Here is a 56830-nt window from a genome sequence, read left to right as displayed (position 1 = left end):
CCGCTCCCACATTGGTTTAGTGGTGTTGCATAGATTCGAGCAAGACCTCAATTTCTTCAAAGCCCGGCCGCGCCAGCACATCCGGCTGGCAGCAGCGTTGTTGCAGTGCCTGCAAGCCTTCGTCACTGGCCTCAACCCGCTCCAACAATTCCCCCAGCAACACTCCGAACGCGCGCACTTCAATACGCTGCAGCGCACGGGTTTCCAACGTGTCCGCCGTGGCATGGAAGGAGGCCGCGCCAAAGTCTCCCAGCAAGCAATCACCTTCTGCGTTCCACAAAATATTGTGACCATACAGGTCACCATGGGTAATGCCGTGCCGATGCAGGTGCGCCGCCACCGAAGCAATGCCCCGCGCCATGCGCAGTGCCACGTCCAGGCTGAAACGGGTGGTGGGTGCGTAGACATCCCGCGTGCACGACGCCAGGCTCGGCAGGGCTGCGAGGTTGCGGTAACTCGGGTCGATCAGCTCCATCACCAGGGCGGCCTGGTTATCGGGATGGCCGACGACGCGTCCTTCAACCTTGATCAGGCTGGGATGCAGGCCGGCAGCGATGCAGGCTTGCATTTCATGCAGCGGTGAACCGTCGCTGGTGATGGTGCCCTTGTACAGCTTGACCGCGACCGGCAACGCCCGGGGTTTCCACAGCGCCTTGCGAATAATCCCCGAAGCGCCTTCGCCCAGGACGTCGCCCATTTCCAGCTCCTGCCAGGCGATGTTCGGCGTCGCCTCGTCAGCGCTTACCTGCACGGCCATTTCCACCGGATTGCCGGCATAGGCCAGCCAGGTCAGGCTCGGCAGGGTCAGCAGCCACTGCGGCAGGTGGGTGATGCGGTTGGAGGCGATGCGGATCAACTCCAGGTTTTGGCACTGGGCCAGGCTTGGCGGCAGGTCGGTCAACTGGTTACCGGCCAGCATCAGCTTTTGCAGCAAGGGGCGTTCGCCCAGTTCATCGGGCAATTGGCTGATGCAGTTGTCGGTGAGGATTAGCCAGCGCAACAGCGGCGGCAGGGCGGCAGCGGCTACCTGGCTGATCTGGTTGGCCTTGAAGCCGATCATGCTCAGCTTGGCGCACTGGCCCAGGCATTGCGGCAGTTCGGTAAAGGCGTTGTCCGAACAGAACAGCACACGCAGGTTCGTCAGGCGGTGCAGGTCGTCGGGCAGGCTGCTCAGGGCGTTGCCGGTGAGGTTGAGGATTTCCAGCGAGTCGGCCAGTTCGAAGATTTCCCGGGGGAACTCGGTCAGCCCGCAGGCCAGGTCCAGGCGCGTAACGCCAGCCAATTGGCCAGCCTTGAGTTGGGCGAGGGTATTCATGCAGGGCGCAGTGCTCGGAAGGAGGCGTAAAAGGCGCTCATGATAGCGGCTCGGGCGCGGGTTGCGGGCAGCGCGTGTGCAATTGGCGCAGGCGGCTGGCGGTGCGGGCGAGGTCGATGGCCTGGCCTTCCAGGCATTTATCCAGGGGCTGGTGACCGATAAGTGTCAGTTGCTTGTCCTGGTCGTAGAGCACGTCTACCAGGTTGATAAAGCGCTGTTGCACGGCGATGGGGCATTCGGCCAGATGCGGCAGGCCGTCGATGATCCAGTGGTCGAAGTCCCGGCACAACAACAGGTAATCCATGACCGCCGTGAGCTGTTCGCACAGGTCGTTGAAGGTAAATGCGATGGTTCGTGCCTGAAGGCCTCGGCACTGTAACTGACGAGTGCCGACCTTCAGGGTTTGCGCCGGGCAATCTGTGGCAGGCAGGCCCAGGCTTTCACGCTGGCCTGTTGTACCTGGCCATACATACTGGCCGCCCGTGAAGCGTTGTTGGGCGTGGGCCTGAGCCAGGCTGCGAAAGTCCTGAGGCGCACTGACTTCCAGCACCTCCATGCGCGCGGCGATCAGCTCGATCACCGGCTTGAAACGCTCGTGGTACAGCGGGTTGGGCAGCAATCCTTCGGGTGGGTAGTTGGAGGTCACCAGCACCAGCACGCTGCGCTGGAACAGGGCCTTGAACAGGCGGCTGATGAGCATCGCATCGCCGATATCGTGCACATGGAATTCGTCGAAACACAGCACTCGGCAGCCGGTCAGCAGCTCGTCCAGAGTGACGCGCAAGGCATCGTCATGCTCGCGGTGCAGGAACATGCCCTGGTGCAGCCGGGCGAAGAAGGTGTGGAAATGCACGCGCTGCTTCTCGGCGACGGGCAGTGCCTGGAAAAATCCGTCCAGCAGCCAGCTTTTGCCGCGCCCCACCGGGCCGTGCAGGTACAGGCTGCGCGTGACCTGGCCGTTGAGCAGGTGCTGGGCCTCGCGATTCAGGGCGGTAATCGCCCGGATTTGCCCATCACTGAGGGTATAGCCCTGTTGTACGGCTTTTTTTTGAAAATACGCCGGGATAGGCGAGGCGTCCGAGGCGTCGGTTTTTTTACCCAGCAGGCGCTGGAGCAGGGCAAGCACGGCCAAGAATAATCACTCTGTATTGCGGTGGTCGTTCACTGTAGGACGCTCGATGCCGTTTGACCAATAGGAAAGGGCCCCAAGCCATGCAAACTGGCACTTTCGTGTTAACTGGCTAACCTCATACACAGTTGTCACCCCTGTATAAGGAATTGGGGCTGTGAAGGGACCGGCGGTATTGGCTGTCATGGGCACGATGCTCTGCAACACGGTGTTTGCTGCGCAACTCCAGGTGGAGGTGCGCATCGACGTGCAGCGGGGTTGCCAGTTGGTGGGCACCACCCGCAATGCGGGCATTGAGCAACTTGGCGTATTGGATTTCGGCAGCGGCCCGCGTCTGGATGACCCGGCCGGCCCCCTGAGTGCGGCCCTGATCAGCCAACGCCAGCCGCGCCTGGAATGTAACCCCGACACGCCTTACCAAGTGCGCGTTGACGGCGGCCTGCATGGCGGCGTCGGCGAAGTACGTTATCTCGCCAATCCGGCGCCCTCCAGTCGGCCCATCCCCTATCGAATCTATGCCGACGCCGCGCGGCTGATCCCCTTGCCGGTGGACGTGCCGATCAGCGGCCGCGTGCCGGACACCGGCTCTGTCGACCTGCCGCTGTATGGCCGCATCGAACCGCTCAAAGGCATTCCCGCTGTCGGCCGTTATTCCGACCTGCTCAAGGTCACGGTCACATGGTAAGCCGCTACCTGGCTGTGACGGCCCTGGGTGGCCTGCTGTTGCTGGCGGATGACGCGCAGGCGGCGGTGGTCAACGGCCAGGTCCACGCGCGTTTGGTGATCACCGCCAGTTGCGAAGTGAGCAAAGACGTGGAAACCGCGCCGGTCACGCCTGAGGGCGGCACGGCGCTAATGGATTTCGGCAGCCAGGGGCCGACCTGGAGCAACACGCTGGGCGCGTCGATTTCCGATGCCGACAAGGCGCCGCTGTCGGTGTCCTGCAACCCCTCGGTGGTCAGCAGTTTCACGGTGACCATCGACGGCGGCGCTAATGGCGACGGCACCACGCGGCGCCTGAGCAATGGCCGCCAGACCATTCCTTATCGACTGTCGGCGGATCCCCAGGGGCGCAGTGCCTACAGGATCGGCCAGCAACGCAATTTCGTCGTGACCCAGGGCACCCAGGTACCGATCCCGGTATTCGGTTCCGTGGTGGCGAATACCAGGGCCCTACCGGCCGGCATCTACACAGACACCCTGACGGTGACTCTGGATTGGTAAACCACGAGGATGGATATCATGCATGTACTTGTATCGCGAATCGGCCTCTGTGCCCTGGGCCTGGGGCTGGCGTCCAGCCTGAACGCGGCGACCACGGTGACCGGGCAGATCAGTTCCAGCCTGACCTTGATCGCCAGTTGCCAGGTCAACGGCTCCGGGGCGGCCACCGGGCTGAATTTCGGTAGCTTGAACTTCGGTACCACCAACAGCCTGTTTACCAATGCCGACGCCCAGTTACTCGGCGGCACCGGTACCGGCGGCGCGTTGTCGATCCTGTGTTCGGCTGGCACCGCGCCAACAATCAAGGTGCGTGCCGGCGCCCACGATGGTGCTTCCCCCGGTGGCACTCGTGCGCTGGCCGATGGCGTGGGTAACTTCGTGCCCTACGATTTCTACACTGACAGCGGGCGTTCAGCGCTGTTGGCGATTGACGGCGTGGTGACCCTCGCCACCAGTACCGGCGTGGCGCAGACCGTCAACCTTTACGGCCGGGCGGTGGGCAAGGCGGGACTGCCGGCGGGCACCTACACCGACACCGTGGCCGTGGAACTGACGTTCTAACGATGTGGCCCAGGGTGTTGCTCGCCATCGGCCTGGCGATACCGTTGCCGCTGTCCGCGGTGGTCAACCAGAGCTTCCAGGTGAGTGCGACCATCACGCCGGGCTGTCTGATCGTGGGCGGCGGCGCCAACTACGGCACCTTGGCCTACGGCAGCTATTCGGCCCTGGCCACCAGCACGGTCACAGCGGCTCTCACTGGCGGGGTAACCCTGCAATGCACGCCGGGCGTGGCCCTGAGCATGAGCGTGGATGGCGGCCTGTACAGCAGCACCGGACGCAATTTGCAGCTCAACAGTGGCAGCGCGCGGGTGGCTTACCAATTGTTTCGCGATGCGGCATTCAGCCAGAGCCTGGGCATCAACCAGAGCGTCAGCGTGACCTACAGCGATGCGAGCAATATCAGCCTGCCGATTTACGGGCGGGTGGTTTTACCGGGCAATCAGCCTGGGGGGACGTACAGCGACACGCTGCAGGTGCAGCTGACGTGGTAGGGCTAACGGTTTAAGGAGGGGTGTCATGGGTTGTGCTTTGCGACGGTTATGGACCGCGGGTTTCGCCTTGGGGGCGTTGTGCTCGGCGGGGTTTGTACAGGCGGCCAGTTCGGTGCTGATCTGGCCCATCGACCCGGTATTGGAGGCTGACCAACAGGCCAGCGCGCTGTGGCTGGAGAACCGTGGCACCGAGACCGCCAACCTGCAGATCCGCGTGTTTGCCTGGAGCCAGAACGGTTTCGACGAGCAGTACCAGAACCAGCGCGATGTGATCGGCAGCCCGCCGGTGGCCAGGATCGAGCCGGGCCAGAAGCAACTGGTGCGCCTGACCCGCACCCGGGAGGTACCGCCGGGGCAGGAGTTGGCCTATCGCATCATCATTGACGAAATCCCCTCGGCGCTGCAGGTGCCAGCACCGCCGGAGGGCAAGAACACGGCAGCGGCGATTCGCTTCCAGATGCGTTATTCGGTGCCGCTGTTTGCCTATGGCGCCGGCCTGTGGAGCAAGGACGACGCTACCCGCCAGCGCGACCCCAAGGGCGCGGGCAAGCCGCAGTTGAGTTGGCAGAAGGTCAACGTGGCAGGGCGCAACTACATCGAGGTGCGCAACCAGGGCGCCGTGCATGCGCGGCTTACCGATGCGTCATTCAAACAGGGCGGGCAGCCCCGGCCGTTGGTGGACGGTTTGCTCGGCTATGTGCTGCCGGGCGCGAGCATGCGCTGGCCGGTGCCGGATGCCGTATCGGCCGACCAGCCGTTGCAGGTACGCGTCAACGGCGCGCCGCAACTGGAGAGCCTGGCGCCCACGCGATAGCCGTGATGTAGCGCAACGGGCACACGCCCGGGTTTTAACAGGATGGAGATGTCCATTGAAGGACACAACGCCATGGTGAGTCGTGGTTGGGCTCGGGTTTTATGGCCGTCGGTGGCAGTGGCAAGCGGGCTGTGGGGCGCAGCGATGGCGGGCGACCTGCCGCCGCCGCCCGGCAGCATGGAGGCAGTTGCCGATGCACAGCTGTTTCTGGAACTGGTGGTCAACCAGATGGACACCGGCCGCGTCATCGCGGTCGAGCAGCGCGCCGGCCAGCTGTTTGTGCCGGCCAGCGCGTTGCAGGACGTGGGCATGAAACTGCCCGGTGAGCCCGTCGGCAGTGTGGCCCTGGACCAGGTGCCGGGCCTGCACAGCGACTACGACAGCAACGGCCAGCGCCTGCTGCTGGATGTGCCGCCCTCCTGGCTGCAGGAACAGTTCATCGGCAACCGCAATACCTATCCGCGTACCCAGGCCATGAGCAGCTTCGGCGCCTTGCTCAACTATGACGTGTATTTCAATGACACCGACGATGGCGGCAGTTACCTCGCGGCCTGGAACGAAGTACGGCTGTTCGACACCTGGGGCACCTTGTCCAACACCGGGCAACTGCGCCAGACCCTGTCCGATGGAATCAGCGGCGGCACCCTCAACAATGGTTACCGCCGTTACGACACCACCTGGCGTTTTTCCGACGATGAGCGCCTGCTGACCTACGAGGCCGGCGACGTGATCAGTGGCGCGCTGCCCTGGAGTAGCTCGGTGCGCCTGGGCGGGGTGCAACTTTCCCGGGATTTTGCCGTGCGCCCCGACCTGGTCACGTACCCCTTGCCGCAGTTTGCCGGTGAGGCGGCGGTGCCCTCGTCGGTGGACCTGTTTATCAACGGCTACAAATCCGACAGCGCGCGACTGCAACCCGGCCCCTACACCCTGACCAACATCCCATTCATCAACGGTGCCGGCGAGGCCGTGGTGGTCACCACCGATGCCCTGGGCCGCCAAGTGTCGACCACGGTACCGTTCTACGTCACCAGCACCTTGCTGCAACAAGGCTTGACGGACTTTTCGCTGGCCGCCGGTACCTTGCGCCGTGACTACACCCTACGGGACTTCGGCTACGGACCGGGCGTGGCCAGTGGCACGTTCCGCTATGGCTATTCCGATAACCTGACTCTGGAGAGCCACGCTGAAGCCTCCAGCGACCTGACCCTCGGCGGGCTCGGTGGCAACCTGCGCCTGGGCAACTTCGGCGTGCTCAATACCGCCCTCAGCCAGAGCCAGTTCGACAGCCGCACGGGCCAGCAACTGAGCCTCGGTTACCAGTACAACAGCACGCGCTACAGCTTTATGTACCAACGGGTGGAACGTCGCGACGACTACGCCGACCTGACTCTGGTCGATACCCCATACGCCAGTCTCAGCAAGCGCAGCGAGCAGGTGACCCTGAGCCTCAACCTCCAACGTTTCGGCAGCCTGGGCCTGGGCTATTTCGACGTGCAGGCGGCGGACGACTCGCGCACGCGCCTGCTCAACCTGAGCTGGAGCAAGCCGTTGTGGCGCAACACCAGCTTTTATCTGTCAGCCAACCGCGAAATCGGTGACAGCAACTGGGCCATGCAGGCGCAACTGGTCATCCCGTTCGACCTCAACGGCAGCCTGGCCTTGAGCACCGAGCGCAGCAAGGATGGCGCCAGTCGCCAGCGCATCAACTACAGCCGCGCGGTGCCCAGCGAAGGCGGGGTGGGCTACAACCTCGGCTATGCCCAGGGCGATGCCCCCAGCTATCGACAGGCCGACCTGACCTGGCGCTTGCAGTCGGTGCAGTTGCAGGCCGGCGTGTACGGCAGCAGTGAGGCCATGACGCGCTGGGCCGATGCCAGCGGCTCGCTGGTGTGGATGGGCGGCGAAACCTTTGCCGCCAACCGCATCAATGACGCCTTTGTGGTAGTGAGCACCCAGGGCTTTGCCGGGATTCCGGTGCGCTACGAAAACCAGCTGGTGGGCCAGACCGACCGCAACGGCCATTTGCTGGTGCCGTGGAGCAGTGCCTATTACCGCGGCAAATACGAGATCGACCCCCTGAACCTGCCGGCGAATGTGCAAAGCCCCAATGTTGAGCAGCGCGTATCGGTACGCCGTGGCAGCGGTTACTTGCTGGAATTCCCCCTGCGCCGGGTGCTCGCTGCAAGCATCACTCTGGTGGACCGCCAGCATCAGGAGTTGCCGCTGGGCAGCCTGGTAGTGCACGAGCAAAGCAACACCCAGGCGGTGGTCGGCTGGGATGGCCTGGTGTATCTGGAAAACCTCAGCGCGCACAACACCTTGCAGGTCACCCTCGGTGAGGGCCGCACCTGCCAGACGACATTCGATATTGATGAACAGCAACATGACGTGCCCTTGATCGGGCCATTAGTGTGCCAATGAGGCATCGAACAGGGAGTGTTCAGGTGAGGGGCAGCGTAGGGTTATATGGCGTAGGTTTGTTGTTTTGCGGGCAGGCGATGGCGGCGTGTTCGGTGGTGTCCACCGTGCCGGCCAGTTTCGGCTCAATCAGCTCGATGACGGTGCGCACCGCCGCGCAAACCAGCTCTACGACTAATTCGGGGTTGAGTTGCACCTCGGCGTTGATATCGCTGCTGGTGTCCACCGACCACTTTTACGCCACGATCACATCGTCGCAAAGTGGCATGGTCGGGCCGACCGGTGATGTGATCAGCTATACGATTTATGGCAACAACAGCACCAGCTATCCCATCACCCGTGGCAGCCAATTCGATTTCGGCGGCGCTGGCGGCATCGCCCAGAGCATTGGCCTGATCGCAGGGCCCGGCGCGAAAACCGTACCGCTGTACCTGAGCAGCATCACCGGCAGCAACGTCGCCGCCGGGGTGTACACCGAGACACTGAGCATCGCCTGGGTGTGGAATTATTGCTCGGGGATCGGCCTTGGCGGCATTTGCCTGGGACGTGACACTGGCAGTGGCACGGCGTCCCTGACCGTCAGCATGACCGTGACCAACGACTGCCAGATCACCGCCCCGAATATCAGCTTCGGCAGCGCGCCGGTGGTCAGTGGTTTTACCGCGGTGAGCGGGCAGACCATCAACATCGCCTGCACCAAGGGCAGCGCCTATACCGTGGGCTTGAGCGATGGCCAGAACCCGGTGAGTGTCGGCGGCCGGCGACGTATGGTTTCCGGCGGCAATTACCTGGCCTATGACATTTTCAAAAGTGCCGGCACCACGCGCTGGGGCAGTGTCGGCGCGGCGCGGCGGGCCAGCTCCACGGCCGAGGTCAACCCCGGCAACGGCTTGGGCGTCGGTAGCCAGGTGTACAACTACAACGCCAAGGTCTACACCGATCAGCCCACCCCACCGGCCGGCACCTACCTGGATAACGTGGTGCTGGACGTCGGTTTCTAGAAGGGCGTCTGCAGCACGGCGGCCTGATCCACCGGGCTGACCATCGCATAGTTGTAGCCGCCGCCCGACCAGTAGTCGGCCTGCAAGCCATCGGCACTGCGGCTGCCGCGAGGCAGGAAACCGTTGTTCGGGCCCGGCGGGCGGATATAGAAGCTGATGCGCCGGCCTTGCGCGTCCTGGTACAGCACCATGGCTGCCGCGCCTTGGTCGGTGGTGAGCAGGCGCCCGCTGACCGGTTTGAAACCGGCTTGGCTCAGGTCGGGCAGGCGATGGGCCTGGTTGAAGTAACGGTCGAGCCAGGCCTGCATAGTGCCGCGGTCCTGGGCGTTGTAGTCGGCGGGCATGATGCCGTCCTGGGCAAACAGGCGATAGGCCTGCATGGCGTCGGTCATCGGCAACAGCGGCGGCTGGGTGGCTTCACGGGCGTGCCAACCGCCAACCCCGCCGAGGCTCACGGCGATCAGCAACAACGCCGCCGTGGCCAGGTGCCGACGGGACTGTTTCTTGATGCGCTGGCGAATCAGCGCCGGGTCCAGTGCCGGGTTGTGCGGCTGTTGCAGGGCGCCGCTCAATGACGCACGCAGCAGCTGCGCATCCTGTTGCCAGGCCTGTACCTGGGCCGCCACTTCGGGGTGGCTGGCCAGCCAGGTTTCAAGCACACGGCGATCAGTGTCGAGCAATTGGTGATCGACGTAGGCATGTAAATCGCGTTCGCTGGGGGGCAGGCTGATCATTTGAGTCTCCGCAGGGCAGGGCCGGTCATTTCGCCATCGCTGAGTTGACGCAGCGCTTGGCGTGCGCGGGACAGGCGTGACATCACGGTGCCGATGGGCACCTTGAGGATCTCGGCCACTTCCTTGTAGCTCAAGCCCTCGACGGACACCCACAGCAACAGGGCGCGCTGTTCGGTGTTCAGTTGGTCGAAGGCTTGCAGGGTGGATTGGGCCAGCACCGTGCGTTCCACCGAAGGTTGCACGTCATCGCGGCCGGTGAAGAATTCGAGCATGCGTGCATAGCGGCGGTTGCGGCGGTGGGCGTCGAGGAACTGGCGGTAGAGGATCGAAAACAGCCAGGCGCGCAAATCGCCCTCGATACGTTTATCGGCCCAGGCGACGATGGCGCGCTCCAGGGTCGATTGCACCAGGTCATCGGCGCTGCTGCTGTTGCGCGTCAGGGACAGGGCAAAACGCCGCAACCTGGGAATGAGTTCACGTAACTGTTCGTCGAGTTCATGCATGGGCGTCTGGCTGGTCACTACGCTGGGACTAGAGAGACGTCCGGCGTTGAAGGTTATTCCCCGTCCCGCAAAATAAATCCAGGGCCTGGGAATAGAGCCAATCGGCGTTCGTCTTAATGCTCCGACCTTATGTTTCAGCCTGAGGCCTCTGGCCCTGGAGTTCCTGCATGGTAGATCACTCATCACCCCCCCGTCCTCCATTGAGCACTGCGAGCCTGATCGCACGACTTGCCGGCATCGGTGCCGTGGTTGCGGTTGTTGCCGGGGCATTTGCCTACGTCAATGGCACGCTCGACCCACAACGCCTGCGGCCAAAAACCTTGGTCAATGCCCTGGAAACCAATAACGGCGTGCATCCGGGCTTTCGCCGTAACCATGCCAAGGGCGTATGCGTGGCGGGTTATTTCGAGAGCAGTACCGAGGCCCGTGCCTATTCCAACGCCCAGGTGTTCAGCGAGGTCAAGACTCCGATCATCGGCCGCTTTGCCTTGCCCAGCGGCAACCCCTACGCGCCGGACAGCAGTGTGCCGATTCGCAGTTTCGCCGTGCAGTTCAGCCAGGCCAACGGCCAGCAATGGCGGACGGGGATGAACAGCATGCCGGTGTTCCCAGTGGGCACGCCCGAGGCGTTTTACCAGTTGCTCAAGGCCGGCGCGCCAGATCCGGCCACCGGCAAGCCGAACCCGTCAAGCATGCCGGCGTTTTTTGCCGCACACCCCGAGACAGCGCCATTCCTGGCCTGGGTCAAGACCGCCAAGCCATCGGCCAGTTATGCGACTGAAACCTATAACGGCATCAACGCGTTTTACCTGGTGGCTGCCGATGGTACGCGCCAGGCCGTGCGTTGGGAGGTGGTGCCCCAGAGCCAGGACGCGGCGGGTGATACCGCACCTGCTGGCAGTGACTTCCTCGAGCAGGACTTGGTGCGACGCCTGGCCGCCGGGCCATTGCGTTGGCAGTTGAACATGACCCTGGCCAACCCCGGCGACCCGCTGGACGACGCAAGCAAGACCTGGACCGGCGCGCACAAGGTCCTCAACGCCGGCACGTTGGTGCTGCAAAGCAGCCAGCCCCAGGCAGATGGTGATTGCCGCGATATCAACTTTGACCCGCTGATTCTGCCCAGTGGTATCCAAGCCTCCAACGACCCCTTGCTGGCCGCCCGTTCGGCCGCGTATGCCAGTTCGTACCTGCGCCGCGCCGGTGAAGTCAGCCCGTTGCACAGCGCCCCTCAGGAGTCGAAGCCATGAATGCTCAACCACGGTTCTTTGCGCCCCTGGCGCGCGTGCTGCACTGGCTGATGGCGTTTATGATCATCGCCATGCTGTTTATCGGCGCGGGTCTGGCGGCGTCGGTGTCGGAGCGCCATGAGTGGCTGATCCACCTGCACAAGCCGCTGGGCATTGCGATTCTGGCGCTGGTGATCGTGCGCCTGGCGGTGCGTTTCTCGACGCGCCAACCGCCGTTGCCAGCGGATTTACCGGTGTGGCAAAGGCTCGCAGCCAAGGCTTCCCATGTGCTGTTGTACGCGTTGATGCTGGTGTTGCCGCTGCTGGGTTGGGCGATGATTTCAGCGGCTGGCGACCCGGTGATGCTCAGCAGTAACCTGCAACTGCCCGCGCTGGTGGGGGCGAATGCGCCGTTGTTCGCGCTGTTGCGCAAGGCTCACGGCTACCTGGCCTATCTGCTGTTTCTCACCGTGCTGGTGCATCTGGCGGCCGCGTTGTTCCACGGTTTGATCCGCCGCGATGGTGTCTTGCAAAGCATGACCGGCAGCAAGGATTGACCGCTCTTGTGGCGAGCGAGCTTGCTCGCGCTGGGCTGCGAAGCAGCCCCAAAACAGCCTGCTCGGTGTGTCAGGTGATCCGGCAGTGATTTTCATGGGGCCGCTATGCGGCCCAGCGCGAGCAAGCTCGCTCGCCACAAAGAGCTCGCCTCGGGGGTTAGCGCAAACGCCCGACGATATCAGCGACGCTGCTCAACACGTCCTTGCCCAACTGTTTTGAACGATCGCCTGACCAGCCAGTTCGCAGGTTGGGCGCGTCGTCGTTGTCCTTGAAGGGCATTTCCAGGGTCAGGGACAGGCAGTCGTATTTTTCTCCTACCGCGTTGCAGGCCAGGGTCATGTTGGCTTGGCCGGGCAGGTCGCGGGTGTAGCCGTGGGTGGTCTGGAAGTCTCGTGTCAGGTGGCTCAAATGGCTGCGGAAGTGTTTTTCCAGGGCTTCGATACGCGGGGTGTAGCCAGGGTTGCCTTCGCAGCCGGCGGTGAACACGTAGGGGATTTCTTCATCGCCGTGGATGTCGAGGAACATATCCACGCCGTACTTTTCCATCTGTTGCTGGACGAACAGGACCTCGGGGCTGAGTTCCTGGCTGGCGCTTTGCCAGGCGCGGTTCAGGTCCTGGCCCATGGCGTTGGTGCGCAGGTGGCCGTGGAAGGCGCCATCCGGGTTCATGTTTGGTACCAGGTACAGATCGGCGACGGCCAGTAGTTTTTTCAGTTCGTCGTCGCCGTCCTTTTGCAGGCGCTCAATCACGCCCTCCATAAACCATTCGGCCATGTGTTCCCCGGGGTGCTGCTGGGCGATGATCCACACCTTACGCCGGCCCTCGATTCCTTTGCCTCGGCGCAGCAGTTGAATATCGCGGCCTTCAGCGCTCTTGCCGGTGGCCAGCAGGGTGACCCCGGCGTACTTCAGGGCTTGCTCGATCAGCCAGTCGTGGCGTTCACGGCTATAGGGCTCGAAGTAGGCAAACCAGGCGTGCTTTTCCCGGGTCTGGAGGTTGATGTGCAGGATCTCGCCATCAAAGCGCGTCGGTACCCGGAACCAGTTGATATGGTCGTAGGACGCCACGGCGTTGTAGCCGCTCCAGGCATGCTTGTAGGACGAGCGCCCTGCGTTGCTCAAGCGAAAGGTATGGGTGTGCCCCACGTGCATGCCTTCGGCCTTGAAGTGGAACCATTGGTAGTGATCGCTGCGGGTGTCGGGTTTGATTGCCAGCAACAACTGATAAGCGTCGCTGGCATCCAGGACCTGAATGTTGCCGCTGTCGAAGTCGGTGCTGATCTTGATGGAGGTCAAGGCCACGGTCATAGTCTGGTTGCCTGAATATGAGTGATATGGCGGCCATCTTACACAGGCGTTCGGTAAAACCTGGATGCAAAAATTGTTGCAGGGGGAGGGGGCGTCATCCGTGACGCCGCCGCAGCTTAGAGTCTATGAGATTGATTCTCAAGCGCTAATTCGCAGAGATACGCGCTAGAGCACTCGGACGACTTTCTTTGGGCGATAGTCTTTTGCTACCATGCGCGCCATCGAGCAACACACAGTCTTCATTAGCCTGAAGCCATGCCAGGAAAACTGGCAAAAAAAAGACCCGGCCAAAGAGCCGGGTCAAAAACCGTGATTAGCCTGATGAGGAGATATTCCAAGAGTCCGACCTAAGGTCTCTTGGTCTATCGACTGATCTCGCGATCAGCTGAGCCCAATAATAATCATTATCATTTGCAAGTCAAATGTTTTTATCCGTGGGATAGAAATATTTTTCTTTCATACCTGCTAAGCGTTTGCCGCCGCTTTTGGCGCTTGCAACGACCGCTCCACCATCGCCTTCGCCATATCGATCAAATACACCACCGAAAACGCCAGGTCGCGCTGGTTGCCCTGATGGCTGCACGCCGACTCGTAGGCGGTTGCCGCTGCACTGCGCAACAGGTCCGAGGCGTGTATCAGGGCCTCCTCCTGGCTGACTTCGGGTTTGATCGCGAACATGGCCCCGTCCGAATCCGGCGTCGACCGATTTTCTTTCAAGTAGTAGTCCAGTGCGCGCTGGGCCGCGCCACTGTTGCACATGTCGTTTACTTCAGTCAGTTCGGGCGTTGGGTGCGTGCGGGTCGTCATAAGCGGCAATACTCCGGTGGGTGTCGAAATCCTTGGGCTTGATGATAGTACGTATCGTATTCCTGTCGTTTTATGGATTACTACAAACTGTTTATTGCCCGCAAAAACGGGCGCCGTATTGTGATGCGCCATGGATAACTGGATAGCGTTGGTCAAGGCCAACATGAAAGACCGCAAGGTCACGCAGGATGAACTGGCGCGGCGCCTGGGCATGTCCCAGGGCGGCGTCGGCCATTGGCTCAATAAACGCCGTGTGCCGAGCCTGGCGGACATGAACCGTGTGCTCGCCGAACTGGGGTTGGGGTATTTGGAGGTGGCGCTGGAGATTCGTGAACGGGCCGCGCAAGTGCCGGAACTGGACCCCCACTACAATCCGTATTTCCGCTACCCGGTCAGCGACTGGAAGCAGGCCTGCGAGCTGCGTGAGGAGCGTGCGCCTTATAGAGCCGAGCGCTACGAATTGACCGATTACCACGCCCGAGGCGAGGCATTCTGGTTGCCGGTGACGGGAGACGCCATGACCGCCCCCACGGGCATGAGCATTGCGGCTGGCATGATGATCCTGGTTGACCCGGCCATCGCACCCGAGCCCGGCAGGCTGGTGGTGGCCCAATGGGCCGGTAACCCCCAGGCCACCTTTCGCCAATTGCAGGAAGAAAGCGGCCAGCACTACCTGGTGCCGCTCAACCCCACTTACCCCAAGGTGCTGCTCAGCGACGGCTGCCGCCTCCTGGGTGTGGTGGTGCAAGCCACGGCGAAGTTCTAGTCGGCCGTTTCCAGCTCCACCAGCGCGCTGCCTTCGGCTACCATTTCACCTTCCTGGCAGAACAGCGCCTTGACTACCCCGGCGTGGGGCGCACGGATGCTGTGTTCCATCTTCATGGCTTCGAGCACCACCAGTTGAGTACCAGCCTCAACGGTTTGGCCCACCTCCACGAGCACCCGCACGATGCTGCCGTTCATGGGGGCGGTGAGGCCGCCCTGATGGGATTGATTGGCCTCGACCGCCGCAATCGGGTCGAACAGGCTGACGGCATGCATCTCGCCGTCCCAACGCAGGTACAGGCTGCCTTCACTGCGCACCGCCAGATGAGCACGGCGCACGCCCTGATGTTCAGTCAGCAACTGTTCGCCGCATAACTGAGACGGTTGCCCGGTCAGTGTCACCAACCGATCCTGCCCATTGCAGCTCAGGTGCAGCGACACCTCGGCAGGCAGGCCCGCGCGAAAGCCCTGGTGACTTGCCCAAGGCCCGTCACCCGCCGGCAAGCTCTGCATAAACGCCGAGCCCGCCGCCTGCCAGAACTCATCGCTCAATGCCCCCGGCGTCGGCAACAGCTCACCCTGATAGCGCGGGATAAACCCGGTATCCAACTCGGCCGCGGCAAACGCAGGGTGCCCGATGATGCGCCGCAAAAAGCCCAGGTTGGTCTTGAGCCCGCCGACCGCAAACTCATCCAGCATGCTTAATAGGCGCAGGCGCGCCTGTTCGCGGTCTTCACCCCAGGCAATCAACTTGCCGAGCATCGGGTCGTAGAAGGGCGACACGCTGTCGCCTTGCTCGACGCCGCTATCCACCCGGCGTCCAGGGCCCGGGCTGGACTCGCGGTACAGCGCCAGGTGCCCGGTGGCCGGCAGAAAGTCATTGGCCGGGTCTTCGGCATACAGCCGCACTTCAATTGCATGACCGTTCAACGCGACCTGCTCTTGCGTGATCGGCAGCGCCTCGCCCTGGGCAACCCGGATCTGCCAGGCCACCAGGTCGAGGCCGGTAATCGCTTCGGTCACCGGATGCTCCACCTGCAGCCGCGTGTTCATCTCCATGAAGAAAAACTCGCCACGGGCATCCAGCAAAAACTCCACCGTACCTGCGCCGACATACCCGATGGCCTGGGCAGCGCGCACGGCCGCTTCGCCCATGGCCCGGCGCTGCTCGACACTCAAGCCGGGTGCCGGGGCTTCTTCCACGACCTTTTGATGACGACGCTGGATCGAGCAGTCGCGTTCATTGAGGTACAAGCAATGACCCTGCTGGTCGGCAAACACTTGGATCTCGACATGCCGCGGCTTGAGCAGGTATTTCTCCACCAGCATCTGCCCGTTGCCGAACGACGACAGCGCCTCACGCTGGGCGGAAGCCAGGGCTTCGGCCAGTTGGCTGACGTCCTCGACCACTTTCATGCCCTTGCCACCGCCACCCGCCGTGGCCTTGAGCAGCACCGGGTAGCCGATACGCTCACAGGCGGCGCGGAAGGTCTCCAGGTCCTGGGCCTCGCCGTGATAACCCGGCACAAGGGGTACGCCAGCCGTTTCCATCAAGGCCTTGGCCGCGGATTTGCTGCCCATGGCGTCGATTGCCGAGGCGGGCGGGCCGAGGAAGATCAAGCCTGCCGCCTCGATGGCCCGGGCGAAGCCGGCGTTTTCCGAGAGGAAGCCGTAGCCGGGGTGAATCGCCTGGGCGCCGCTGGCGTGGGCGGCGGCAATCAGCTTGTCGATTTGCAGGTAACTATCGGTGGCCTTGCTGCCGCCCAGGTCGACGCGGATATCGGCTTCACGGCTATGGCGGGCATCGCGGTCGATGGCGCTGTGCACAGCCACGGTGGTCAACCCCATGGCCTTGGCGGTACGCATGACCCGGCAGGCGATTTCGCCACGGTTGGCCACCAGAACGGTGTTGAGTGTGCTCATGAACGCGGCTCCTGGGTTTGCCAACTTGGCGCACGTTTTTGCAGAAATGCACGCAAACCTTCCTGGCCCTCGGCGCTCACCCGGATGCGCGCAATGGCGTTTTCGCAATAGCGGCGCAGCGCGGGGGTGAGGGCACCGTTGCCCACTTCGCGCAGCAAATCCTTACTGGCACGCATGGCCGCCGGGCTGTTTTGCAGCAGGTTGGTGACCCACTGGTCCACCTGTTGATCCAGGCTCTCGGCAGGATAACTTTCCGCCAGCAAGCCGATCTCCCGTGCGCGTTGGCCGCCGAACCGCTCGGCTGTGAGTGCATAACGACGGGCAGCGCGTTCGCCGATGGCCTGCACCACGAACGGGCTGATCACCGCCGGCGCCAGGCCGATACGCACTTCCGACAGGCAGAACTGCGCGTCGTCGGCACCGATGGCCATGTCACAGCAACTGATCAGGCCCAGCGCGCCCCCGTAGGCCGCACCTTGCACCACCGCCAGCGTGGGGATTTTCAGTTTGGACAGGTTGTACATCAGCTCTGCCAGTTCCCGGGCGTCGTCCAGGTTGGTGTGGTAGTCCAGCTCGGCCGATTGCTGCATCCAGGCCAGGTCGGCACCGGCGCTGAAGTGCTTGCCACGCCCGCGCAGTACCAGGAAGCGCAGGGACGGGTCGCCTTGTACGCGGTCAAGAGCCAGGATCAATTCGCGGATCATCTCGGCGTTGAACGCGTTGTTCTTGGCTTCGCGGCTGAGCCACAGCGTGGCAAAGCCACGGCGGTCGGTGATCAGTTCGAGGGTGTTGAAGTCGCTCATGCAAGGAGCTCCATGATAATGAGAGGCCTCCTGTAGGAGCGAGCTTGTTGTGGCGAGCAAGTTTGCTTGCGCTGGGGTGCGCAGCGCCCCCAAAAAAGCCGGGACTGCTGCGCAGTCAGCGGGAGCAAGCTACCTCGCCACAACAGGCGCGCTCCTACAGGTTACATGCGGAACACGCCGAAGCGGCTCGGCTCGATGGGGGCGTTCAGTGCGGCGGACAAGGCCAGGGCCAGCACGTCACGGGTCTGCAGCGGGTCGATCACGCCGTCATCCCACAAGCGCGCGCTGGAGTAGTAGGGATGGCCCTGGGTTTCATACTGGTCGAGGATCGGCTGCTTGATCGCGGCTTCCTCCTCGGCACTGAAACCGTTGCCGGCGCGCTCAGCCTGTTCGCGCTTGACCTGCACCAACACCCCGGCGGCTTGTTCGGCACCCATCACGCCAATGCGTGCGTTGGGCCACATCCACAAAAAGCGCGGGTCGTAGGCGCGGCCACACATCCCATAGTTACCCGCACCAAAGCTGCCACCGATGATCACGGTGAATTTCGGCACCTTGGCGCACGCCACGGCGGTGACCAGCTTGGCGCCGTGCTTGGCAATGCCGCCGGCTTCGTACTTCTGGCCGACCATGAAGCCGGTGATGTTTTGCAGGAACAGCAGTGGAATCCCGCGCTGGCAGGCCAGTTCGATAAAGTGCGCGCCTTTCTGCGCGGCTTCGGCGAAGAGGATGCCGTTGTTGGCCAGGATCGCTATCGGGTAGCCATGCAAGTGCGCAAAGCCGCACACCAGGGTCGTGCCGAACAGGGCCTTGAACTCATCGAACACCGAGCCGTCCACCAGCCGTGCGATGACTTCGCGCACATCAAAGGGTTGCTTGGCATCCGCAGGGATCACGCCGTACAACTCTTCGCTGCTGTACAGCGGCGCCACCGGCGGGCGTTGCAGCAGCTCACCCTGCTTGCGCCAATTGAGGTTGGCCACGCTGCGCCGGGCCAGCGCCAGGGCGTGTTCATCGCTGTCGGCATAGTGGTCGGCCACGCCCGAGACCTTGCAGTGCACATCGGCGCCACCCAGCTCTTCGGCGCTCACCACTTCACCGGTGGCGGCCTTCACCAGCGGCGGGCCGGCGAGGAAGATGGTGGCTTGCTGGCGCACCATGATCGCTTCGTCGGCCATGGCCGGCACGTAGGCGCCGCCGGCGGTGCACGAGCCCATCACCACGGCAATCTGGGGAATGCCCTGGGCGCTCATATTGGCCTGGTTGAAGAAGATCCGCCCGAAGTGCTCGCGGTCGGGGAACACCTCGTCCTGGCGCGGCAGGTTGGCGCCGCCGGAGTCCACCAGGTAGATACACGGCAGGCGGTTCTGCTCTGCGATGGTCTGGGCGCGCAGGTGCTTTTTGACGGTCAGCGGGTAATAGGAGCCGCCTTTGACCGTGGCATCGTTGGCCACGATCATGCATTCGACGCCTTCCACCCGGCCGATGCCGGCAATCACCCCGGCAGCCGGGACGTCTTCGCCATACACCTGATGAGCTGCCAGTTGGCTCAGCTCGAGAAACGGTGAGCCCGGGTCGAGCAGACGGTTGATACGCTCGCGGGGTAACAGTTTGCCGCGTGAGGTGTGGCGTTCCTGGGCCTTGGCGCCGCCACCTTGATGGACGTGGGCGAGCAGGCTGTGCAGGGCGTCGACCTGTTCAAGCATCGCCGCGCGGTTGGCGGAAAATTCCGCCGAGCGCGGGTTGAGCTGGGTGTGCAGGGTGGCCATGGGCGTGCTCCTTCAGCGGGTTTCGTTGAACAGTTCGCGACCGATCAACATCCGCCGAATCTCACTGGTGCCCGCACCAATTTCGTAGAGCTTGGCGTCACGCAACAGGCGCCCGGCGGGGAATTCGTTGATATAGCCATTGCCGCCCAGAATCTGGATCGCATCCAGGGCCATTTGCGTGGCGCGCTCGGCGCTGTAGAGGATCACGCCCGCAGCGTCCTTGCGCGTGGTCTCGCCGCGTTCACACGCCTGGGCCACCGCGTAGAGGTAGGCGCGGCTGGCGTTGAGCTGGGTGTACATATCGGCAACCTTGCCTTGGATCAATTGGAATTCGCCGATGCTCTGGCCGAACTGCTTGCGGTCGTGGATGTAGGGCACGATCAAGTCCATGCATGCCTGCATGATCCCGGTAGGGCCACCGGAGAGCACCACGCGCTCGTAGTCCAGGCCGCTCATCAACACTTTCACGCCGCCATTGAGCACGCCGAGGATGTTTTCTTCGGGTACCTCGACGTCGTCGAAAAACAGCTCGCAGGTGTTGGAGCCGCGCATGCCCAGCTTGTCGAATTTATTGCTGCGGCTGAAGCCTTTCCAGTCGCGCTCGACGATGAAGGCGGTGATGCCGTGGGGGCCTTTTTCCAGGTCGGTCTTGGCGTAGATCACATAGGTATGGGCGTCCGGGCCGTTGGTGATCCAGGTCTTGCTGCCATTGAGTACGTAATGGTCGCCGCGCTTGTCGGCGCGCAGTTTCATCGACACCACGTCGGAACCGGCATTCGGCTCGCTCATGGCCAGGGCGCCGATGTGCTCGCCGCTGATCAGCTTGGGCAGGTACTTAAGTTTTTGTTCATGGTTGCCGTTGCGGTTGATCTGGTTGACGCACAGGTTGGAGTGCGCCCCGTAGGACAACGCCACCGAGGCCGAGCCACGGCTGATTTCTTCCATGCTCACCACATGGGCCAGGTAACCGAGGCCGGCACCGCCGTATTCCTCGGGCACGGTGATGCCCAGCAGGCCCATGTCGCCGAACTTGCGCCACAGGTCGGCGGGGAACAGGTTGTCGATGTCGATCTGGGCCGCGCGCGGTGCGATCTCCTTGGCCACGAAGGACTGCACCTGGTCGCGCAGCATGTCGATGGTCTCGCCGAGGGCGAAGTTCAGGGACGGGTAACTCATGGACAGGCACCTTAATGTGAGCTTTGTTGTTGTGTGGGCAGGGCGCGGGAGGAGGGCGCTCACCTTTACGTTAACGTAAGCTTGCGTTGCGGCGCTGTCAATCGTAGTTTACGTATACGTCAACCTACAAAAAAGATAACAGGGGTCGTTATGGATCAACCGAACCAGAGTTACAGCCGTGGCTCCCAGGACAAGGCCTTGCTGGCCATGACCATTGGCCAGGCATTCGATCACACCGTTGCGCAGTATCCAGACAGCGAAGCCTTGGTGGTGCGCCACCAGCAGCGGCGCTACACCTGGCGGCAGCTGGCCGAGACAGTTGAGCTGCACGCCCGCGCATTCATCGCCCTGGGCATGCAAACCGGCGACCGCCTGGGGATCTGGGCGCCTAACTGTGCCGAGTGGCTGATCTGCCAGGTGGCGAGCGCCAAGCTCGGGGTGATCCTGGTCAATATCAACCCGGCCTATCGCAGCAGTGAATTGGACTACGTGCTCAAACAATCCGGCTGCCAATGGCTGGTATGCGCCGGTTCGTTCAAAAGCTCCGATTACCACGCCATGCTCCAGGCATTGAAACCCGAGCTGCGCGGCCTCATCAGCCTGGACCCCAGCCCGCCGCCGGAATTCATGCTCTGGTCGCAGTTGGCGGCGCTTGGCGCAGGCGTGCCGCCCGAGCAACTGCAAAGCCGTCAGGCCAGCCTGCATTTCGATCAACCTGTGAATATCCAGTACACCTCCGGCACCACCGGCTTCCCCAAGGGCGCCACCCTCAGTCACCACAACATCCTCAATAACGGTTACATGGTCGGTGAAAGCCTGGGCCTGACGGCAGGGGACCGCCTGGTGATCCCAGTGCCGCTGTACCACTGCTTCGGCATGGTCATGGGCAACCTCGGTTGTATCACCCACGGCACCACCATGATCTACCCCAATGACGGCTTCGACCCGTTGCTGACGCTGAGCGCCGTCGCCGAAGAACAAGCCACCGGCTTATATGGCGTGCCGACCATGTTTATCGCGCTGCTCGATCACCCACGCCGGGCCGAGTTCGAGGTGTCCAGCCTGCGCACCGGGATCATGGCCGGGGCGACATGCCCGATCGAGGTGATGCGTCGGGTCATCCATGAGCTGCACATGGCAGAGGTGCAGATTGCCTATGGCATGACTGAAACCAGCCCGGTGTCGCTGCAGACCGGCGCAGATGACGATATCGAACGGCGTGTCACCACGGTGGGCCGCACCCAACCGCAACTGGAAACCAAGATTGTCGACGAGGCCGGTAACACCGTGGCCCGGGGCGTGATCGGTGAACTGTGTACACGCGGCTACAGCGTGATGCTCGGTTACTGGAACAACCCCGACGGCACTCGCGAGTCCATCGATGAGGCCGGCTGGATGCACACCGGTGACCTGGCGACCATGGATGAGGAGGGTTACGTGTGCATCGCCGGGCGTAACAAGGACATGATCATTCGTGGGGGGGAGAACGTTTACCCGCGGGAGCTGGAAGAGTTTTTCTTTACTCACCCGGCGGTGGCGGACGTGCAGATCGTTGGCATCCCGGATGAGCGTTATGGCGAAGAGATTGTTGCCTGGATCAAGTTCCATCCCGGTCAGGTGGCCAACGAGCTGGAGTTGTTGAGCTGGTGCAAGGACCGCATCGCCCATTTCAAGACGCCCAGGCATTTCAAATTCGTGGATGAGTTTCCGATGACGGTGACGGGCAAGATCCAGAAATTTCGGATGCGCGAGATTTCCATCCAGGAGCTGCAAGCGCGCTGACAACGTCAAACCCCTGTGGGAGCTGGCTTGCCTGCGATGGCGGCCTGACTGCCGGCCCACATCTACCTGATACCCCGCGAACCTGCTGTGCCACCAAAATAGTGAAACCCCGAAAGCACAAAGGGGACCCGAAGGTCCCCTTTAATTTGTCGTTGCGTGCTCTTTTCTTATTATTGAGGGGCGGCCTGTTGTTGTTTTTGGTAGCCGTGGCCCGTACCGCTGTTTTGGGTGACCCCCATCCGGGGTCAAGAGCAAACGTATTTTTTTGAACGCTGACCTGCTTCTTCGTAAACGATCCAACCAGTGGGTAGCTACCTGAGGTAGTTTTATTTTTCTCTAGCCGGTTGCGGGTTGCGGCATGCCGTACCCTGGGAAGCACATCTTCTCCAAAAAAATCTGTTAGCTGCGTCTCTGCCGTGTTGTTTTTGTTATGTCAGAGTCGTTTCGTCTTATTTTTATTAGGTTTGGCGCTTTTTATTCTTGTTATGCCATAGAGATAGCAGAAGGCGTGCCAACTTTTTAAAAGCCTTTAAAATCAACGAGTTGTTTTTTTTCAGTATTTTCTTTCAGTTTGCACGGCGGATTTTGTTCCCGCGTTACCCGTTATGCCGGTGTGCGGTAACACATTGTCACAGCTGTGCTACTCACCTGCGTTACGCACCTTCGCCACGCGGGAACCCGTAGGCCGTCCCAGCACCTGGCTGATCTGCTGGCCGGCGCCAATCAAGCGTTCCAGGTCGATGCCCGTGTCGATACCCAGGCCGTTGAGCAGGTACAGCACGTCCTCGGTGGCGACGTTACCGCTGGCGCCCTTGGCGTAGGGGCAGCCGCCCAGGCCTGCGATTGAGCTGTCGAACACCGTGATGCCTTCCAGCAGGCTGGCGTAGATGTTAGCGATGGCCTGCCCGTAGGTGTCATGGAAATGCCCGGCCAGCTTGTCCCGTGGCACTTGGGCGCCGACCACTTCGAACAGGCGCCGGGTAGCGCCCGCCGTGCCGGTACCGATGGTGTCGCCCAGGGACACTTCATAGCAGCCCATGGCATACAGCTCGTGGGCGACGGCCGCCACTTGCTCCGGGGCGATATCGCCTTCATAAGGGCAACCCAGTACACAGGACACATAGCCGCGCACGCTGACGCCGTGCTGCTTGGCGGCGGCCATGATCGGTGCGAAGCGCTCCAGGCTCTCGCTGATGGAACAATTGATATTGCGCTGGGAGAACGCCTCGGACGCCGCCGCAAACACCGCGACTTCCTTGACCCCGGCCGCCAGCGCATCCTCGAACCCGCGCAGGTTCGGTGCCAGTGCGCCATAGGTCACGCCGGGCTTGCGCTGGATCTGCGCAAATACCTCGGCTGAACCTGCCATTTGCGGCACCCATTTGGGCGAGACAAAACTACCGACTTCGATATAGCTCAAGCCAGCGGCGCTCAAGGCGTCTACCAATCGGACTTTATCCGCCACGCTGATGGGCTGGGCTTCGTTCTGCAAACCGTCGCGCGGGCCGACTTCAACCAGGCGTACGTGGGAGGGGAGGGACATGGCAGTTACCTTCTGGTCAATGGCCGGCTTGGCTGATGGTCTGCGCCAGGGCCTGGGTGCAACGCTCTTCAGCGGTGTCCAGTTCCAGCTTCATCTGTTCGATATCCAGCAGTTGCTGTTCCAACTGTTCACGGCGCTCGGCGATCTTGGCCAGCATGCTGTTGAGTTGGATCTGGTTGCCGCCGGTGGGGTCGTAGAGTTCGATCAGTTCGCGGCATTCGGCCAGGGAGAAGCCGATGCGCTTGCCACGCAGGATCAGCTTGAGGCTGACCTTGTCCCGCGCCGAGTAAATGCGCTCCTGGCCCCGACGTTCCGGGGCCAGCAGGCCTTGTTCTTCATAGAAACGAATGGCGCGGGTGGTGATGTCGAGCTCGCGGGCGAGGTCGGAGATGCTGTAGGTGGTGCTCATGGCGGTGCTCAAGGAAGTCTTGGCGCTAAGCTAATTGCAGGTTGACGTAAACGTCAAGGCTGCTGGGCTTTCTTTTCCTGGGCCGTCACCTGCTGGCACAACTCGATCATCTGTTCACGCATCCAGCGGTTCGCCGGGTCCTGGTCGGTGCTTTCGTGCCAGTACAAATGGGTTTCCAGCGGCGGCACGCTGTTGACTGGCAGTTGGAACCAGTGCAGTTCATGACGACGGGCGAAACGCTCGGGCACGGTCATCACCATGTCGGTCTGTTGCAACACCTGATAGGCCATCAGGTAGTGCTGGGAACGCAGGGCGATCTTGCGTTGAATGCCCATCTTGCCCAAGGCCAGGTCCACATAGCCCAAACCGTTGCGGCGGCTGGAGATATGGATATGGGTCAGCGACAGGTAATCATCCAGGGTGAATTTATCCTTGCCCGCCATCGGGTGGCCCTTGCGCATGGCGCACACGTAGCGGTCTTCCATCAGCTTGACGTGACGCACCTGCGGGTCGGTATTGAGCGGCGCATCCACGGCAAAATCCAGGCGCCCGGCGGCCAGTTCCTTGGTGGTTTCGCGACGTTTGGACAGGAAACTCTCGATCATCACGGTAGGCGCCAGGCGACGCAGGCGCTGGAACAGCAGCGGCAGGATCACGGCCTCGGTCAGGTCGGTCATGCTGATACGGTAGGTCTTGGCCGCCTGCTGCGGGTTGAAGATGCGGCTTTCCTGCACGGACACGCGCAGCAACGACAACGCATTGCGCACCGGGCCGATGATGTTTTGCGCCATGGGCGTGGGCACCATGCCTTGGGCGGTACGCACGAACAGCGGGTCGTTGAAGGTCTCGCGCAACCGCGCCAGGGCGTTGGACACCGCCGGCTGGGTGATACCCACGATCTGGCCGGCGCGGGTCAGGTTGGCTTCGGTATAAATCGCGTCGAAGACAATAAAGAGGTTGAGGTCGACCTTGCTCAGATTCATTTCGTTGCGCTCTTATTGTGAGGTGCTCATACACCGATCATATATCGGTGATGAATGTTAATACACGGCGAGAATAGGCTAGGTAAATTATCAGCGCTGTTCTAGCATCGAATGCATGACCTAAACAACCTCTCAAAGAAGGGAGCTGCTCATGGATTTCGCCTATTCGCCCAAGGTTCAGGAACTGCGTGAACGCGTCACTGCGTTCATGGACGCTTATGTCTACCCGGCCGAACCGGTGTTCGAACGCCAAGTCAGCGAAGGTGATCGCTGGCAGCCCACGGCGATCATGGAAGAACTCAAGGCCAAGGCGAAGGCCGAGGGCTTGTGGAACCTGTTTCTGCCGGAATCCGAACTGGGCGCTGGCCTGACCAACCTTGAATACGCACCCTTGGCGGAAATCATGGGCCGCTCGTTGCTCGGCCCGGAGCCATTCAACTGCTCCGCTCCCGACACCGGCAATATGGAAGTGCTGGTGCGCTACGCCAACGAAGAACAGAAACAGCGCTGGCTCGAACCCTTGCTGCGCGGCGAGATTCGCTCGGCTTTTGCCATGACCGAACCGGATGTGGCGTCCTCGGACGCCACCAACATGGCCGCCCGCGCCGAACGCCAGGGCGACGAGTGGGTGATCAACGGCAAAAAGTGGTGGACCTCCGGCGCCTGCGACCCGCGCTGCAAGATCCTGATCTTCATGGGCCTGAGCAACCCCGATGCGCCGCGTCACCAGCAGCACTCGATGATCCTGGTGCCGGTCGATACCCCAGGCGTGAAAATCCTGCGGCCGCTGCCGGTATTCGGCTACGACGATGCGCCCCACGGCCATGCCGAAGTGCTGTTCGACAATGTGCGTGTGCCTTATGAAAACGTGTTGCTGGGCGAAGGCCGTGGCTTCGAGATCGCCCAGGGGCGCCTTGGCCCAGGCCGCATCCACCACTGCATGCGTTCGGTCGGTATGGCCGAACGCGCATTGGAGTTGATGTGCAAACGCTCGGTCAGCCGCACTGCCTTCGGCAAGCCTTTGGCGCGTTTGGGCGGCAATATCGACAAGATCGCCGACTCACGCATGGAAATTGACATGGCCCGCCTGCTGACCTTGAAAGCGGCGTACATGATGGACACCGTGGGTAACAAAGTGGCGAAAAGCGAAATCGCCCAGATCAAGGTGGTGGCACCGAATGTGGCCTTGAAGGTCATCGACCGCGCGATCCAGATGCACGGCGGTGCCGGGGTGTCCAATGATTTTCCGCTGGCCTATATGTACGCCATGCAACGCACCCTGCGCCTGGCGGACGGCCCGGACGAAGTGCACCGTGCGGCGATTGGCAAGTTCGAGATTGGCAAATATGTGCCTCGGGAATTGATGCGCGGCGGGCAGTAACACTGATGATCGTTCCCACGCTCTGCGTGGGAGCGCCTCCCGTGACGCTCTGCGTCACCCTTTCAAGAGCGGACGCGGAGCGTCCAGAGCGGCATTCCCACGCGGAGCGTGGGAACGATCTTCAATGATCTTCAGTACACCCAAACCTCCACTCGCCGATTCTTGATCCGGCCTTCATCCGCAGTATTGGCCGCCACCGGCATCTGCGCGCCAAACCCGCGAATATCCTTGAGCACCACGCCGCTCTTGACCAGCTCTCGGCGCACTGCCATCGCCCGCAACTTCGATAGCAGCGCCGCACGTTGCGGATCATTCTTGGTGTCGCCAAACCCCACCAGCGTCACCTGTTTATTCAGCTTGCCGTGGCTTCTGATATAGGCGACCACCCGCTGCACATCCTGGCGCGCCTTATTGTCGAGGCTGGCGCTGCCCTCGTCGAAGCGAAAATTCACCGTCAGGCGCTGAGCGTCTCGGGCGATGGCCTGGTAATCGTCGGGCATCGACGGGCGCGGCGCCACACCGATCGCTTGCACCTGCTGGGCGATGAAGCCATTGGCAGCCACAATCGCCTGGCCCTTGCTGCCTTGGGTAAACTCCACCAACGCCTTGGCCCATGGGTTGCGGGAAGAGGGCGGCAAGTAGAAGAACAGCCGACGTGACAGCGGGTAATCCTCGGTGGCGATCAGGCTGGTCAGCGGCAACATCGGTTGCGAGTCGCCGTCGACAATCGCCACCGCCTTGGCCTGGCGCACAGAGGGCAGGCCAATAAAACCGATGCCCTGGGGGTCCTGGCTCACCGCATCGGAAAGCTGTTCGCTGGATTCAAAGCGCTTGGCCAACGGCGCGAGCGGTTGGCCGCGGCGGCTCAGCACCAGTTCCCGGAAGGTGTCGAAGGTGCCGGATTGATCATCCCGGGCATATAAATGAATGGTCCCGCCTGTACCTCCCAGTGCCTCCCAGGTGCTGACCTCGCCGTTGAAGATTTGCGCCAATTGCTCGGTGTTGAGGCTATTGAGCGGGTTGCGCGGGTTGACGATGATTGCCAGGCCATCAATGGCGATCACATGCTCGGCGCCTGGGGTTTTCAAGTCCCCCAGGGGGTCGAGGTCCACCAGCTCGCTGTCATTGATCGGGCGGTACGCGGCGGCGAGGTCGGCGCGATTGTTTTTCAGCGCCGCAAAGCCGGTGCTGGAACCGTGGGCCGCCACCTCGATGGCGACCGTCTGGCCTTGGCGTGTCTTGCCGACCACGCGCTGCTCATTCACCCCGGCACCCGGTTCAGCACGCACATCCTGCAAGCCCTGATACTCCATCAAGCCTTTGACCAGCGCCGGGCCGAGTGCCGCGCCGATGGTGTTGGAGCCCTGGATGCGCAGGGCCGGGCCTTGGTCGGGAATGGACAGAGGGGCCGCCACGGCGGGGAATGCGATTGCAAAACACAGGAACAGAACGCGCAGCATCATGCCGGCACCTTCTCAAGCCAAGGGAGTGCCGGGAGATTAAGTCAGTCGGATTGCAGCCATATGACCGACACGGGGCTGGCACCCCTGATCTCCTGTAGGAGCGAGCTTGCTCGCGAAAAACGTCAACGATAACGCGGGCTTCCTGAATAAACGCGGCGCCCTCAAGTTCTTCGCGAGCAAGCTCGCTCCTACAATCAGCTCAGTTCCAACCAGATCGGCGCATGGTCCGACGGTTTCTCCAGCCCACGCAAATCATAGTCCACCCCCGTGTCCTTGACCCGAGGCACCAACCCGGTGGACGCCAAGATCACGTCGATGCGCAGCCCGCGCTTGGGCTCGTCCTCAAAGCCACGGCTGCGGTAATCGAACCAGCTGAAGCGGTCGGTCACATCCGGGTTGAGGTGGCGGAAGCTGTCCACCAGGCCCCAGTTCTTCAAGCGTGCCATCCACTCGCGTTCTTCCGGCAGGAAGCTGCACTTGCCGGTTTTCAGCCAGCGCTTGGCGTTGTCGGCGCCGATGCCGATGTCGCAGTCCTCTGGGGAAATGTTCACGTCGCCCATCACCACCAGCGCCTGGTCATTGCTGAACTGGCTTTCCAGCAATTGCTGCAAGTCTTCATAGAAGCGCTGCTTGGCCGGGAACTTGGTTGGGTGGTCGCGGCTTTCGCCTTGGGGGAAGTAGCCGTTCATGATGGTCACTGGGTGGCCGTTTTCATCGGCGAAGGTGCCCCAGATAAACCGGCGTTGGGCGTCTTCTTCATCGCTGGCAAAACCTTTGTGCATGCTCAAGGCCGGCTGGCGCGAGAGCAGGGCCACGCCGTAGTGGCCTTTCTGCCCGTGGTAGTACACGTGATAACCCAGGGCCTGCACTTCGGCCAACGGGAACTGATCATCGTGGACCTTGGTTTCCTGCAAACCGATCACGTCCGGTTGATGCTTTTCAATCAGCGCCGCCAACTGATGAGGGCGAGCACGCAGCCCGTTGATATTGAAGGAGACGATTTTCATGGTCGGCAGTCCAGTCTGGCAAAAGGGCGATGCTAGCCGACAAGTCGGATGGGGGCCAGCGTGGCGGCAGGATGAATGCGCTGCTAATGTCTGGGAACGACTGGAGCTGTGCAGGTTCGTACCCATAAGAACGCCATGTTTGAGTGGCGCCCAGGGAGATTGACTGTTATGCCAGACACTTCGACGGCCACTGCCGAAATCCGCCTGCTCAATAGCGGCTACTCCCGTGAAGCGCGATCCCTGCTGTACCAGGCGTATCGCCATGAGCCGACCTTTGCCTATATCTTCGAAGCCGAGCGGGCGGGCTATGAGCAGCGAGTACGTGCCACTGTGCGCGAACTGGTCAAGCAGCATTTTTTCCAGAAACTCCCGGCCATCGGCCTGTTCGTCAACGACCGGCTGATCGGCATTGCCCTGATTGCACCGCCCCAGCGGCGCCTGGGCATCACCGAAAGCTGGGCCTGGCAAATCCGCATGTGGCTGAGCACCGGCGTGCGCGGTACGCGGCGTTACCTGGAATACCATCATGCCGTCATGGCGTGCCTGCCCAACACGTCTGTGCATGTGCTGCCGCTGCTGGGCATTCACCCGCAGTTCCAGGGCAAGCACCATGGTGAGCAGTTGCTGGAAGCGGTACACAATTGGTGTGCCGACGACCCGCATTCATCCGGCGTGGTGCTCGACACCGGTAACTCCCGTTATTTGGATTTCTATAAGCGACAGGGCTATGAGGAAATCGGCGAAGTCGCCGTAGGGCCGGTGCGCGAGCATGTGTTTTTCCATCCCAATCCCCAGGCGTTACATCCTGCAACGGCTTGAGACAGAATTATTCAGAAGAATCCGGGTTCATAGTTCCTCTCTCGCTCGTGTAGCATCCGCGCCTATGAAGTTTCCAGGAAGATTTACCAGCGGCTTGATTCTGCTGTTCACGAGCTGCGGCGCATTGGCGCAAAGCGAACTGGACGTGCGGATCAAACCCTCGAACGACGCGCTGAAAGCCAACATCGAAGGCTACATCGGCGGTGTGGGCGATCGTGATGAAGAAGCCTTGCTGCGGTTCAGCCGTGGCGCCGAGGAGCAGGCGCGCAAAGCCGCGCAGGCCCTGGGCTACTATCAGCCACAAATCAACAGCGAGGTGAAGGGCGGCAAGAACCCGCGCCTGACCCTCACCATCGACCCCGGCGAACCGGTGCACTTGCGCGACGTCACCATAAGGGTCGATGGCCAGGCTGCGAGCCTCAAGGCGTTTCGCGTGCCCGCCAGCGACGACCTCAGGCCCGGCGCCGTGCTCAATCACGGCCATTACGAAGACGCCAAGCGCCTGATCCAGAACCAGGCCTCGCGCTACGGGTTTTTCAGCGGGCGCTTCACCAGCCAGAAACTTGCCATAGACCCTCAAGCGGGCGTGGCCGACATCGAACTCATTTACGACAGCGGCCCACGCTACAGCATGGGCAAGGTCAGCTTCACCGGCGACACGCCCTTTGATGAAGAGCTGTTGCAGCGCATGGTGCCGTTCAGGCCCGGCACACCCTATGACTCCGAACTGGTCGCCGAACTCAACCAGAACCTGCAAGCCAGTGGCTTCTTCGAAGGCGTGCGCGTCGACGCCAGCCCCACCGCCGCCACCGATGATGTGATCCCGGTGGCGGTGCAACTGGACACCCGCAAGCCGCGCACCATGGGCCTGGGCCTGGGTTATTCCACTGACGTCGGCCCACGGGGCAAAGCCAACTGGACGCGCCATTGGGTCAACCCACAGGGCCACAGTTATGGCTGGGAAGCTGAACTGTCGGCGCCACGGCAGAACGTCGGGTTGTGGTACGACATCCCGCTCGACCCGCCGCTCACTGACAAGTTGCGCTTTGCCGGCGGCTACCAGAATGAAGAGATCGCCAACACCGACACCCTGAGCAAGCTGCTCACCATCGGCCCCGAATGGCACAGCAAGTTGCCCAGTGGCTGGACGCGGGTGATCTCCCTCAAGTACCAACGCGAAGAATATCGCCTGGGCAATGACTCGGGTCTGAGTAACCTGCTGATGCCTGGCGTGAGTTATTCCTACTTGCGCAGTGATAACCGTATCGACCCGCACCATGGCTACCGCCTGATGTTCGACACCAAGGTCGCCAAAGAGGGCCTTGGGTCCGACACCAACCTGCTTTACGGCACAGCGACGGTCAAGGGCCTCACCACCTTGTGGGACAACCACCGCTTCCTGGGTCGTGCGCAATTTGGCGGCAGTGCCACCAATGGCTACAAATCCGTGCCTCCTTCCTTGCGCTTCTTCGCCGGGGGTGACCAGAGCGTGCGCGGCTACGAGTACCAGACGCTATCGCCCGAGAACGATCGCGGCGACCGCATCGGCGGCCGCTACATGGTGGCCCTGAGCGCTGAGTATCAATATTCCATCACCGACAAATGGCGTATCGCGACTTTTATCGACCAGGGCAACTCGTTCAACAACCTCGACCTGCCGAGCCTGAAAACCGGCGTGGGCGTCGGCGTGCGCTGGGTATCGCCGGTGGGGCCGATTCGCCTCGACCTGGCCCATGCCCTCGAAGATCCGGGCGGCGTTCGCTTGCACTTTTCCATGGGGCCTGAGCTGTGATGCGTGGTTTGAAAATAGCGGGGCTGGCGTTGGTTGCCATCCTCGTCTTGCTGTTGTTGGCGCTGTGGTCAGTGCTTGGCACCCAGGCGGGCAGTCGCTGGGCCTTGGGCCAGGTACCAGGTTTGAGCGTGGAAAATTTCCAGGGGCGCCTGGGCGGGCAGTGGAGTGCCGATCATTTGCTGTGGCAGCAGGATGGCAGCCGCGTCGAGCTGAATGCACCGACGTTTGACTGGTCACCCGGCTGCCTGCTGCGCATGACCCTGTGCATCAACCGACTGGATGTGGAACAGGTCAGCCTGGAATTCGCCCCCAGTGCCGAAGAGAGCGACAGCGGGCCGATTCAACTGCCCGACCTGAAGCTGCCGGTTTCGCTCCAGTTGGGCGATGTTCGCATTGGCAGCCTGCTGTTCAACGGCAATGAAGAACTCAAGGGCCTGCAACTGGTGGCGCACTGGACTACCGCCGGCCTGCAGATCGACTCGGTGCATCTGCAGCGCGACGATCTGGTACTGGACCTCGCCGGTCTGCTGCAACCCAGCGGCGATTGGCCGTTGAATGCCACCGGTAACCTGAGCTTGCCCTATGCGCCGGGCGGCGCGCCCTGGCGCGTTGCTCTCAAGCTCGACGGCGACTTGCTCAAGACCCTCAAGCTCGACGCCGACAGCAGCGGCTATCTGCCGGCCAAGCTCACTGGTGAGCTGCAACCCCTGGTGGAAAACCTGCCGGCGCAGGTGCACATCACCTCCGAGTCGTTCAAACCCAGCGCAGACCTGCCCGATACCCTGCAACTCAACCAACTGGACTTGAACGCTAAAGGCGACCTGAGCAATGGCTACCAGTTGCTGGGCAAGGCCGTGCTACCGGCCGAAAACGGCCCGGTGGATTTACTGCTCAAGGGCAAGGTTGACGCCAAGGGTGCACAGATTGCCGGCCTGGACCTGACGGCCGGCGACAAGCAAAGCCTCAAGCTCAGTGCCAACCTGGACTGGCAACAAGGCTTCAGCGCGGACGCCAAGATCGACTGGCTGGACTTCCCCTGGCATCGCCTCTATCCGGTCATTGACGAACCGCAAGTGGCCTTGCGCACCTTCAACGGTGAAATCTCCTATAAAGACGGCAACTACCTGGGCAATCTCAAGGCCGACCTCGACGGCCCGGCGGGCAAGTTCAATGTGGTCACCCCCTTCAGTGGCGACCTCAAGCAGGTCTTCCTGCCTGAGCTGAAACTGAGTGCCGGCCAAGGCAAGGCCGAAGGCCACCTGAACCTGCAATTTGCCGACGGCATTGCCTGGGACACTGCGCTGGATCTGTCGGCGCTGAACCCTGCCTACTGGGTCGCAGAGTTGCCCGGCACCCTGGCCGGGCCGCTGCGCAGCAAAGGTGAGTTCAAGAACGAACAACTCAAGCTCAACGCTGACCTCGACCTCAAGGGCCGCCTGCGCGGGCAAACCGCTGTGCTGGCGGCCAAGGCCGAAGGCGCCGGCGAACAATGGACCCTCGCCAACCTGGACATCCGCCTGGGCGACAACCGCATCAATGGCAGCGGCAGCCTGCAACAGCGTCTGGCCGGGCAGATCGACATCAAGCTGGCGCGCCTGGCCCAGCTCTGGCCGCAACTGCGTGGGCAAGTCAACGGGCGTGTCGAAGTGGCTGGCACCTTGAAAGCCCCTCAAGGCAAGCTCGACCTCAAGGGTCAGCAACTGGCCTTTGCCGACAACCGTCTGCAAACCCTCAACCTGGACGCCAACCTTGATAGCGCCCAGCGCGCCAAGCTCGACCTCAAGGCCAACGGCATTCAAAGCGGCGAGACGCAAGTCGGCAACCTCACCGCCAGCGCCCAAGGCGATATCAAGAACCAGAAAGTCCAGCTGGCGCTGACTGGCCCGCTGGTCAAACTGGCCCTGGCCCTGGATGGTAACCTTGACAAAGACAACTGGCGCGGGCGCCTGGCCAGTGGCGACGTGCAAGCCGGTGGCCAAGACTGGCGGCTGCAAGCCCCGGCGAAGATCGAACGCCTGGCCGATGGCAAGCTGACCTTCGGTGCGCACTGCTGGGTCTCCGGTGGCGCCAGCCTGTGTGGGGAAGACCAGCGCCTGATGCCCGAGCCGAAGTTGCGTTACCACCTCAAGCAATTCCCCCTCGACAGCCTCGCGGGGTTCTTGCCCAAAGACTTCGCCTGGCAGGGCAGGCTCAACGCCGATGTGCAACTGGACCTGCCCCAGAGCGGCCCAAAAGGTGTGGTCGCGGTGGACGCCAGTGGCGGCACCCTGCGCGTGCGCGACAAGGGCCAGTGGCTGGATTTCCCCTACGACACCCTGAAGCTGGAAACCACCCTCAATCCCAAGCGCATCGACACTCAGCTCAACTTTCATGGCGGCAAGCTCGGCGAGTTGCTGTTGCAGGCGCAGATCAACCCGCTGCCAAACAACAAGCCAATCACCGGCAACTTCAGCCTTACTGGCCTGGACCTCGCCGTGGCGCGGCCCTTTGTGCCAATGGTTGAAAAACTCACCGGCAAGCTCAACGGCAGCGGCCGCATCTCCGGCGGGTTGCTCACGCCGCAGGTCAACGGCAACTTGAACCTGGTGGACGGTGAAGTCTCCGGGCCGGAGTTGCCCATCAGCCTCGAGGGCCTGAACCTGCAGGCGCAGATCGCCGGTGAAAGCGTGCAGCTCAACGGTGGCTGGCGCAGCGGCAAGGCCGGGCAGGGCAGCCTCACGGGGCAGATCGACTGGGGCCGTGCCCTGGTGGTCGACCTCAGCCTCAAAGGCTCGCAACTGCCGGTCACCGTGGAGCCCTACGCCAAGCTGGAAGTGGCCCCCGACCTGAAGATCAGCCTCAAGGACGACAAACTGGCGATTGCCGGTAAAGTCCACATCCCCCGTGGCGACATCACCGTGCGCGAACTGCCGCCTTCGACGGTCAAGGTGTCCGACGACACCGTGATCATCGGCAGCCAGACCGAAGAGGGCAAAGCGCCGATGGCCATGGCCATGGATATCGACGTGGAAGTGGGTGAGGACCAGCTCAACTTCGCCGGCTTCGGCCTCACCGCCAAGGTTCAGGGCCATGTGCATATCGGCGACAACATGGACACCCGTGGTGAGCTGTGGCTCAACGACGGCCGCTACCGTGCCTACGGCCAGCGCCTCAATGTGCGCCGCGCACGCCTGTTGTTCGCGGGGCCCTTGGACCAGCCGTTCCTGGATATCGAAGCGGTGCGCATCGTTACCGAATCCAGCCGCACGGTCACCGCAGGTATCCGCCTGAGCGGCAGCGCCGAACAACCCACCACGCAGATCTTTTCCGAGCCGGCCATGGCCCAGGAAGATGCGTTGTCATACCTGGTGCTGGGCCGTTCGCGCACCAACACTGGCGAAGACAACAACATGCTCGCCGAAGCCGCCCTGGGCCTGGGCTTGATGGGCAGCGCTGGCGTGACTTCGGATATTGCCAATAAGCTGGGGATTCAGGATTTTGATCTGGACACCCAGGGTACGGGTAACAGCACCGCCGTGGTGGCCAGCGGCAAGATCAACGAGAAGCTCAGCTTGCGTTATGGGGTAGGGGTGTTCGAGCCGGCTAACACCATTGCCTTGCGCTACCTGCTGAGCAAGAAGGTGTACTTGGAAGTGGCCACGGGCGTAGCGAGTTCCCTGGATATCTTCTACAAGCGCGATTTCTAAACCTTGCCCGATCAAAAAATGTAGGAGCGAGCTTGCTCGCGAAAAACGTCAACGATAACGCGTGCATCCTGAATGCACGCGGTGCCCGTGAGTTTTTTCGCGAGCAAGCTCGCTCCTACAAAAAGCCTTAACTGGACTCTCGCTGATTTGATTGCTGTCCAAGGCTCTAAGTTACTCAACTACCAAGCAACCTAATTATTCCATTTGACATTCGCTGCCTAAGCAGTAACATCTCGTCACACATTCACTGCCTAGGCAGTAATAAGGTGACTTTCGATGCCTCACTTCACCCCTGACAACTTTCACAACTGCCACCTCGGGCTGTTGCTGGGCCGCGCCGCGATCCTCAAGGACCGCATCATCGACACCCATATGGAACCCCACGGCATCACCGCCGCGCAGTTCAAGGTGTTGATCATCATGGCCCAGTTCGGCGTCGATACCCCGGCGGAGCTGTGCCGCAACCTATCCCTGGATAGCGGTTCGATGACGCGCATGCTCGACCGTCTGGAGCAAAAAGACTTGCTCAGCCGCAAGCGCTCCGAGCTGGATCGCCGCCAGGTGCAGTTGGTGCTGACCGCCGAGGGCCAGCGCCTGGCGGACATGCTGCCGCACATCGGCGCCAAGGCTCTCAACCAGTTGGCCGGTGTGCTTGAGCCGGGCGAGCTGGAAACCCTGGAGCGGATCCTGAAGAAAATGCTGATCGCTGCGGGTGACCCCATTACGATCCAGCGGGTAGGTAGATCATGAACACTCGCGCACTCAGCCTGGTGCTGGCGGCGATGACGTTGGCCGGTTGCGCCAATTACAGCGGCCTCGACACCCAGGGCCAGCGCCTCGACGCCAATACCTTGCACACCGGTAAATCCCTCAGCGGCGTGACGCTGTCGAGCGCCGCCTGGCCGGCCCCCGACTGGTGGAAAAGCCTGGGCGACCCACAGCTTGACGGCCTGATCCAGGAAGCCCTGCAAAACAGCCCCGACATGCAAGTGGCCGACGCTCGTGCGCATCAGGCCGAAGCCGCCGCCTATGCCGCCAACGCCGCGCGTATGCCGACCGTGGATGCCAGCGCCGGCGTGAGCCGTTCGCGCCTGGCCAAGGACCAGGACCCACGCGGGCAGGGCGATGCCTATTCGACGGTGCGCAACATCGGCGCCAGTTTCAACTACAACTTCGACCTGTGGGGCGGCCAGCGCGCCGCCTGGGAAGCGGCGTTGGGCGAGGCCCGTGCTGCCGAAGTCGACCAGCAGGCCGCGCGCCTGACACTGGCCGCGAACGTGGCCAAGGCCTACAGCGACCTGGGCCAGGCCCATATCGTGCGTGACCTGGCCGTGGATGACCTCAAGCGTACCCGCCAGATGCTCGACCTGAGCAAGCGCCGCCTGAGTTCCGGTATCGACAGCGAGTACCAGTTCCAGCAGACCGAGAGCCTGGAAGCCAGCTCTCAGTCGCAACTGATTGACGCGGAAAAACAACTGCAAAGCGCCAAGATCGCGTTGGCTGTGTTGCTCGGCAAAGGCCCGGACCGCGGTGACGAGTTGGCGCGCCCAGCGGTGCTCAAACCCAGCGCCGTGGCCGTGCCGGCGGTGTTGCCTGCCGAGTTGCTTGGCCGTCGCCCGGACCTGGTCGCCGCACGTTGGCGCGTAGAGGCCGCGAGCAAGAACATCGCTGCCAGCAAGACCCGCTTCTACCCCAACCTCAACCTGAGCGCGAGCGCAGGTGCCGAGTCGTTGCTGGGCGATGCGATGTTCGGTTCGGCCAGCCGCTTCTTCAACATTGCGCCGACGATTTCGCTGCCGATCTTTGACGGCGGCCGTCTGCGTGCTGATCTCGATGCCCGCGACGCCGACTACGACCTGGCCGTGGCCCAGTACAACAAAACCCTGGTGCAAGCCTTGGGCGATATCGGCAACAGCCTGTCCCAACTGCGTGACACCGGGCGGCAGATCCAGGCCCAGCAACATGCCGCCGACATCGCGCAACAGTCCTACGACACCGGGGTGCAACGCTACAGCTCAGGCATCGGTAACTACCTGGATGTGCTCAGCATCGAGCAGCAACTGCTACAGGCCCAGCGTCAGCTGGCCACCCTGAATGCGGCGCAGATCGACCTGTCGATTCAATTGATGCAGGCCCTGGGTGGCGGGTACCACGTCAACAGCGTGGCCGCGACCACCCCAGCTACACGCACGGAATAATTTGAGGTATTTGTCATGGCCACTGCCGACAGCAACAACGCAACCGAACAACCCAAAGACACCAACCCCCGCAAACGCAAAGTGATGCTGATCGGCCTGGCGCTGATCGTCATCCTGAGTGTGGTGGGCGTGTGGGCCTGGTATGAGTTCTACGGGCGCTTCAATGAAAGCACCGACGACGCCTATGTGAACGGCAACGTGGTGGAAATCACCCCGCTGGTCACCGGCACCGTGGTCAGCATTGGCGCCGACGATGGCGACCTGGTCCATGAAGGCCAGGTGCTGATCAACTTCGACCCCAACGACGCCGCCGTCGGCCTGCAGAGTGCCCAGGCCAACCTGGCCCGCACCGTGCGCCAAGTACGCGGCCTGTACAGCAACGTCGATGGCATGAAAGCCCAGGTCAATGCGCAGAAAGCCGATGTGCAAACCGCCCAGGACAACTACAACCGCCGCAAGACCCTGGCCCAGGGCGGCGCGATTTCCCAGGAAGAACTGTCTCACGCTCGCGACAGCCTGACCGCCGCCAAGAACGCCTTGACCAACCTTGAGCAACAACTGAAAACCACCAATGCCCTGGTGGATGACACCGTGATTTCGTCCCACCCCGATGTGCAAGCGGCCGCCGCGCAACTGCGCCAGGCGTACCTGACCAATGCGCGCAGCACCTTGATCGCGCCGGTCACCGGCTATGTGGCCAAGCGCACCGTGCAACTGGGCCAGCGCGTCCAACCGGGCACCGCGCTGATGGCGGTGATCCCGCTGGACCAGCTGTGGATCGACGCCAACTTCAAGGAAACCCAACTGCGGGATATGCGCATCGGCCAGCCGGTGGATATCGAGTCGGACATCTACGGCAGCGACGTCAAGTACAGCGGCACCGTCGACAGCCTTGGCGCCGGCACGGGCAGCGCGTTCGCCTTGCTGCCCGCGCAGAACGCCACCGGCAACTGGATCAAGATCGTGCAGCGGGTACCGGTGCGCATCCATATCAACGCCGAAGAGCTGGCCAAACACCCGCTGCGAGTGGGCTTGAGCACCGTGGTCAACGTAGACCTGCACGACCAGAGCGGCCCGGTGCTGGCGCAACAGGCGCCGCAAAAAGCCTCGTTCACCACCAACGTGTATGACCGCCAATTGGCCGAGGCCGATGCCATGATCAACCAGTTGATCCATGACAACAGCGTCGCCGCTCCCAAGGCTGCGCAACGCTGATGAGCAATAACGCCTCGTTCACGCCACCCAGCCTGTTGATGGCCACTATTGGCCTGTCGCTGGCGACCTTTATGCAGGTGCTCGACACCACCATCGCCAACGTGGCGTTGCCGACTATCTCCGGCAACCTGGGGGTGAGTTCGGAGCAGGGCACCTGGGTGATCACTTCGTTTGCGGTGAGCAACGCCATCGCCTTGCCGCTCACCGGTTGGTTGAGCCGGCGCTTTGGCGAGGTGAAACTGTTCTTGTGGGCGACCCTGCTGTTCGTGCTGGCGTCGTTCCTGTGCGGTATCTCTACCTCGATGCCTGAGCTGATCGGCTTTCGGGTGCTGCAAGGCTTGGTCGCCGGGCCGTTGTATCCGATGACCCAAACCTTGTTGATTGCAGTCTACCCGCCGGCCAAGCGCGGCATGGCCCTGGCGTTATTGGCGATGGTCACGGTGGTCGCGCCGATTGCCGGGCCCATCCTCGGCGGCTGGATCACCGACAGCTACAGCTGGCCGTGGATCTTTTTCATCAACGTGCCCATCGGTATCTTCGCGGTGATGGTGGTGCGTGCGCAGCTGAAAAAGCGCCCGGTGGTCACCAGTTACCAGCCGATGGACTACGTTGGGCTGCTGAGCCTGATCGTCGGTGTGGGCGCCTTGCAGATCATCCTCGACAAGGGCAATGACCTGGACTGGTTCGAGTCCAACTTCATCATCATTGGTGCGGCCATTTCGGTGATTGCCCTGGCGGTGTTCGTGATCTGGGAGATGACCGACAAGCACCCGGTGGTCAACCTGCGACTGTTCGCGCACCGTAACTTCCGGATCGGCACCATCGTGTTGATCCTGGGTTATGCGGGCTTTTTCGGCATCAACCTGATCCTGCCGCAGTGGCTGCAAACCCAGATGGGCTACACCGCCACCTGGGCCGGGCTGGCGGTGGCGCCGATCGGCATTTTGCCGGTGCTGATGTCGCCGTTCGTGGGCAAGTACGCGCACAAGTTCGACCTGCGCCTGCTGGCGGGCCTGGCGTTCCTGGCGATTGGCTTGAGCTGCTTCATGCGCGCCGGTTTCACCAACGAAGTGGACTTCACCCACATCGCCATGGTGCAGCTGTTCATGGGCATCGGCGTGGCGCTGTTCTTCATGCCTACCTTGAGCATCCTCATGTCCGACCTGCCGCCGCACCAGATTGCCGACGGCGCGGGGCTTGCGACCTTCCTGCGCACCTTGGGCGGCAGCTTCGCGGCCTCGCTGACAACCTGGATCTGGATTCGCCGGGCCGACCAGCACCATGCCTACATGAGCGAGAACATGACCGTCTACGACTCGACCACCCGCGATGCGTTGCAGGCGCTGGGTGGGGCAGGGCAGAAGGCCTATACCCAACTGGACCAGATTCTCACCAGCCAGGCGTACATGATGTCCACCGTGGATTACTTCACGTTGCTGGGGTGGATGTTCATGGGCTTGATGTTGCTGGTGTGGCTGGCCAAGCCACCGTTCACGGCGAAGGCTGGGCCTGCGGCTTCGGGGCACTGATTGTAAGGTCAGCGCGGTCCCTGTGGGAGCTGGCTTGTGTGGGAGCTGGCTTGCCTGCGATAGCATCACCTCGGTGCATCTGATACACCGAGGTGTCTGCATCGCAGGCAAGCCAGCTCCCACAGGTTGAACGGTGTTGTGTCAGAGGTTCAGGCGCCAGGCAACGCCAACTGCGGGTTGACGAAGTCAAACGCCGCCAGCTGAAATCCTTGCTCATCCACCTGCAGCGCCCACCCTTGCTTGTCCCAGTCCCCCAGCACAATGCGCTTGGCCGCCTGGTCGCCGATCTGCAACTTATGGATGGCGGGGCGGTGGGTATGGCCGTGGACCAGGGTGCGCACGCCGAACTGCTGCATCACCCGTGGCACTTCTTCAGGGGTGACATCGACAATGTCGTTGGCCTTCATGCGCACTTGAGCGCTGCTCTCACTGCGCAACTTGCGCGCCAGTTTGTGGCGGGTGCCCAAGGGCAGGTGGCGCAGGATAAACAGTACAACCGGGTTACGCAGGATGCGCCGCAGCTTCATATAGCCGAGGTCGCGGGTGCAGAGGCTGTCGCCGTGCATCAACAGCACTGGCTCGCCATACAACTGCACGACCGTCGGGTCCTTGAGCAAGGTAGCGCCTGCCGCTTTGCAGAACGCCTTGCCGATCAGGAAATCACGGTTGCCGTGCATGATGAAAATCGGGGTGCCGCTGTCGCTCAGCTCACGCAGAGCCGCGCAGATGGAACGCTGGAAGGGGGTCATGCCATCGTCGCCAATCCAGGCTTCGAAGAAGTCCCCCAGAATGTACAACGCCTGGGCGCCACGGGCGCGGCCGTGGAGCAGATCCAGAAACGCCCGGGTGATGTCCGGGCGCTCCTCTTCCAGATGCAAATCTGAAATCAGCAATATCACCCAACGATCTCGGCTTTCTCGACGATCACGTCTTCGGCTGGAACGTCCTGGTGACCGGCCTTGGAGGTGGTCGAGACGCCTTTGATCTTGTCGACAACATCGGTGCCTTCGGTGACTTTACCGAACACCGCGTAGCCCCAACCCTGCACGTTCTTGCCGCTGTGGTTCAGGAAGGCGTTGTCGGCGACGTTGATGAAGAACTGCGCGGAGGCCGAATGCGGCTCCATGGTACGGGCCATGGCGACGGTGTACTTGTCGTTGGAAAGGCCGTTGTCCGCTTCGTTCTGGATGCTTGGACGCTTGTCTTTCTTCTCTTTCATGCCCGGCTCGAAACCGCCGCCCTGGATCATGAAGTTACCGATGACACGGTGGAAAACAGTGTTTTCGTAGTGGCCGGCTTTGACGTATTCGATGAAGTTGGCGACGGTGATCGGCGCTTTCTCGGCGTTCAGCTCGATAACGATGTCACCGTGGTTGGTGGTCAGTTTGACTTGAGTCATGTTCGCTACTCTTTTCAGGGAATTCGTGGGTGTGGGCGCCTGGGCACCTTACCTGTCTGGCTAAACGACGGCCAAGGCGCGCAGTTTAGCGTGCCCTGCGGGAATTTCGAGGTGGTTTTTTACCGCCCGGGCAATTAATTGGCCGCGCTCTGTATGTGTCTTGACTGCTTCGGCTATTATGAGCCCTTTGTTTTATCTGGCCCCACCTGGCCATGCACCTGTCTGTTCAAGGATCCTATGAGCAAGCCCACTGTCGACCCTACCTCGAATACCAAGGCCGGACCTGCCGTCCCGGTCAATTTCCTGCGCCCGATCATCCAGGCGGACCTGGATTCGGGCAAGCACACGCAGATCGTCACTCGTTTCCCACCTGAGCCCAACGGCTATCTGCACATCGGCCACGCCAAGTCCATCTGTGTGAACTTCGGCCTGGCCCAGGAGTTCGGTGGCGTCACGCACCTGCGTTTCGACGACACCAACCCGGCCAAGGAAGACCAGGAATACATCGACGCCATCGAAAGCGACATCAAGTGGCTGGGCTTCGAATGGTCCGGTGAAGTGCGCTATGCCTCCAAGTATTTCGACCAGTTGTTCGACTGGGCCGTCGAGCTGATCAAGGCCGGCAAGGCCTATGTGGACGACCTGACCCCGGAGCAGGCCAAGGAGTACCGTGGCACGCTGACCGAGCCGGGCAAGAACAGCCCGTTCCGCGACCGTTCGGTGGAAGAGAACCTGGACTGGTTCAACCGTATGCGCGCCGGCGAATTCCCGGACGGCGCCCGCGTGCTGCGCGCCAAGATCGACATGGCCTCGCCGAACATGAACCTGCGCGACCCGATCATGTACCGCATCCGCCATGCCCATCACCACCAGACCGGTGACAAGTGGTGCATCTACCCCAACTACGACTTCACCCACGGTCAGTCGGACGCCATCGAAGGCATCACCCATTCCATCTGCACCCTGGAGTTCGAGAGCCATCGCCCGCTGTACGAGTGGTTCCTGGACAGCCTGCCGGTCCCGGCGCACCCACGTCAGTACGAGTTCAGCCGCCTGAACCTGAACTACACCATCACCAGCAAGCGCAAGCTCAAGCAACTGGTCGATGAAAAACACGTGCATGGCTGGGACGACCCGCGCATGTCCACGCTGTCGGGCTTCCGCCGCCGTGGCTACACCCCGGCGTCGATCCGCAACTTCTGCGATATGGTCGGCACCAACCGCTCCGACGGCGTGGTCGATTTCGGCATGCTCGAATTCAGCATCCGTCAGGACCTCGACGCCAACGCCCCGCGCGCCATGTGCGTGCTGCGCCCGTTGAAAGTCGTGATTACCAACTACCCGGAAGGCCAGGTCGAGAACCTCGAACTGCCGCGTCATCCGCAGAAAGAAGAGCTGGGCGTGCGCAAGTTGCCATTCGCCCGCGAGATCTACATCGACCGTGACGACTTCATGGAAGAGCCGCCAAAAGGCTACAAGCGCCTGGAGCCGAACGGCGAAGTGCGCCTGCGCGGCAGTTACGTGATTCGTGCGGACGAAGCGATCAAGGACGCCGACGGCAACATCGTCGAGCTGCGCTGCTCGTACGATCCGGACACCCTGGGCAAGAACCCTGAAGGCCGCAAGGTCAAGGGTGTGGTCCACTGGGTGCCGGCCGCTGCCAGCATCGAATGCGAAGTGCGCCTGTACGATCGTCTGTTCCGCTCGCCAAACCCTGAGAAGGCTGAAGACAGCGCGAGTTTCCTCGACAACATCAACCCTGATTCCCTGCAAGTGCTCACAGGTTGTCGTGCCGAGCCATCGCTTGGCGACGCACAGCCGGAAGACCGTTTCCAGTTCGAGCGCGAAGGCTACTTCTGCGCGGATATCAAGGACTCGAAACCAGGCGCTCCGGTATTCAACCGTACCGTGACCTTGCGAGATTCGTGGGGCCAGTGATTTAAGGGAAACATCGTGCTAACGATCTACAACACGCTCAGCAAGACCAAAGAAGTCTTCAAGCCGCTGGACGGCAACAAGGTGCGCATGTACGTGTGCGGCATGACCGTGTACGACTACTGCCACATCGGCCACGGCCGCAGCATGGTTGCCTTCGACCTGGTGACCCGCTGGTTGCGTTTCAGCGGCTATGACTTGACGTACGTGCGCAACATCACCGACATCGACGACAAGATCATCAACCGTGCCAACGAAAACGGCGAGTCGTTCGACGCGCTGACCGAGCGCATGATCGCCGCCATGCACGAGGACGAGGCGCGCCTCAACATCCTCAAGCCGGACATGGAACCGCGTGCCACGGACCACATCCCTGGCATGCACGCGATGATCCAGACCCTGATCGACAAGGGCTACGCCTACGCCCCAGGCAACGGCGACGTGTACTACCGCGTCGCCAAGTTCATGGGCTACGGCAAGCTGTCGCGCAAAAAGATCGAAGACCTGCGCATCGGCGCGCGGATCGAAGTCGACGAAGCCAAGCAGGACCCGCTCGACTTCGTACTGTGGAAAGGTACAAAGCCGGGCGAGCCGAGCTGGGAGTCGCCGTGGGGCGCCGGGCGTCCGGGCTGGCACATCGAATGCTCGGTGATGTCCACCTGCTGCCTGGGCGAGACCTTCGACATTCATGGCGGCGGCAGCGACCTTGAGTTCCCGCACCACGAAAACGAAATCGCCCAGAGCGAAGCCGCCACAGGCAAGACCTACGCCAACGCCTGGATGCACTGCGGCATGATCCGCATCAATGGCGAGAAGATGTCCAAGTCCTTGAACAACTTCTTCACCATCCGCGACGTGCTGGAAAAGTACCACCCGGAAGTGGTGCGTTACCTGCTGGTGTCCAGCCACTACCGCAGCGCCATCAACTACTCGGAAGACAACCTCAAGGACGCCAAGGGCGCCCTGGAGCGTTTCTACCACGCGTTGAAAGGTTTGCCTGCGGTGGCGCCGGCAGGCGGCGAAGCCTTCGTGGCACGCTTCACCGAAGTGATGAACGACGACTTCGGTACCCCGGAAGCCTGCGCCGTGCTGTTCGAGATGGTGCGCGAGATCAACCGCTTGCGCGAGACCGATATCGACGCAGCGGCGGGCCTGGCGGCGCGTCTGAAAGAACTGGCCAGCGTGCTGGGCGTGTTGCAGATGGAGGCCGATGACTTCCTGCAAGCCGGCGCTGAAGGGCGTGTGGATGCCGCTGAGGTAGATGCACTGATCCAGGCGCGTCTGGCGGCTCGCACCAATAAAGACTGGGCGGAATCCGACCGTATCCGCGACCAACTGACCGCGATGGGTGTGGTGTTGGAAGACGGCAAGGGTGGGACGACGTGGCGGTTGGCTGACTGACCGTTGATAGCTGCACGCTGAATGAAAAACGCCCTGACTGGTTCGGGGCGTTTTTTTACAAAAAATAGCGATGTCACTTAGCGTTTCCACCACCAGTTCAAGTCGCGTTTAACTGGGAGTGCGAGTGCATGCAGTATGAAGAACGCTAGTGCGATCCAGCCAATGATTGGATAGTTTTCGATGACTTCTGGATGAGTACCGAAGTATAAGTATTTGTCAAATTGAGCGATTTCCATATGTGTCATCATAAAGAAAATATTGACTGCTAAGCTGATATAGATTTTTGTATATCCAAGTCCTTTGCCGGAGAAGATAACTCTAAGCCAGTAAGCGAATAACAGCCCCAGTGGCGAGAGTATTAGAAAAGCCATAATAATCACTTTTTAGACTCTTCATGTAGTTGCTTTAATGTGATTGCATCTGTTGCGGCCTCCGCTGTCAGCGAAGTTGGTGTCATGGTTTTATAGGCTCGTATCCGGTCTGAATCCAAATACCTAAATAAACGCCAAGCATCTGGTTTGTATATATGTCTTACAGTGCTGTAGATAGATAGGCTAATATCAACGGCGCCGTAGGCCATGTTTGCTTCCCGCTCTCCGTGACCGACGGCGGATGCAACTGATTGATATGCTGTACGAACCGGACCGACGGTATCGGATCTACCTGTTACTAGGTTGTGTCCACCTTCATATAAATTATTAGCGCCATGTGCCATTAATGGCACTCCTGCGACGAGGCACAGGGTACCCACCGATGCGTAGCAAATTCCGGCACCAGTAGCTATTTGAAGCGCGCCTGCAACGGCTCCAATTCCATTTCTCCCAATTGCTATTGACTGATCCAGCAAACTACGCTGCTCTTTTTTTATCTCGATCAGCCCCTCTGCGACGGTCTTTTTTCCCTGCTCCACATCGTTAACAATACTGCGAGCGTAATAGGCCACTTCCCGATTGAATATCGAGCGAGTCACACCGTCCTGCAGATGACGAGCGCTGATTGTGCAAGCCTGGCTGGTCAGGTTGCCTGCGGCTTGGCTGACGACCCATAAGTCATAAAAGCTCGGTGTTTGATTTTTGTTCTTTGATTTCATCGCCCGGTTTCCCATGAGCCATAGCCGCTGGTCCCCGCGATGTGATGTGTCCAGATAATTTCCCGATAACGAATCGACAGATGTTCTTGTGCGTCTACATCATTCAGGAGTACGGAATGGGGAACGTCCACGGTCAGGCTGGCAATGATGCAGCCCCTTATATCGACGGTGTAGTATTTTTCGTGCCGACCAAACTGTGAAATTCGATAGAAGTTGATGACGCAGTTCAGTTCTTCTCTGTTGGATAACGCCACGGCCAACAAGGGCGAGGATTTATCAATGTTTTTTGTGATGACCACCGGGCCGTGAGTGGAAGCTCTGACATTGCCGGTGTTGAGCATATTGTGATTGAAGGACATCACCATGATTTCGTCTCGGTGCCCCTCCTGGCACTTGTTGCCGATGGAGTCTTGGGTTGAGCAACCAGCCGAGATCAGGCCTTGAGATTTTCCGTTAATGGACATGTAGCCGTGGTTAGCCATGGACGTTGGCATCCTGATTTATTCGCCATAAACATACAAAAGAATGTAAATAGGAAATATCGGATGTTTCGCCTTTTATCGTGCGAGTAGGATGTAGGATTATTCGATTTTTGTCTGGGATTTCGACTTGGTGCGGGCCGATGATGCTGAGCTGGCGCAATTGGCGGCGCGTATCCGCTCTTTTGCCTGGCGCCAAACCAAATGGTGGGAGCTGGCTTGCCTGCGATAGCGCAGTTTCAGTCAATGATGCTGTAACTGATAAACCGCTATCGCAGGCAAGCCAGCTCCCACATTTTTACTGAATTCGCCTGAAGAGTCAGCGGCGGCTGCTGACTTCGGCGGGGACGTCATCGCCGGCCATGCGTTTGCGGAACAGGGCGGTTCGCGCCAGTAGCAGTGTGGTGACCGGCACGGTGATCGCGAGCAAAATCGGAATCAACCAGCCGTGCAACACCGGCCCGGATTTGAGCGTTGAAAAGTAGATGATCGACGCCAGCGCCACGCTCCACGCCCCCAACGTCGAGGCCAGTGCCGGTGGGTGCATGCGTTGGAAAAACGCCTTCATCCGCAGCAAGCCAATCGCGCCAATCAAGGCAAACAGGCCGCTGAGCAACAGCAACGCCGCCACGATAATTTCAACCCATAACGGCATCATTCAATCACCTCGCCACGCAGCAGGAATTTGGCCAGGGCGAACGAGCCGACGAAGCCGAACAGCGCGATCAATAGCGCCGCTTCAAAGTAAGTGTCGCTGGCATAGCGAATACCCAGGGTCAGCATCATCAGCATCGCCAGGATGTACAGGTAGTCCAGCGCCAGTACCCGGTCCTGGGCCGAGGGGCCTTTGAACAGGCGCACCAGGGTCAGCACCATGGCCAGGGAGAACAGGAACAGGCTGAACAGGATCGCATTGGCGAGCAGGGCGCTCATTCGAAGATCTCCATCAGGGGCCGTTCGTAGGCGTGCTTGAATTGCTGGATAAACGAGGCTTCGTCATCCAGGTCGAAAACGTGCAGCAGCAGGATGCTGCGGTCCAGGGCCAGCTCCGACCAGACGGTACCGGGGGTCACGCTGGTGATCATCGCCAGCACAGCCAGACCGTTGGCGTCGCGCAGGTCCAGGGGGATCTTGATAAAGCGCGAGCGCGGTGGGCGGGAGCCGCAGGTGAGTACGCCCCATGCCACGTGCAGGTTGGAGATGATCACATCGAGGCCGACCCGGAAAAACAGGCGGATGATCACCCCAGGGCGGCGGATGCGGATCGGCAGCGGGCGCAGCGGCGCCATCATCAGCGGCGCAAGAAAGCCCAACAGTGCGCCCAGCAGCAGGTTGCCGGGGCTGATCGACAAGTTCAGCACCAGCCACAATACCCACAACGCCAACGACAGCCAGGGAGCCGGGAACAGACGCTTCATGGCTGCACCTCCAGGGCGGCGGCCTTGGCTTCAGGGCTCGGCACTGGCCGGGTCGCGAGCACTGCCATCACGTAGTGTTCCGGGTTGTTCAGGCTTTCGGCAGTGGCCTGGGTGTAGCGCATCAGCGCCTCGGCCTTGAAGGTCAGCGCGATGCTCAACCCCAGCAGCAGGAAGATCGGCACACACTCGTAGCGGCGCAGCAGCGGTGATGGGCGTTCTTCCGGGGTCCAGAAGCGCTGGATGCCGAGGCGGGCGAAAGCGATGAGCGAGGCCAGGCCAGAGAGAATCAGCAGCGCCACCAGGCCCCAGGCCGCCGGGCGGATGGACTCGTCCACGGCGTTGCCCAAGCCCAGTGGGTTGATCAGCGCGCTCAACAGGCTGAGCTTGCCGATAAACCCGGACAGCGGCGGCATGCCGATAATCAGCAGCGCGCAGGCGATAAAGCTCAGGCCCAGGAAGGCCATGGTCCAAGGGATGACCTGGCCGATCACTGCTTTTTGCTCATCGTCCAGGTTCACGCCCGGGCGCGGATGCAGCGATTCCATGGCTTTGGGCAGCGCATCAATCTCCTCATCCAGCGGCAGGTCGTTGGCCGAACGCGAACGCTCGATCAATTCCGCCAGCAAAAATAATGCACTCAGTGCCAGGGTGGAGCTGACCAGATAGAACAGCGCCCCAGCGGTCAGGCTCGGCTGGGCAAACCCTACCGCTGACAGCAGAATTCCGGCCGACACCAGGATACTCAGGCTGGCCATGCGTTCCAGACGCTGCGCCGCCACCATCGCCAGTGCCGCGCAAATGATGGTCGCCATGCCGCCATACACCAGCCAATCGCCGCCAAACAGTGCCGAAGCCCCGGCCTGGCCGGAGAACAGCAGGGTCCACAGGCGCAGCACGGTGTACACGCCGACCTTGGTCATGATCGCGAACATTGCCGCCACCGGCGCGCTGGCCGAGGAATAGGCGGGTGCCAGCCAGAAGTTCAGCGGCCACATGCCGGCCTTGGCCAGGAACGCCGTAGCCAGGATCGCTGCACCGGCATGCAACAGGCCGCGATCGGCCTCCGGCACCAGCGGGATTTTCAACGCCAGGTCGGCGAAGTTCAGCGTGCCGGTGACGCCGTAGATCATCGCCGCGCCGATCAGGAACAGCGACGACGCCAGCAGGTTGATCGCAATGTAATGCAGCCCCGACGACACCCGCGCACGGCCGGAACCGTGCAGCATCAGGCCGTAGGAGGCGGCCAGCAGCACTTCGAAGAACACGAACAGGTTGAACAGGTCGGCGGTGAGGAAGGCGCCATACAGCCCCATCAGTTGGATCTGGAACAGGGCATGGAAGCTGGTGCCCGCACGGTCCCAGCGGGCCATGGCGAACAGCAGCGCGCTGACGCCGATAACCCCGGTCAGCACCAGCATCATCGCCGACAGTTGGTCCACCACCAGGACGATGCCGAACGGCACCTGCCAGTTGCCCGGCAGATACACACCAATCGAGCCGGGGCCGCCTTGTTGCGTCCAGTACAACAGCAGCACGGCAACGCCCAGTCCGGCGATGCTGGAGCACAGATTGATCTGGGCTTTGAGTGGGCGGCGTTTCTCGCCCAGCATCAGCATCAGCCCGGCGGTGAGCAGCGGCAGCAGGATCGGCGCGACGATCAGTTGATTCATCCACGTCATTCCTTGGGCTCCCGGCCGTCTACATGGTCAGTGCCGGTGAGGCCCCGGGATGCCAGCAGCACCACCAGGAACAACGCGGTCATGGCGAAGCTGATCACGATGGCCGTGAGCACCAGGGCCTGAGGCAGTGGGTCGGTGTAGTTGAGCAGGTCTTGGGGCACGCCGTCCTTGATGATCGGCTCCTTGCCGATAAACAGGCTGCCCATGCTGAAGATGAACAGGTTGACGCCGTAGGACAGCAGGCACAAACCCATGACCACCTGGAACGTCCGTGGCCGCAGGATCAACCAGACGCCGGAGGCCGCCAGGACCCCAATGGCTATTGCGATGACTTCTTCCATCAGGCGGCTCCTTCGGTTGCAGCAACCACTTTGGGCTGGTTGCTCGGTTTATGCGCGCGCACCGACTGGTGGCCGAGGGCGGTGAGCATCAACAGGGTCGAGCCCACGACCATGGCGTACACGCCGACGTCAAAGAACAGCGCACTGGCAATATGAATATCGCCCAGTAGCGGCAGGCTGAAATGCCAGGTATGCGTAGTGAGGAACGGGTACCCGGCGAACAGCGCACCCAGCCCGGTCAAGGTGGCTGACAGCAGGCCGAAGCCCATCCAGCGCATCGGCCGCAGGCTCATCTGCGCCTCGACCCACTGGGTGCCGGCGACCATGTATTGCAGGATAAACGCCACCGACATCACCAGCCCGGCGACGAAACCACCCCCAGGTTGGTTGTGGCCGCGCATGAACAGATAAAACGACACCACCAGCGCTATCGGCAGCAACAGGCGCACCAGCACCGCCGGCACCATCATAAAGCCCAGGGCGGTGTCGCTGGCCTGGCGCGGGTTGACCAGGTCGGTGGCCACGTCCGGCGCCAGTTGGCGCTGTTGGGGTGGCAATTCCATGCTTTCCTTGGACGGGCGGAAGCGGCGCAGCAAGGCGTACACGGTCAAGGCCACAGCGCCCAGTACGGTGATTTCGCCCAGGGTGTCGAAGCCACGGAAGTCCACCAGCATCACGTTCACCACATTGCTGCCGCCGCCTTCGGGCAGGGCACGGCTTAAGTAGAACGAGGAGATATCGTTGGGCGTCTGGCGGGTCAGCATCGCGTAGGACAACAGCGCCATGCCGCCGCCCACCACAGTGGAGAGCAGCAAGTCACGCAGGCGGCGGATACGCGCCTTGCGCAGCGAGCTGGGCAGGGGTGAGACCTCTTCGATCCGCCTTGGCAGCCAGCGCAGGCCGAGCAGGATCAGCACGGTGGTGACCACTTCCACCACCAATTGGGTGAGGGCCAGGTCCGGCGCCGAGAACCACACGAAGGTGACGCAGGTCATCAGGCCGCACACGCTGACCATGGTCAGGGCCGCCAGCCGGTGGTACTTGGCTTGCCAGGCGGCGCCGAGGGCGCAGGCAATCGCCAGCAACCACAGGGTCACGAAGACGATGGAACCCGGGATTTTCGGGCGGTCGCCCCAGCTGAGGCCACTGTTGATCATCGGGATCATCGCGCCGATCACTGCCAGCAGCACCAACAGGAACAACTGGGTTTGCAGGCGCTTGGTGCTGATGCGTTTCTCGATGCGGCGCACGCCGCGCATCATCACCACCAGGCAGCGCTCGAAACCGCGCTTGCCGTTGAAGTAGCCGATCAGCGGTGGGTATTCGAAGCGGCCACGCTTGAGTTGCTTGCGCAGCATCAGGTACAGCACCACGCCGCCGGTCATTGCCACCAGGCTCATGATCATCGGCGCGTTCCAGCCGTGCCAGATCGCCAGGCTATATTCCGGTAGCGTACCGCCCACCACCGGCAGGGCGGCAGCGGCGAGGATCGAGCCGACCACCTGGGCCGGGAAAATCCCCACCAGCAGACAGGTGAACACCAACAGCTCGACGGGTGCGCGCATCCAGCGCGGCGGCTCGTGGGGCGTGTGCGGCAAGTCGGTGGCGGGCGGGCCGAAGAACACGTCCACGGTAAAACGCAGGGCATAGGCCACGCTGAATGTACCGGCAATGGTCGCGATCACCGGCAGGGCGATTTCCACCCATTGGGTCGACGAGATAAACACGGTTTCGGCAAAGAACATCTCTTTGGACAGGAAGCCATTGAGCAACGGCACCCCGGCCATGGACGCGCTGGCGACCATCGCCAGGGTCGCGGTAAACGGGATCAGGCGCACCAGCCCACTGAGCTTGCGGATATCCCGCGTGCCGCTTTCGTGGTCGATGATGCCCGCCGCCATGAACAGCGAAGCCTTGAAGGTGGCGTGGTTGAGAATGTGGAATACTGCGGCAACTGCGGCCAGTGGGCTGTTGAGGCCCAGCAGCAGGGTGATCAGCCCGAGGTGGCTGATGGTGGAATAGGCCAGCAGGCCCTTGAGATCGTTTTGAAACATGGCGCAGTAAGCGCCGAGGAGGAGAGTGAGGGCGCCGGCACCGCCGACGATCCAGAACCATTCTTCGCTGCCGGACAGCGACGGCCACAGGCGGGCCAGCAGGAACACGCCGGCCTTCACCATCGTCGCCGAGTGCAGGTAAGCCGAAACCGGGGTGGGCGCCGCCATGGCATGGGGCAGCCAGAAATGGAAGGGGAACTGCGCGCTTTTGCTCAAGGCGCCGATCAGCACCAGGGCGAGCATGACCGGGTACAGCGAATGCGCGCGAATCTGATCGCCCGCCGCCAGCACCTGGTCCAGGTCATAGCTGCCGACGATATGCCCCAGCAGCATCACTCCCGCCAACAGGCACAGCCCACCTGCGCCAGTGACCATCAGCGCCATATACGCACCACGTCGCGCATCTGCACGGTGGTGCCAATAGCCGATCAACAGGAACGAGAACAGGCTGGTCAGTTCCCAGAAGAATACGATCTGGATCAGGTTGCCGGAGATCACCAAACCCAGCATGGCGCCCATGAACGCCAGGAAAAATGCAAAGAAACGCGGAACCGGGTCGTCCGGCGACATGTAGTAGCGCGCATACAGCGACACCAGCGTGCCGATGCCCAGCACCAGCATCGAGAACAGCCAGGCAAACCCATCCATGCGCAACACGAAGTTGAGCCCCAGGCTGGGCAACCACATGAATTCTTCGCGGATCACGCCACCGTGGGCGATCTGAGGGTAGAGCAGGGCGACTTGAATAGTACCGACCAGTGCCACAAGGCCGGCCAACAGCGATTCGGTGTTACGTGCGTTATGCGGCAGCAAGGCCGCCAGACAGCTGCCGATAAAAGGCAGAAGCAGTAGAACTATCAGGGACATAGGCTTCTAATCTGCGGGAGTTTGGGATGCATCATACGTGCCGCTTTCACGATCACCAAACGGCAAGATGTGGCAGGATCCTACAAGGTAGGCTGAAACCTCCCATTTGGCACTGTTTCAACCTGCCCTTGAATTAAAATGCAGACCTCTGTGGGAGCCGTTATCTGCAGCGACGCCGTACCTGTGGCGAGGGAGCTTGCTCCCGTGACGGGCTGACAGTCGACGCTTATCTCCCTGACACCCCACGATCCAATTGTGGGAGCTGGCTTGCCTGCGAAGACGGCCTGACAGCCGACACCTATCTCCCTGACACCCCGCGATCAAACTGTGGGAGAGGGCTTGCTCGTGAAGGCGGTCTGGCAGTCTAGAAGGTTGGATTGTGTACATATCCATTGCTGCGGTAACGGCTACTTAGGGTTCCGCCTGACGGCGGGTCACTTTGGAAAAGAGCCCCAGAGTAACCAAAGGGCTCTTGCCCCACCACTCGGCACCTCGCTTAGGCTCGGTGTGCCCGAACACAGTCTTGAATCCGTGGGCCGCCGTCCTGCCGGGTTACCCACGGATTCAAGCCTGCGCTCGGCCAGCGTGGTTTAACGGAGCGCCTGAGATCAAGATCACAAGCAGATCAAGAGCAAGATCAAGAGCGGCTCGCTTCGCATCGTGGTTACCGTTGATCGCAAACTACCCCTGCCGCTCCTCCTCCAACGCCTCTGCCAACTCAACGGCCTTCTGCCCCTTGGTCTTCAATTCACTCACAATCACCGCCACCACAATCAGCACCGCGCCCAGCATCGCGATCGGTGGGAACCGCTCCCCGGCGATTCGCCCCACAACGCCTGCCCACACCGGCTCACCGGCATAAATCAACGTCGCCCGCGTTGGCGAGACACTCTGCTGTGCCCAGTTCATCGCCACTTGGATCACCGCACTGGTCAAGCCCAGGCCCACGGCACTGAACAGCAACAGCCAAGAAAAGCCCGGCAACGCCTCGCCCATGGGCACCACCATCATGAAGGACAGCACCGAAGCGGTGGCCAGTTGCACCACGGTCACCCGACGAATATCCACCTGGCCGGCAAATGCGCTGATCAAGATGATCTCGGCCGCTATGGCCACTGCACCGATCAAGGTGGCGATTTCACCCGCGCTGAAATTCAGCGAGGCCCCCGCCGGGCCGGTCAACAGCATCAACCCCGCAAACGCCAACATGATGCCGATGCTGGGCATCAAGCCGGGGCGACGGCCAAGCACCAGCCACTGCAACAGCGGTACGAACGGCACATACAAGGCGGTGATAAACGCCGATTGGCTGCTCAAGATGGTTTGCAGGCCAATGGTCTGCAAACCGTAGCCGAACATGATCGCCACCCCGATAAACACCCCGGCCTTCAATTCGAACAGGGTCAGGTCGCGCAGGGTGCGCAAGGAAAAGAACCCCACCACAATCGTCGCCGCCGCGAAGCGCAGCCCCACAAAAAACATCGGCCCGCTGACCGCCATGGCGTGCTGCACCAGCAAAAAGGTGCCGCCCCAGATCATGGTGATCACCACCAGGATGCATTCGGCTTTACTGAAACGGTTGAAACGCGAAGGGGAGTTCGGGGCGGTCATGGCGGCTCGGTCTTGCAAGGGGAAAGCACGGACCGCACAATGCGCCGCACGCTGGGCAGTATACTGCGCACACCCACCTATTGAGCAATATAGTGCACAAAGAAAATCCGCAACGGGCTTCGGTCCTGCAGCACGTCAGCCAGAACGTTCGTCGCCTGCGCCATGCCGCCGACTTGAGCCAGACCGCGCTCTCGGAAAAGTCCGGGGTCAGCCGGCGCATGCTGGTGGCGATAGAAGCAGGGGAGAAGAACGTCAGCCTGTCGACCCTGGACCGTGTCGCCGAAGCGTTGGACGTGGCGTTCAGTGATCTGATTCAGGCGCCGGATGTGCGCGACCACAGCCGTATCAATGAGCTGGCCTGGGCGGGCGAGATTGTCGGCAGTAAGGCGGTGTTGCTGGCCAAGGCTACGGCACGGCGTGAGGTCGAATTATGGGAGTGGCGGCTTGAGCCCGGTGACCGTTATTGCCCGGACCCTGACTTGGAAGGGTGGAGCGAACAACTGTTTGTGTTCGAGGGCAGCCTGACGCTGGTGATAGGTGATCAGGAAAATCTCATCGAGGCTGGAGAGTTCTTTATGTTCGCCAGCCACCAGCCCCATGCTTATCGCAATGATGGGAACGCGGCGGTACGGTTTGTTCGAAATGTGGTGATTTGAGCAGTAATAAGGGCGAACTGGCATGAGTGAATCCACCCGCGTTGCAGATGTACTGATCATCGGTGGTGGCCTGAGCGGCACGATGCTGGCCGTGCAACTGCTGCGCCTGCCGGGCACGCGGCGCATCCTGATAGTCGAACCCCGTGCTGAGCTGGGGCGCGGCGAAGCCTACAGCGCGGTCGAATTGGGCCATACGCTGAACGGCAATGCGGCGCGTATGAGCGTTGACCCGGACAACGCCGACGACCTGACCCAATGGCTCACCGACTACATCAGCGCCGGCGGATGGCCCGAGTCGAACCAACAGCATGTGCCTATCAGCGAGCTGTTCCCGCCACGGGGGCTTTTCTGCCTGTACGCGCAGCAGCGTCTGGCGCAAGCCAAGGCGCTTTCTACATCGAGCGTCGAGCACATCCGCGCCGAAGGGGTAGACCTGCAAGTCGATGCCACCTCGGTGTTGTTGACCCTCGATACTGGCGAGCAACTGCGCGGCGCCTGTGCGGTATTGGCCACCGGCATGTTCCCTGCTGCGCGCACTCCGCAGACCGAGTCCACAGGATTGAATGCCGCCGCGTTGGACCCTTGGGATGTACCCGCGATGACCCGGCTCGACCCACAATCGACCGTGCTGATCATCGGCTCGGGCCTGACCATGGTCGATGCCGTGGTCTCCCTGGAGCAGGCCGGCCATCGCGGGCCTATCGAGGTTTTTTCGCGCCACGGCTTGTTGCCCCATGTACGCCGGCAACCGCCGAGCTGGGACGACTTCCTCGCCGCTGACCACAGCCTGAGCAGCCCCCGACAATTGCTGCGTGAGGTGCGACGCCAATGCCAGCTCGCGTTGGGGCAAGGCACAGACTGGCAGGCGCCGCTGGACACGGTGCGCGGGCATATCGCGCGGCTGTGGAGCCAGGCCAGTGAGGCCCAGAAGCGCCAGTTCGTGCGGCATGTACGGCCTTGGTGGGAAAGCCATCACCACCGTTCGCCGCCCTTGAGTGCGCAGTTGGTAGCGCGGTTGCAGGGGCAAGGGCGGTTGCGGATTCAGGCGGCGTCGTTCAAGGGCTTGGTGCCTTCGCAGAAGGGGGTTGCCATTGCGGTGCGCTACCGTGGCGAGGATGTGATCACCAAGATGTTGGGCGCTGCGCTGATCAATTCCAGCGGCATCGAATACGACTGGCGCCGGGTGGCCCGTCCTTTACCGCAGCAACTGCTCAAGCGCGGGTTGATCCAACCTGGGCCGCTGGCGCTGGGGATTGCGGCGGATTCAACGGGGGCGGTGCTGGATGCTCGCGGCGAGGTCAGCCAGCGACTGTTCGCCCTGGGGCCGCCGTTGCGGGGCATGTGGTGGGAGAGTACGGCGGTGACCGATGTGGCGCTGCAGGCCAAGGCACTGGCCGCCAGGCTGACACAGCGCTGAATGTTAGAGTTGGTATTGATTGCCCCAATGCAAGTAACCGGTAATCTTGTGGCGAGGGAGCTTGCTCCCGCTGGAGTGCGAAGCGCTCCCAGGATCCCGTCTCTTATAAACATCTCCGAGCCCACGAGACCACGGAACAAAACTCGTA

The 56830-nt window shown here is 61.6% G+C and carries 50 protein-coding genes; 23 read left to right on the top strand and 27 right to left on the bottom strand.

Going from position 1 to position 56830, the window contains the following annotated elements:
* Positions 1-16: 16 nt before the first annotated feature.
* Both GIW79_RS14790 and zapE read right to left on the bottom strand, forming a co-directional pair.
* Positions 17-1315: a protein kinase gene (locus tag GIW79_RS14790; protein WP_236455938.1), complete on the bottom strand. Its 1299-nt coding sequence runs from the start codon at positions 1313-1315 to the stop codon at positions 17-19.
* A 37-nt stretch (positions 1316-1352) separates the two neighbouring features.
* Entirely contained in the window at positions 1353-2447 is a 1095-nt protein-coding gene (gene zapE, locus GIW79_RS14785; protein ID WP_236455941.1) for a cell division protein ZapE, read from the bottom strand.
* A 181-nt stretch (positions 2448-2628) separates the two neighbouring features.
* On the opposite strand from zapE, the gene GIW79_RS14780 reads away from it, so the two are divergent.
* The 7 genes from GIW79_RS14780 to GIW79_RS14750 all read left to right on the top strand — a co-directional run bounded on the left by GIW79_RS14780 (position 2629) and on the right by GIW79_RS14750 (position 8953).
* Entirely contained in the window at positions 2629-3129 is a 501-nt protein-coding gene (locus GIW79_RS14780) for a Csu type fimbrial protein (RefSeq protein ID WP_425049066.1), read from the top strand.
* Positions 3123-3668 (top strand): spore coat protein U domain-containing protein, encoded by a 546-nt coding sequence (locus GIW79_RS14775; protein ID WP_034127930.1) that lies wholly within the window; start codon positions 3123-3125, stop codon positions 3666-3668. The genes GIW79_RS14780 and GIW79_RS14775 overlap by 7 nt, the downstream gene beginning before the upstream one ends.
* 18 nt (positions 3669-3686) lie before the next feature.
* The gene (locus GIW79_RS14770; protein WP_003192220.1) at positions 3687-4229 is read left to right on the top strand and encodes a Csu type fimbrial protein; all 543 of its coding nucleotides are present in this window, start codon (positions 3687-3689) and stop codon (positions 4227-4229) included.
* 2 nt (positions 4230-4231) lie between these two features.
* The gene (locus GIW79_RS14765) at positions 4232-4720 is read left to right on the top strand and encodes a Csu type fimbrial protein (protein ID WP_014718968.1); all 489 of its coding nucleotides are present in this window, start codon (positions 4232-4234) and stop codon (positions 4718-4720) included.
* 25 nt (positions 4721-4745) lie between these two features.
* Entirely contained in the window at positions 4746-5534 is a 789-nt protein-coding gene (locus tag GIW79_RS14760) for a fimbrial biogenesis chaperone (protein ID WP_236455943.1), read from the top strand.
* Between the two features lie 72 nt (positions 5535-5606).
* On the top strand, positions 5607-7955 hold the full coding sequence (locus tag GIW79_RS14755) for a fimbria/pilus outer membrane usher protein (RefSeq protein ID WP_236455949.1): 2349 nt from the start codon (positions 5607-5609) through the stop codon (positions 7953-7955).
* Positions 7952-8953: a Csu type fimbrial protein gene (locus GIW79_RS14750; protein WP_213153779.1), complete on the top strand. Its 1002-nt coding sequence runs from the start codon at positions 7952-7954 to the stop codon at positions 8951-8953. Before GIW79_RS14755 ends, GIW79_RS14750 begins: the two co-directional genes overlap by 4 nt.
* On the opposite strand, the gene GIW79_RS14745 is transcribed toward GIW79_RS14750, so the two are convergent.
* Positions 8950-9687, bottom strand: a complete 738-nt coding sequence (locus GIW79_RS14745) for an anti-sigma factor family protein (protein WP_057974934.1) — start codon at positions 9685-9687, stop codon at positions 8950-8952. The genes GIW79_RS14750 and GIW79_RS14745 overlap by 4 nt on opposite strands.
* Entirely contained in the window at positions 9684-10190 is a 507-nt protein-coding gene (locus GIW79_RS14740; RefSeq protein WP_054897273.1) for a sigma-70 family RNA polymerase sigma factor, read from the bottom strand. Before GIW79_RS14740 ends, GIW79_RS14745 begins: the two co-directional genes overlap by 4 nt.
* Positions 10191-10357: 167 nt before the next feature.
* Between GIW79_RS14740 and GIW79_RS14735 the strand changes: the two genes are divergently transcribed.
* Complete coding sequence (locus GIW79_RS14735; protein WP_236455945.1) at positions 10358-11440, top strand: catalase family peroxidase; 1083 nt, start codon at positions 10358-10360, stop codon at positions 11438-11440.
* Positions 11437-11976 (top strand): cytochrome b, encoded by a 540-nt coding sequence (locus tag GIW79_RS14730; RefSeq protein WP_236455947.1) that lies wholly within the window; start codon positions 11437-11439, stop codon positions 11974-11976. Before GIW79_RS14735 ends, GIW79_RS14730 begins: the two co-directional genes overlap by 4 nt.
* Before the next feature lie 157 nt (positions 11977-12133).
* On the opposite strand, the gene GIW79_RS14725 is transcribed toward GIW79_RS14730, so the two are convergent.
* Together GIW79_RS14725 and GIW79_RS14720 are read right to left on the bottom strand one after the other, a co-directional pair.
* Complete coding sequence (locus GIW79_RS14725) at positions 12134-13285, bottom strand: M14 family metallopeptidase (RefSeq protein ID WP_054897275.1); 1152 nt, start codon at positions 13283-13285, stop codon at positions 12134-12136.
* Between the two features lie 465 nt (positions 13286-13750).
* Complete coding sequence (locus tag GIW79_RS14720; protein ID WP_034128149.1) at positions 13751-14044, bottom strand: DUF6124 family protein; 294 nt, start codon at positions 14042-14044, stop codon at positions 13751-13753.
* A 178-nt stretch (positions 14045-14222) separates the two neighbouring features.
* Here GIW79_RS14720 and GIW79_RS14715 point away from each other — a divergent pair, with 178 nt between their 5' ends.
* Positions 14223-14858: a LexA family protein gene (locus tag GIW79_RS14715; protein WP_089042228.1), complete on the top strand. Its 636-nt coding sequence runs from the start codon at positions 14223-14225 to the stop codon at positions 14856-14858.
* On the opposite strand, the gene GIW79_RS14710 is transcribed toward GIW79_RS14715, so the two are convergent.
* The 4 genes from GIW79_RS14710 to GIW79_RS14695 all read right to left on the bottom strand — a co-directional run bounded on the left by GIW79_RS14710 (position 14855) and on the right by GIW79_RS14695 (position 20528).
* Entirely contained in the window at positions 14855-16780 is a 1926-nt protein-coding gene (locus tag GIW79_RS14710; RefSeq protein WP_236454600.1) for an acetyl/propionyl/methylcrotonyl-CoA carboxylase subunit alpha, read from the bottom strand. The two genes, GIW79_RS14715 and GIW79_RS14710, sit on opposite strands and share 4 nt — an antisense overlap.
* The gene (locus tag GIW79_RS14705) at positions 16777-17583 is read right to left on the bottom strand and encodes a gamma-carboxygeranoyl-CoA hydratase (RefSeq protein WP_034127920.1); all 807 of its coding nucleotides are present in this window, start codon (positions 17581-17583) and stop codon (positions 16777-16779) included. The genes GIW79_RS14710 and GIW79_RS14705 overlap by 4 nt, the downstream gene beginning before the upstream one ends.
* 161 nt (positions 17584-17744) lie before the next feature.
* Positions 17745-19352, bottom strand: a complete 1608-nt coding sequence (locus GIW79_RS14700; RefSeq protein ID WP_054897278.1) for a carboxyl transferase domain-containing protein — start codon at positions 19350-19352, stop codon at positions 17745-17747.
* Positions 19353-19364: 12 nt separating this feature from the next.
* The gene (locus tag GIW79_RS14695; protein WP_236454597.1) at positions 19365-20528 is read right to left on the bottom strand and encodes an isovaleryl-CoA dehydrogenase; all 1164 of its coding nucleotides are present in this window, start codon (positions 20526-20528) and stop codon (positions 19365-19367) included.
* Between the two features lie 150 nt (positions 20529-20678).
* Between GIW79_RS14695 and GIW79_RS14690 the strand changes: the two genes are divergently transcribed.
* Positions 20679-22310 carry an AMP-binding protein gene (locus tag GIW79_RS14690; RefSeq protein WP_236454595.1) on the top strand — a complete coding sequence of 544 codons (1632 nt, stop codon included), beginning with the start codon at positions 20679-20681 and terminating at the stop codon, positions 22308-22310.
* A 640-nt stretch (positions 22311-22950) separates the two neighbouring features.
* Here the strand turns inward: GIW79_RS14690 and GIW79_RS14685 are convergent.
* From GIW79_RS14685 to GIW79_RS14675, 3 genes are read right to left on the bottom strand one after another with little or no spacing between them, the layout of a single operon-like run.
* A complete protein-coding gene (locus GIW79_RS14685) occupies positions 22951-23853 on the bottom strand; it encodes a hydroxymethylglutaryl-CoA lyase (RefSeq protein ID WP_186527182.1) in 903 nt (300 codons plus the stop codon).
* Positions 23854-23869: 16 nt separating this feature from the next.
* Positions 23870-24262, bottom strand: a complete 393-nt coding sequence (locus GIW79_RS14680; protein WP_003192195.1) for a MerR family transcriptional regulator — start codon at positions 24260-24262, stop codon at positions 23870-23872.
* Between the two features lie 53 nt (positions 24263-24315).
* On the bottom strand, positions 24316-25245 hold the full coding sequence (locus GIW79_RS14675; RefSeq protein ID WP_034127915.1) for a LysR family transcriptional regulator: 930 nt from the start codon (positions 25243-25245) through the stop codon (positions 24316-24318).
* A gap of 151 nt (positions 25246-25396) precedes the next feature.
* Between GIW79_RS14675 and GIW79_RS14670 the strand changes: the two genes are divergently transcribed.
* A complete protein-coding gene (locus tag GIW79_RS14670; RefSeq protein ID WP_034127914.1) occupies positions 25397-26626 on the top strand; it encodes an acyl-CoA dehydrogenase in 1230 nt (409 codons plus the stop codon).
* A gap of 131 nt (positions 26627-26757) precedes the next feature.
* Here the strand turns inward: GIW79_RS14670 and GIW79_RS14665 are convergent, their stop codons facing one another.
* The gene (locus GIW79_RS14665) at positions 26758-28089 is read right to left on the bottom strand and encodes a substrate-binding domain-containing protein (protein WP_236454581.1); all 1332 of its coding nucleotides are present in this window, start codon (positions 28087-28089) and stop codon (positions 26758-26760) included.
* Between the two features lie 194 nt (positions 28090-28283).
* The gene (xthA, locus tag GIW79_RS14655) at positions 28284-29096 is read right to left on the bottom strand and encodes an exodeoxyribonuclease III (RefSeq protein ID WP_236454579.1); all 813 of its coding nucleotides are present in this window, start codon (positions 29094-29096) and stop codon (positions 28284-28286) included.
* 168 nt (positions 29097-29264) lie between these two features.
* On the opposite strand from xthA, the gene GIW79_RS14650 reads away from it, so the two are divergent.
* The 7 genes from GIW79_RS14650 to GIW79_RS14620 all read left to right on the top strand — a co-directional run bounded on the left by GIW79_RS14650 (position 29265) and on the right by GIW79_RS14620 (position 40335).
* Positions 29265-29915: a GNAT family N-acetyltransferase gene (locus GIW79_RS14650; RefSeq protein WP_034127911.1), complete on the top strand. Its 651-nt coding sequence runs from the start codon at positions 29265-29267 to the stop codon at positions 29913-29915.
* A 64-nt stretch (positions 29916-29979) separates the two neighbouring features.
* Positions 29980-31707, top strand: coding sequence for an autotransporter assembly complex protein TamA (locus GIW79_RS14645; RefSeq protein WP_236454577.1), 1728 nt, complete (start codon positions 29980-29982; stop codon positions 31705-31707).
* Positions 31707-35393, top strand: coding sequence for a translocation/assembly module TamB domain-containing protein (locus tag GIW79_RS14640; protein WP_236454575.1), 3687 nt, complete (start codon positions 31707-31709; stop codon positions 35391-35393). Before GIW79_RS14645 ends, GIW79_RS14640 begins: the two co-directional genes overlap by 1 nt.
* A 276-nt stretch (positions 35394-35669) precedes the next feature.
* Complete coding sequence (locus GIW79_RS14635) at positions 35670-36143, top strand: MarR family winged helix-turn-helix transcriptional regulator (protein ID WP_014718945.1); 474 nt, start codon at positions 35670-35672, stop codon at positions 36141-36143.
* Complete coding sequence (locus GIW79_RS14630) at positions 36140-37591, top strand: efflux transporter outer membrane subunit (RefSeq protein WP_236454573.1); 1452 nt, start codon at positions 36140-36142, stop codon at positions 37589-37591. Before GIW79_RS14635 ends, GIW79_RS14630 begins: the two co-directional genes overlap by 4 nt.
* A 15-nt stretch (positions 37592-37606) precedes the next feature.
* Positions 37607-38806, top strand: coding sequence for an HlyD family secretion protein (locus tag GIW79_RS14625; protein ID WP_034127907.1), 1200 nt, complete (start codon positions 37607-37609; stop codon positions 38804-38806).
* Positions 38806-40335, top strand: coding sequence for a DHA2 family efflux MFS transporter permease subunit (locus GIW79_RS14620; protein WP_003192178.1), 1530 nt, complete (start codon positions 38806-38808; stop codon positions 40333-40335). Before GIW79_RS14625 ends, GIW79_RS14620 begins: the two co-directional genes overlap by 1 nt.
* Before the next feature lie 149 nt (positions 40336-40484).
* On the opposite strand, the gene lpxH is transcribed toward GIW79_RS14620, so the two are convergent.
* Complete coding sequence (gene lpxH / locus GIW79_RS14615) at positions 40485-41234, bottom strand: UDP-2,3-diacylglucosamine diphosphatase (RefSeq protein WP_014718941.1); 750 nt, start codon at positions 41232-41234, stop codon at positions 40485-40487.
* Positions 41231-41734 (bottom strand): peptidylprolyl isomerase, encoded by a 504-nt coding sequence (locus GIW79_RS14610; protein WP_003174772.1) that lies wholly within the window; start codon positions 41732-41734, stop codon positions 41231-41233. Before GIW79_RS14610 ends, lpxH begins: the two co-directional genes overlap by 4 nt.
* Before the next feature lie 237 nt (positions 41735-41971).
* On the opposite strand from GIW79_RS14610, the gene GIW79_RS14605 reads away from it, so the two are divergent.
* Together GIW79_RS14605 and cysS are read left to right on the top strand one after the other, a co-directional pair.
* On the top strand, positions 41972-43672 hold the full coding sequence (locus tag GIW79_RS14605) for a glutamine--tRNA ligase/YqeY domain fusion protein (RefSeq protein ID WP_003192174.1): 1701 nt from the start codon (positions 41972-41974) through the stop codon (positions 43670-43672).
* Between the two features lie 15 nt (positions 43673-43687).
* Positions 43688-45070: a cysteine--tRNA ligase gene (gene cysS / locus GIW79_RS14600; protein WP_032902823.1), complete on the top strand. Its 1383-nt coding sequence runs from the start codon at positions 43688-43690 to the stop codon at positions 45068-45070.
* Between the two features lie 77 nt (positions 45071-45147).
* Here cysS and GIW79_RS14595 read toward each other — a convergent pair whose 3' ends face one another.
* The 10 genes from GIW79_RS14595 to GIW79_RS14550 form a co-directional block, all read right to left on the bottom strand.
* The gene (locus tag GIW79_RS14595) at positions 45148-45441 is read right to left on the bottom strand and encodes a hypothetical protein (RefSeq protein WP_232914648.1); all 294 of its coding nucleotides are present in this window, start codon (positions 45439-45441) and stop codon (positions 45148-45150) included.
* Between the two features lie 5 nt (positions 45442-45446).
* The gene (locus GIW79_RS14590; RefSeq protein WP_127880715.1) at positions 45447-46160 is read right to left on the bottom strand and encodes a DUF4225 domain-containing protein; all 714 of its coding nucleotides are present in this window, start codon (positions 46158-46160) and stop codon (positions 45447-45449) included.
* On the bottom strand, positions 46157-46642 hold the full coding sequence (locus GIW79_RS14585) for an Hcp family type VI secretion system effector (RefSeq protein ID WP_124412574.1): 486 nt from the start codon (positions 46640-46642) through the stop codon (positions 46157-46159). The genes GIW79_RS14590 and GIW79_RS14585 overlap by 4 nt, the downstream gene beginning before the upstream one ends.
* Before the next feature lie 316 nt (positions 46643-46958).
* Positions 46959-47297, bottom strand: coding sequence for a Na+/H+ antiporter subunit G (locus GIW79_RS14580; protein WP_236454571.1), 339 nt, complete (start codon positions 47295-47297; stop codon positions 46959-46961).
* Entirely contained in the window at positions 47294-47572 is a 279-nt protein-coding gene (locus GIW79_RS14575; RefSeq protein ID WP_003192168.1) for a K+/H+ antiporter subunit F, read from the bottom strand. The genes GIW79_RS14580 and GIW79_RS14575 overlap by 4 nt, the downstream gene beginning before the upstream one ends.
* A complete protein-coding gene (locus tag GIW79_RS14570) occupies positions 47569-48057 on the bottom strand; it encodes a Na+/H+ antiporter subunit E (protein ID WP_014718934.1) in 489 nt (162 codons plus the stop codon). The genes GIW79_RS14575 and GIW79_RS14570 overlap by 4 nt, the downstream gene beginning before the upstream one ends.
* A complete protein-coding gene (locus tag GIW79_RS14565; protein ID WP_034127904.1) occupies positions 48054-49736 on the bottom strand; it encodes a monovalent cation/H+ antiporter subunit D in 1683 nt (560 codons plus the stop codon). Before GIW79_RS14565 ends, GIW79_RS14570 begins: the two co-directional genes overlap by 4 nt.
* Positions 49733-50077 carry a Na+/H+ antiporter subunit C gene (locus GIW79_RS14560; RefSeq protein WP_003192163.1) on the bottom strand — a complete coding sequence of 115 codons (345 nt, stop codon included), beginning with the start codon at positions 50075-50077 and terminating at the stop codon, positions 49733-49735. The genes GIW79_RS14565 and GIW79_RS14560 overlap by 4 nt, the downstream gene beginning before the upstream one ends.
* Entirely contained in the window at positions 50077-52998 is a 2922-nt protein-coding gene (locus tag GIW79_RS14555; RefSeq protein ID WP_014718932.1) for a monovalent cation/H+ antiporter subunit A, read from the bottom strand. Before GIW79_RS14555 ends, GIW79_RS14560 begins: the two co-directional genes overlap by 1 nt.
* 681 nt (positions 52999-53679) lie before the next feature.
* A complete protein-coding gene (locus GIW79_RS14550) occupies positions 53680-54609 on the bottom strand; it encodes a DMT family transporter (protein WP_054897286.1) in 930 nt (309 codons plus the stop codon).
* Between the two features lie 92 nt (positions 54610-54701).
* Between GIW79_RS14550 and GIW79_RS14545 the strand changes: the two genes are divergently transcribed.
* Together GIW79_RS14545 and GIW79_RS14540 are read left to right on the top strand one after the other, a co-directional pair.
* A complete protein-coding gene (locus GIW79_RS14545) occupies positions 54702-55265 on the top strand; it encodes a helix-turn-helix domain-containing protein (protein ID WP_054897287.1) in 564 nt (187 codons plus the stop codon).
* 22 nt (positions 55266-55287) lie between these two features.
* Positions 55288-56682: an FAD/NAD(P)-binding protein gene (locus GIW79_RS14540; RefSeq protein ID WP_236454568.1), complete on the top strand. Its 1395-nt coding sequence runs from the start codon at positions 55288-55290 to the stop codon at positions 56680-56682.
* The last annotated feature ends 148 nt before the right edge of the window (positions 56683-56830 follow it).

This window comes from Pseudomonas sp. PA-7-1E (genome assembly GCF_021605325.1).
GTDB classification, from domain to species: domain Bacteria; phylum Pseudomonadota; class Gammaproteobacteria; order Pseudomonadales; family Pseudomonadaceae; genus Aquipseudomonas; species Aquipseudomonas fluorescens_BV.
This window is presented reverse-complemented; position numbering and strand designations above follow the sequence as displayed.

Coding starts and splice junctions, on each gene's coding strand:
- GIW79_RS14640 (WP_236454575.1), top strand. CDS start 31,707: ATGCGTGGTTTGAAAATAGCGGGGCTGGCGTTGGTTGCCATCCTCGTC.
- GIW79_RS14710 (WP_236454600.1), bottom strand. CDS start 16,780: ATGAGCACACTCAACACCGTTCTGGTGGCCAACCGTGGCGAAATCGCC.
- GIW79_RS14635 (WP_014718945.1), top strand. CDS start 35,670: ATGCCTCACTTCACCCCTGACAACTTTCACAACTGCCACCTCGGGCTG.
- GIW79_RS14745 (WP_057974934.1), bottom strand. CDS start 9,687: ATGATCAGCCTGCCCCCCAGCGAACGCGATTTACATGCCTACGTCGAT.
- GIW79_RS14555 (WP_014718932.1), bottom strand. CDS start 52,998: ATGTCCCTGATAGTTCTACTGCTTCTGCCTTTTATCGGCAGCTGTCTG.
- GIW79_RS14605 (WP_003192174.1), top strand. CDS start 41,972: ATGAGCAAGCCCACTGTCGACCCTACCTCGAATACCAAGGCCGGACCT.
- GIW79_RS14610 (WP_003174772.1), bottom strand. CDS start 41,734: ATGACTCAAGTCAAACTGACCACCAACCACGGTGACATCGTTATCGAG.
- GIW79_RS14675 (WP_034127915.1), bottom strand. CDS start 25,245: ATGAATCTGAGCAAGGTCGACCTCAACCTCTTTATTGTCTTCGACGCG.
- GIW79_RS14705 (WP_034127920.1), bottom strand. CDS start 17,583: ATGAGCGACTTCAACACCCTCGAACTGATCACCGACCGCCGTGGCTTT.
- GIW79_RS14650 (WP_034127911.1), top strand. CDS start 29,265: ATGCCAGACACTTCGACGGCCACTGCCGAAATCCGCCTGCTCAATAGC.
- GIW79_RS14730 (WP_236455947.1), top strand. CDS start 11,437: ATGAATGCTCAACCACGGTTCTTTGCGCCCCTGGCGCGCGTGCTGCAC.
- GIW79_RS14760 (WP_236455943.1), top strand. CDS start 4,746: ATGGGTTGTGCTTTGCGACGGTTATGGACCGCGGGTTTCGCCTTGGGG.
- GIW79_RS14560 (WP_003192163.1), bottom strand. CDS start 50,077: ATGGAAGAAGTCATCGCAATAGCCATTGGGGTCCTGGCGGCCTCCGGC.
- GIW79_RS14550 (WP_054897286.1), bottom strand. CDS start 54,609: ATGACCGCCCCGAACTCCCCTTCGCGTTTCAACCGTTTCAGTAAAGCC.
- GIW79_RS14715 (WP_089042228.1), top strand. CDS start 14,223: ATGGATAACTGGATAGCGTTGGTCAAGGCCAACATGAAAGACCGCAAG.
- GIW79_RS14700 (WP_054897278.1), bottom strand. CDS start 19,352: ATGGCCACCCTGCACACCCAGCTCAACCCGCGCTCGGCGGAATTTTCC.
- GIW79_RS14665 (WP_236454581.1), bottom strand. CDS start 28,089: ATGATGCTGCGCGTTCTGTTCCTGTGTTTTGCAATCGCATTCCCCGCC.
- GIW79_RS14735 (WP_236455945.1), top strand. CDS start 10,358: ATGGTAGATCACTCATCACCCCCCCGTCCTCCATTGAGCACTGCGAGC.
- GIW79_RS14585 (WP_124412574.1), bottom strand. CDS start 46,642: ATGGCTAACCACGGCTACATGTCCATTAACGGAAAATCTCAAGGCCTG.
- GIW79_RS14575 (WP_003192168.1), bottom strand. CDS start 47,572: ATGAGCGCCCTGCTCGCCAATGCGATCCTGTTCAGCCTGTTCCTGTTC.
- GIW79_RS14695 (WP_236454597.1), bottom strand. CDS start 20,528: ATGAGTTACCCGTCCCTGAACTTCGCCCTCGGCGAGACCATCGACATG.
- GIW79_RS14625 (WP_034127907.1), top strand. CDS start 37,607: ATGGCCACTGCCGACAGCAACAACGCAACCGAACAACCCAAAGACACC.
- GIW79_RS14590 (WP_127880715.1), bottom strand. CDS start 46,160: ATGAAATCAAAGAACAAAAATCAAACACCGAGCTTTTATGACTTATGG.
- xthA (WP_236454579.1), bottom strand. CDS start 29,096: ATGAAAATCGTCTCCTTCAATATCAACGGGCTGCGTGCTCGCCCTCAT.
- GIW79_RS14720 (WP_034128149.1), bottom strand. CDS start 14,044: ATGTGCAACAGTGGCGCGGCCCAGCGCGCACTGGACTACTACTTGAAA.
- GIW79_RS14775 (WP_034127930.1), top strand. CDS start 3,123: ATGGTAAGCCGCTACCTGGCTGTGACGGCCCTGGGTGGCCTGCTGTTG.
- GIW79_RS14755 (WP_236455949.1), top strand. CDS start 5,607: ATGGTGAGTCGTGGTTGGGCTCGGGTTTTATGGCCGTCGGTGGCAGTG.
- GIW79_RS14790 (WP_236455938.1), bottom strand. CDS start 1,315: ATGAATACCCTCGCCCAACTCAAGGCTGGCCAATTGGCTGGCGTTACG.
- GIW79_RS14540 (WP_236454568.1), top strand. CDS start 55,288: ATGAGTGAATCCACCCGCGTTGCAGATGTACTGATCATCGGTGGTGGC.
- GIW79_RS14645 (WP_236454577.1), top strand. CDS start 29,980: ATGAAGTTTCCAGGAAGATTTACCAGCGGCTTGATTCTGCTGTTCACG.
- GIW79_RS14770 (WP_003192220.1), top strand. CDS start 3,687: ATGCATGTACTTGTATCGCGAATCGGCCTCTGTGCCCTGGGCCTGGGG.
- GIW79_RS14680 (WP_003192195.1), bottom strand. CDS start 24,262: ATGAGCACCACCTACAGCATCTCCGACCTCGCCCGCGAGCTCGACATC.
- GIW79_RS14740 (WP_054897273.1), bottom strand. CDS start 10,190: ATGCATGAACTCGACGAACAGTTACGTGAACTCATTCCCAGGTTGCGG.
- GIW79_RS14780 (WP_425049066.1), top strand. CDS start 2,629: ATGGGCACGATGCTCTGCAACACGGTGTTTGCTGCGCAACTCCAGGTG.
- GIW79_RS14725 (WP_054897275.1), bottom strand. CDS start 13,285: ATGACCGTGGCCTTGACCTCCATCAAGATCAGCACCGACTTCGACAGC.
- GIW79_RS14690 (WP_236454595.1), top strand. CDS start 20,679: ATGGATCAACCGAACCAGAGTTACAGCCGTGGCTCCCAGGACAAGGCC.
- GIW79_RS14630 (WP_236454573.1), top strand. CDS start 36,140: ATGAACACTCGCGCACTCAGCCTGGTGCTGGCGGCGATGACGTTGGCC.
- GIW79_RS14570 (WP_014718934.1), bottom strand. CDS start 48,057: ATGAAGCGTCTGTTCCCGGCTCCCTGGCTGTCGTTGGCGTTGTGGGTA.
- GIW79_RS14620 (WP_003192178.1), top strand. CDS start 38,806: ATGAGCAATAACGCCTCGTTCACGCCACCCAGCCTGTTGATGGCCACT.
- GIW79_RS14750 (WP_213153779.1), top strand. CDS start 7,952: ATGAGGCATCGAACAGGGAGTGTTCAGGTGAGGGGCAGCGTAGGGTTA.
- GIW79_RS14765 (WP_014718968.1), top strand. CDS start 4,232: ATGTGGCCCAGGGTGTTGCTCGCCATCGGCCTGGCGATACCGTTGCCG.
- GIW79_RS14670 (WP_034127914.1), top strand. CDS start 25,397: ATGGATTTCGCCTATTCGCCCAAGGTTCAGGAACTGCGTGAACGCGTC.
- GIW79_RS14565 (WP_034127904.1), bottom strand. CDS start 49,736: ATGACGTGGATGAATCAACTGATCGTCGCGCCGATCCTGCTGCCGCTG.
- GIW79_RS14580 (WP_236454571.1), bottom strand. CDS start 47,297: ATGATGCCGTTATGGGTTGAAATTATCGTGGCGGCGTTGCTGTTGCTC.
- GIW79_RS14595 (WP_232914648.1), bottom strand. CDS start 45,441: ATGGCTTTTCTAATACTCTCGCCACTGGGGCTGTTATTCGCTTACTGG.
- GIW79_RS14685 (WP_186527182.1), bottom strand. CDS start 23,853: ATGTCCCTCCCCTCCCACGTACGCCTGGTTGAAGTCGGCCCGCGCGAC.